Origin of the sequence: Streptomyces amakusaensis, assembly GCF_039532665.1 — a bacterium.
GTDB lineage: Bacteria > Actinomycetota > Actinomycetes > Streptomycetales > Streptomycetaceae > Streptomyces > Streptomyces amakusaensis.
In genome coordinates this window covers 1-55,949 of sequence record NZ_BAAASB010000007.1, presented here as the reverse complement: position 1 = coordinate 55,949, position 55,949 = coordinate 1, and the positions used below count along the sequence as shown (strand labels likewise).

General features: G+C 71.7%; 51 protein-coding genes. 28 read left to right on the top strand and 23 right to left on the bottom strand.

All coding sequences use genetic code 11. The features are described 5' to 3' along the window. Window positions 1-80: 80 nt before the first annotated feature. The gene (locus ABD371_RS14265) at window positions 81-845 is read right to left on the bottom strand and encodes a GntR family transcriptional regulator (RefSeq protein ID WP_190123136.1); all 765 of its coding nucleotides are present in this window, start codon (window positions 843-845) and stop codon (window positions 81-83) included. A 303-nt stretch (window positions 846-1,148) separates the two neighbouring features. Between ABD371_RS14265 and ABD371_RS14260 the strand changes: the two genes are divergently transcribed. From ABD371_RS14260 to ABD371_RS14240, 5 genes are all read left to right on the top strand, one after another. Then, on the top strand, window positions 1,149-2,456 hold the full coding sequence (locus tag ABD371_RS14260) for an extracellular solute-binding protein (protein WP_344476673.1): 1,308 nt from the start codon (window positions 1,149-1,151) through the stop codon (window positions 2,454-2,456). A gap of 109 nt (window positions 2,457-2,565) precedes the next feature. After that, window positions 2,566-3,582: a carbohydrate ABC transporter permease gene (locus ABD371_RS14255; RefSeq protein WP_344476671.1), complete on the top strand. Its 1,017-nt coding sequence runs from the start codon at window positions 2,566-2,568 to the stop codon at window positions 3,580-3,582. A 122-nt stretch (window positions 3,583-3,704) separates the two neighbouring features. After that, window positions 3,705-4,496: a carbohydrate ABC transporter permease gene (locus ABD371_RS14250; protein WP_381733140.1), complete on the top strand. Its 792-nt coding sequence runs from the start codon at window positions 3,705-3,707 to the stop codon at window positions 4,494-4,496. A 9-nt stretch (window positions 4,497-4,505) separates the two neighbouring features. Then, window positions 4,506-6,059 (top strand): glycoside hydrolase family 3 protein, encoded by a 1,554-nt coding sequence (locus ABD371_RS14245; RefSeq protein ID WP_344476666.1) that lies wholly within the window; start codon window positions 4,506-4,508, stop codon window positions 6,057-6,059. Window positions 6,060-6,136: 77 nt separating this feature from the next. Further along, a complete protein-coding gene (locus ABD371_RS14240) occupies window positions 6,137-7,207 on the top strand; it encodes an SIS domain-containing protein (protein ID WP_344476663.1) in 1,071 nt (356 codons plus the stop codon). 10 nt (window positions 7,208-7,217) lie between these two features. Here ABD371_RS14240 and ABD371_RS14235 read toward each other — a convergent pair whose 3' ends face one another. Next, the gene (locus ABD371_RS14235) at window positions 7,218-8,006 is read right to left on the bottom strand and encodes an SDR family oxidoreductase (protein ID WP_344476661.1); all 789 of its coding nucleotides are present in this window, start codon (window positions 8,004-8,006) and stop codon (window positions 7,218-7,220) included. 83 nt (window positions 8,007-8,089) lie between these two features. Here ABD371_RS14235 and ABD371_RS14230 point away from each other — a divergent pair, with 83 nt between their 5' ends. Then, the gene (locus tag ABD371_RS14230; RefSeq protein ID WP_344476659.1) at window positions 8,090-8,704 is read left to right on the top strand and encodes a TetR/AcrR family transcriptional regulator; all 615 of its coding nucleotides are present in this window, start codon (window positions 8,090-8,092) and stop codon (window positions 8,702-8,704) included. 344 nt (window positions 8,705-9,048) lie between these two features. Continuing rightward, window positions 9,049-10,530, top strand: a complete 1,482-nt coding sequence (locus tag ABD371_RS14225; protein WP_344477220.1) for a sensor histidine kinase — start codon at window positions 9,049-9,051, stop codon at window positions 10,528-10,530. 218 nt (window positions 10,531-10,748) lie between these two features. Here the strand turns inward: ABD371_RS14225 and ABD371_RS14220 are convergent, their stop codons facing one another. Both ABD371_RS14220 and ABD371_RS14215 read right to left on the bottom strand, forming a co-directional pair. Then, complete coding sequence (locus ABD371_RS14220) at window positions 10,749-11,006, bottom strand: WhiB family transcriptional regulator (RefSeq protein WP_003953983.1); 258 nt, start codon at window positions 11,004-11,006, stop codon at window positions 10,749-10,751. 316 nt (window positions 11,007-11,322) lie between these two features. After that, entirely contained in the window at window positions 11,323-12,291 is a 969-nt protein-coding gene (locus ABD371_RS14215) for a diacylglycerol/lipid kinase family protein (protein ID WP_190123144.1), read from the bottom strand. Between the two features lie 100 nt (window positions 12,292-12,391). Between ABD371_RS14215 and ABD371_RS14210 the strand changes: the two genes are divergently transcribed. Continuing rightward, window positions 12,392-12,808, top strand: coding sequence for a hypothetical protein (locus ABD371_RS14210; RefSeq protein ID WP_190123145.1), 417 nt, complete (start codon window positions 12,392-12,394; stop codon window positions 12,806-12,808). 108 nt (window positions 12,809-12,916) lie between these two features. On the opposite strand, the gene ABD371_RS14205 is transcribed toward ABD371_RS14210, so the two are convergent. The 3 genes from ABD371_RS14205 to ABD371_RS14195 form a co-directional block, all read right to left on the bottom strand. Next, entirely contained in the window at window positions 12,917-14,023 is a 1,107-nt protein-coding gene (locus tag ABD371_RS14205) for an RNA polymerase sigma factor SigF (RefSeq protein ID WP_381732979.1), read from the bottom strand. Next, a complete protein-coding gene (locus ABD371_RS14200; RefSeq protein WP_190123147.1) occupies window positions 13,912-14,325 on the bottom strand; it encodes an ATP-binding protein in 414 nt (137 codons plus the stop codon). The genes ABD371_RS14205 and ABD371_RS14200 overlap by 112 nt, the downstream gene beginning before the upstream one ends. A gap of 392 nt (window positions 14,326-14,717) precedes the next feature. Next, on the bottom strand, window positions 14,718-14,978 hold the full coding sequence (locus ABD371_RS14195) for a UBP-type zinc finger domain-containing protein (RefSeq protein WP_344476653.1): 261 nt from the start codon (window positions 14,976-14,978) through the stop codon (window positions 14,718-14,720). 83 nt (window positions 14,979-15,061) lie between these two features. On the opposite strand from ABD371_RS14195, the gene ABD371_RS14190 reads away from it, so the two are divergent. After that, window positions 15,062-16,672, top strand: a complete 1,611-nt coding sequence (locus ABD371_RS14190; RefSeq protein WP_344476651.1) for a Na+/H+ antiporter — start codon at window positions 15,062-15,064, stop codon at window positions 16,670-16,672. On the opposite strand, the gene ABD371_RS14185 is transcribed toward ABD371_RS14190, so the two are convergent. Both ABD371_RS14185 and ABD371_RS14180 read right to left on the bottom strand, forming a co-directional pair. Next, entirely contained in the window at window positions 16,639-17,616 is a 978-nt protein-coding gene (locus ABD371_RS14185) for a 1-aminocyclopropane-1-carboxylate deaminase/D-cysteine desulfhydrase (RefSeq protein ID WP_344476649.1), read from the bottom strand. The two genes, ABD371_RS14190 and ABD371_RS14185, sit on opposite strands and share 34 nt — an antisense overlap. 73 nt (window positions 17,617-17,689) lie before the next feature. Beyond that, window positions 17,690-18,280 carry an N-acetylmuramoyl-L-alanine amidase gene (locus tag ABD371_RS14180; RefSeq protein ID WP_344476647.1) on the bottom strand — a complete coding sequence of 197 codons (591 nt, stop codon included), beginning with the start codon at window positions 18,278-18,280 and terminating at the stop codon, window positions 17,690-17,692. A gap of 287 nt (window positions 18,281-18,567) precedes the next feature. On the opposite strand from ABD371_RS14180, the gene ABD371_RS14175 reads away from it, so the two are divergent. The 3 genes from ABD371_RS14175 (at window position 18,568) to ABD371_RS14160 (ending at window position 21,880) form a co-directional block, all read left to right on the top strand. Beyond that, window positions 18,568-19,989, top strand: coding sequence for a family 2B encapsulin nanocompartment shell protein (locus ABD371_RS14175; protein ID WP_344476645.1), 1,422 nt, complete (start codon window positions 18,568-18,570; stop codon window positions 19,987-19,989). Between the two features lie 72 nt (window positions 19,990-20,061). Further along, window positions 20,062-21,093, top strand: coding sequence for a family 2 encapsulin nanocompartment cargo protein polyprenyl transferase (locus ABD371_RS14170; RefSeq protein ID WP_344476643.1), 1,032 nt, complete (start codon window positions 20,062-20,064; stop codon window positions 21,091-21,093). Between the two features lie 346 nt (window positions 21,094-21,439). Next, window positions 21,440-21,880, top strand: coding sequence for a DUF6304 family protein (locus tag ABD371_RS14160; protein ID WP_344476638.1), 441 nt, complete (start codon window positions 21,440-21,442; stop codon window positions 21,878-21,880). Window positions 21,881-21,967: 87 nt separating this feature from the next. On the opposite strand, the gene snpA is transcribed toward ABD371_RS14160, so the two are convergent. Continuing rightward, a complete protein-coding gene (snpA, locus tag ABD371_RS14155) occupies window positions 21,968-22,621 on the bottom strand; it encodes a snapalysin (protein ID WP_344476636.1) in 654 nt (217 codons plus the stop codon). A gap of 178 nt (window positions 22,622-22,799) precedes the next feature. On the opposite strand from snpA, the gene ABD371_RS14150 reads away from it, so the two are divergent. From ABD371_RS14150 to ABD371_RS14140, 3 genes are all read left to right on the top strand, one after another. Then, window positions 22,800-23,759, top strand: a complete 960-nt coding sequence (locus ABD371_RS14150; protein ID WP_344476634.1) for a LysR family transcriptional regulator — start codon at window positions 22,800-22,802, stop codon at window positions 23,757-23,759. Window positions 23,760-24,158: 399 nt separating this feature from the next. Further along, window positions 24,159-26,189: a glycosyltransferase gene (locus tag ABD371_RS14145; protein WP_344476633.1), complete on the top strand. Its 2,031-nt coding sequence runs from the start codon at window positions 24,159-24,161 to the stop codon at window positions 26,187-26,189. A gap of 124 nt (window positions 26,190-26,313) precedes the next feature. Beyond that, complete coding sequence (locus ABD371_RS14140) at window positions 26,314-27,180, top strand: GNAT family N-acetyltransferase (protein WP_344476631.1); 867 nt, start codon at window positions 26,314-26,316, stop codon at window positions 27,178-27,180. Window positions 27,181-27,278: 98 nt separating this feature from the next. Here ABD371_RS14140 and sodN read toward each other — a convergent pair whose 3' ends face one another. Continuing rightward, on the bottom strand, window positions 27,279-27,674 hold the full coding sequence (sodN, locus tag ABD371_RS14135; RefSeq protein ID WP_344476629.1) for a superoxide dismutase, Ni: 396 nt from the start codon (window positions 27,672-27,674) through the stop codon (window positions 27,279-27,281). A gap of 152 nt (window positions 27,675-27,826) precedes the next feature. Here sodN and sodX point away from each other — a divergent pair, with 152 nt between their 5' ends. Beyond that, window positions 27,827-28,246 carry a nickel-type superoxide dismutase maturation protease gene (sodX, locus tag ABD371_RS14130; RefSeq protein ID WP_344476627.1) on the top strand — a complete coding sequence of 140 codons (420 nt, stop codon included), beginning with the start codon at window positions 27,827-27,829 and terminating at the stop codon, window positions 28,244-28,246. On the opposite strand, the gene ABD371_RS14125 is transcribed toward sodX, so the two are convergent. Next, window positions 28,150-28,782 (bottom strand): CGNR zinc finger domain-containing protein, encoded by a 633-nt coding sequence (locus tag ABD371_RS14125; RefSeq protein WP_344476625.1) that lies wholly within the window; start codon window positions 28,780-28,782, stop codon window positions 28,150-28,152. The genes sodX and ABD371_RS14125 overlap by 97 nt on opposite strands. Before the next feature lie 185 nt (window positions 28,783-28,967). On the opposite strand from ABD371_RS14125, the gene ABD371_RS14120 reads away from it, so the two are divergent. Next, complete coding sequence (locus ABD371_RS14120) at window positions 28,968-29,657, top strand: class I SAM-dependent methyltransferase (protein WP_344477218.1); 690 nt, start codon at window positions 28,968-28,970, stop codon at window positions 29,655-29,657. Between the two features lie 77 nt (window positions 29,658-29,734). On the opposite strand, the gene ABD371_RS14115 is transcribed toward ABD371_RS14120, so the two are convergent. The 3 genes from ABD371_RS14115 to ABD371_RS14105 form a co-directional block, all read right to left on the bottom strand. Then, a complete protein-coding gene (locus ABD371_RS14115) occupies window positions 29,735-30,496 on the bottom strand; it encodes an amino acid ABC transporter ATP-binding protein (RefSeq protein ID WP_344476623.1) in 762 nt (253 codons plus the stop codon). Then, entirely contained in the window at window positions 30,493-31,440 is a 948-nt protein-coding gene (locus ABD371_RS14110) for an amino acid ABC transporter permease (RefSeq protein ID WP_344476621.1), read from the bottom strand. The genes ABD371_RS14115 and ABD371_RS14110 overlap by 4 nt, the downstream gene beginning before the upstream one ends. Window positions 31,441-31,526: 86 nt before the next feature. Next, on the bottom strand, window positions 31,527-32,528 hold the full coding sequence (locus tag ABD371_RS14105; RefSeq protein WP_344476619.1) for an ABC transporter substrate-binding protein: 1,002 nt from the start codon (window positions 32,526-32,528) through the stop codon (window positions 31,527-31,529). 529 nt (window positions 32,529-33,057) lie between these two features. Here ABD371_RS14105 and ABD371_RS14100 point away from each other — a divergent pair. From ABD371_RS14100 to ABD371_RS14085, 4 genes are all read left to right on the top strand, one after another. After that, the gene (locus ABD371_RS14100) at window positions 33,058-34,293 is read left to right on the top strand and encodes an NAD(P)-dependent malic enzyme (protein ID WP_344476617.1); all 1,236 of its coding nucleotides are present in this window, start codon (window positions 33,058-33,060) and stop codon (window positions 34,291-34,293) included. Between the two features lie 272 nt (window positions 34,294-34,565). Next, window positions 34,566-35,531 (top strand): zinc-binding dehydrogenase, encoded by a 966-nt coding sequence (locus ABD371_RS14095; protein WP_344476615.1) that lies wholly within the window; start codon window positions 34,566-34,568, stop codon window positions 35,529-35,531. Between the two features lie 54 nt (window positions 35,532-35,585). Continuing rightward, a complete protein-coding gene (locus ABD371_RS14090) occupies window positions 35,586-35,795 on the top strand; it encodes a helix-turn-helix domain-containing protein (protein WP_344476613.1) in 210 nt (69 codons plus the stop codon). Beyond that, window positions 35,795-36,334: a Clp protease N-terminal domain-containing protein gene (locus tag ABD371_RS14085; protein ID WP_344476611.1), complete on the top strand. Its 540-nt coding sequence runs from the start codon at window positions 35,795-35,797 to the stop codon at window positions 36,332-36,334. Before ABD371_RS14090 ends, ABD371_RS14085 begins: the two co-directional genes overlap by 1 nt. Here the strand turns inward: ABD371_RS14085 and ABD371_RS14080 are convergent. Further along, complete coding sequence (locus ABD371_RS14080) at window positions 36,301-37,311, bottom strand: GlxA family transcriptional regulator (protein ID WP_344476609.1); 1,011 nt, start codon at window positions 37,309-37,311, stop codon at window positions 36,301-36,303. The genes ABD371_RS14085 and ABD371_RS14080 overlap by 34 nt on opposite strands. 143 nt (window positions 37,312-37,454) lie before the next feature. On the opposite strand from ABD371_RS14080, the gene ABD371_RS14075 reads away from it, so the two are divergent. Then, the gene (locus ABD371_RS14075) at window positions 37,455-38,306 is read left to right on the top strand and encodes a S1 family peptidase (protein ID WP_344476607.1); all 852 of its coding nucleotides are present in this window, start codon (window positions 37,455-37,457) and stop codon (window positions 38,304-38,306) included. 109 nt (window positions 38,307-38,415) lie between these two features. Further along, on the top strand, window positions 38,416-39,369 hold the full coding sequence (locus ABD371_RS14070; RefSeq protein WP_344476605.1) for a GlxA family transcriptional regulator: 954 nt from the start codon (window positions 38,416-38,418) through the stop codon (window positions 39,367-39,369). 16 nt (window positions 39,370-39,385) lie between these two features. On the opposite strand, the gene ABD371_RS14065 is transcribed toward ABD371_RS14070, so the two are convergent. The 5 genes from ABD371_RS14065 to ABD371_RS14045 form a co-directional block, all read right to left on the bottom strand. Then, window positions 39,386-40,186 carry a DJ-1/PfpI family protein gene (locus ABD371_RS14065; RefSeq protein WP_344476602.1) on the bottom strand — a complete coding sequence of 267 codons (801 nt, stop codon included), beginning with the start codon at window positions 40,184-40,186 and terminating at the stop codon, window positions 39,386-39,388. A 76-nt stretch (window positions 40,187-40,262) separates the two neighbouring features. Beyond that, window positions 40,263-41,171, bottom strand: a complete 909-nt coding sequence (locus ABD371_RS14060) for an aminoglycoside phosphotransferase family protein (RefSeq protein ID WP_344476600.1) — start codon at window positions 41,169-41,171, stop codon at window positions 40,263-40,265. Between the two features lie 49 nt (window positions 41,172-41,220). After that, window positions 41,221-42,024, bottom strand: a complete 804-nt coding sequence (locus ABD371_RS14055) for a HEAT repeat domain-containing protein (protein WP_344476598.1) — start codon at window positions 42,022-42,024, stop codon at window positions 41,221-41,223. A gap of 116 nt (window positions 42,025-42,140) precedes the next feature. Next, complete coding sequence (locus tag ABD371_RS14050; RefSeq protein WP_344476596.1) at window positions 42,141-43,040, bottom strand: PadR family transcriptional regulator; 900 nt, start codon at window positions 43,038-43,040, stop codon at window positions 42,141-42,143. A gap of 2 nt (window positions 43,041-43,042) precedes the next feature. After that, entirely contained in the window at window positions 43,043-43,966 is a 924-nt protein-coding gene (locus tag ABD371_RS14045; RefSeq protein WP_344476594.1) for a DUF4097 family beta strand repeat-containing protein, read from the bottom strand. 165 nt (window positions 43,967-44,131) lie between these two features. Between ABD371_RS14045 and ABD371_RS14040 the strand changes: the two genes are divergently transcribed. Continuing rightward, window positions 44,132-44,947: a hypothetical protein gene (locus ABD371_RS14040; RefSeq protein WP_344476593.1), complete on the top strand. Its 816-nt coding sequence runs from the start codon at window positions 44,132-44,134 to the stop codon at window positions 44,945-44,947. Between the two features lie 62 nt (window positions 44,948-45,009). On the opposite strand, the gene ABD371_RS14035 is transcribed toward ABD371_RS14040, so the two are convergent. Then, window positions 45,010-45,195, bottom strand: coding sequence for a DUF6104 family protein (locus ABD371_RS14035; RefSeq protein WP_064729792.1), 186 nt, complete (start codon window positions 45,193-45,195; stop codon window positions 45,010-45,012). Window positions 45,196-45,376: 181 nt separating this feature from the next. Between ABD371_RS14035 and ABD371_RS14030 the strand changes: the two genes are divergently transcribed. The 4 genes from ABD371_RS14030 (at window position 45,377) to ABD371_RS14015 (ending at window position 52,338) form a co-directional block, all read left to right on the top strand. Continuing rightward, window positions 45,377-45,850 carry a CU044_2847 family protein gene (locus ABD371_RS14030; protein ID WP_344476588.1) on the top strand — a complete coding sequence of 158 codons (474 nt, stop codon included), beginning with the start codon at window positions 45,377-45,379 and terminating at the stop codon, window positions 45,848-45,850. Beyond that, window positions 45,847-47,838 carry a VMAP-C domain-containing protein gene (locus tag ABD371_RS14025; RefSeq protein WP_344476586.1) on the top strand — a complete coding sequence of 664 codons (1,992 nt, stop codon included), beginning with the start codon at window positions 45,847-45,849 and terminating at the stop codon, window positions 47,836-47,838. The genes ABD371_RS14030 and ABD371_RS14025 overlap by 4 nt, the downstream gene beginning before the upstream one ends. Window positions 47,839-47,974: 136 nt before the next feature. Then, window positions 47,975-48,985 carry an AAA family ATPase gene (locus ABD371_RS14020; protein WP_344476584.1) on the top strand — a complete coding sequence of 337 codons (1,011 nt, stop codon included), beginning with the start codon at window positions 47,975-47,977 and terminating at the stop codon, window positions 48,983-48,985. A 5-nt stretch (window positions 48,986-48,990) separates the two neighbouring features. After that, window positions 48,991-52,338 (top strand): SAV_2336 N-terminal domain-related protein, encoded by a 3,348-nt coding sequence (locus ABD371_RS14015; protein ID WP_344476582.1) that lies wholly within the window; start codon window positions 48,991-48,993, stop codon window positions 52,336-52,338. A 73-nt stretch (window positions 52,339-52,411) separates the two neighbouring features. Here ABD371_RS14015 and ABD371_RS14010 read toward each other — a convergent pair. Then, window positions 52,412-55,949 (bottom strand): multifunctional oxoglutarate decarboxylase/oxoglutarate dehydrogenase thiamine pyrophosphate-binding subunit/dihydrolipoyllysine-residue succinyltransferase subunit (locus ABD371_RS14010; protein WP_344476580.1); only part of this gene is annotated, 3,538 nt, incomplete at its 5' end.

Here is a 55,949-nt window from a genome sequence, read left to right as displayed (position 1 = left end):
GCTCGCCGGCCGCGCTCCGGACACGACGAAGGCGCGGGCCGGCCCACCGGTGGGATGGGCCGGCCCGCGCCTTCGGCCGGTCAGTGCGCGGGGCGCTTCAGACGGGCGACGAACTTGTAGCGGTCGCCCCGGTAGACCGAGCGGACCCACTCCACGGGCTCGCCCCCGCCGTCCAGAGAATGGCGTGAAAGCATCAGCATCGGCAGGCCCACATCGGTCCCCAGCAGCCCCGCTTCACGCGGTGTCGCGAGTGAGGTCTCGATGGTCTCCTCGGCCTCGGCGAGATGGACCCCGTACACCTCGGCGAGCGCCGTGTAGAGAGAGGTGTACTTCACCAGGCTCCGGCGCAGCGCCGGGAAACGCTTCGCCGAGAGATGGGTCGTCTCGATCGCCATCGGCTCGCCGCTCGCCAGCCGGAGCCGCTCGATGCGCAACACCCGGCCGCCCGCCGAGATGTCCAGCAGTCCGGCCAGACTGTCGTCGGCCGTGACATAGCCGATGTCCAGCAGCTGAGAAGTGGGTTCCAGTCCCTGGGCTCTCATGTCCTCCGTGTAGGAGGTCAGTTGGAGGGCCTGGGAGACCTTCGGCTTGGCCACGAACGTGCCTTTGCCCTGGATACGCTCCAGTCGGCCCTCGACCACCAGCTCCTGGAGCGCCTGGCGAACGGTCGTGCGCGAGGTGTCGAATTCGGCCGCGAGTGTGCGTTCCGGGGGCACGGGAGTCCCGGGCGGCATAGTCTCTGTCATGTCCAGAAGGTGGCGCTTGAGCCGGTAGTACTTTGGGACACGCGCGGTACGAGTCTGAGGCCCGCCCTCGGTCTCCGTACCCACCCCGTCCGTGGTCATTGCCCGCCTTCCCGACTCCTGCATTGCTGCCGTCACCGGCTCCTCCGTCTGTAGCGGCTCACATGGTGGCACGGTCCGGTCACGGGTCGTCGCCCTCCCTCAGGTGTCGGTCCTATAACGGACGCGACTGCCCTTCTTATACACCCTTGACACCCCTAAAGGTCTAGGCCAAGCTCCGGGTACTGGTCTAAACCATTAAAGACCAGGTCCCAGCCCCACGGGCAGACCGAAAAGCGCTGCTCTCTGCGTGTTGTGCGACTCCCGGGTGGTGGGGGGAAATCTGCATCCCTTGAGGAGGGTGGCGTGAAGCGCAAGCTCATAGCTGCGGTCGGTGTGGCGGCAATGATGGTTTCGGTGGCGGCCTGTGGCTCGGACGCCAAGGACCAGAAGAACGCGGACCCGAAGGACCGTACGGGAACTCTCACCGTGTGGCTGATGAATGACGCCCAGTCCACCTGGCCCGAGGTCGTCAAGGCCGCGAACGACGAGTTCAAGAAGAAGTACCCGAAGGTCGACGTCAAGGTTCAGTACCAGCTCTGGGCCGACAAGACCAAGAAGCTCGACGCCGCCCTCTCCGGTGACAAGTTCCCGGACGTGGTGGAGCTCGGCAACACCGAGACCATGACGTACATCCTGAACGGCGCCCTCGGCGAAGTGAAGGACGAGAGCAAGTACGCCAACTCGGACACCTGGATCAAGGGTCTGAAGGACACCTGCACCTACGAGGGCAAGCTTTTCTGTGTGCCCTACTACGCGGGTGCCCGTGTCGGCATCTACAACTCCGAGATGTTCAAGGAGAGCACGGGCTCCGACAAGCTGCCCGCGACCGAGGCCGACCTCATCAAGGCCCTCGACAAGGTCCAGGCGAAGTACGGCAAGGACGACAAGGCGTTCTCCGCGCTCTACCTGCCGGGTCGTTACTGGTACGCGGCCATGTCCTACGTCTCGGCGTACGGCGGCCAGATCGCCAAGTACGACGAGGGCAGCAAGAAGTGGGAGAGCCAGCTCTCCACGCCGGAGGCCCAGAAGGGCATCCAGCACTTCGTCGACCTGGTCAAGAAGTACAACAAGGCCGACAAGACCAAGGACGAGCAGGACCACGCCAATGTGATGGCCAACGAGAAGACGGCTGTCCTCTACGGCAACGCGTGGGAGGCCGGCAGCGTCACCGACTCCGAGGGCAACGGAAACGGCGAGCTCAAGGGCAAGATCCACCCCGTCGTCATGCCCGGCCCCGAGGGCAAGCCGCTCCCGACCTTCATCGGCGGCTCCGACCTGGGTGTCATCTCCAAGTCCAAGCAGCAGGACCTGGGCGAAGAGTGGATCTCGATGTACACCAACGAGAAGAACCAGGAAGCGCTCACCGCCAAGAACACGCTGCCGAACAACACCAAGCAGCTTGAGCCGCTGAAGAGCAAGGCCGAGACCGCCCCGGGCGCCAACGCGGTCGAGAGCGCCTGGTTCACCCCGATCGCCCCCGGCTGGGCCGCGATCGAGAAGAAGGAGATCCTGGAGCAGATGCTGCTTCAGATCATCCGTGGGACCTCTGTCGCCGATGCCACGAAGAAGGCCGACGAGGAGATCAACGCCCTGATCAACGAGAAGGCCTGACCCCAGCGGTCCAGCCCCTCTGATCTCCCCGGGGGTGACGGGTCCGCGCACCGCGCGGACCCGTCACCCCCGCCTTCAGGTGAACAGTCCGAACGGAAGGCCACGCACGATGAGTGCCGCCGACATGCTCAAGACCCCCGGGGGACCGGACCCCCAAGCCTCCGACACCGCGACCGCCAAGCGGCCAGCGGAAGTCCACGAACCCAAGACATCGGGGGGAGGCGGACGTCGGAGAAGCAAGGGGGCGCTGCTGCCCTACTTCCTGATCGCCCCGACTGTCGTGGCGATCCTCGCGGTGTTCGTCTGGCCGCTGATCAAGACGACAATCATGTCCTTCCAGGACGTGGGCCGCACTGAGCTGTGGACCGGCGAGCCGGCCCCCTGGGTCGGCTTCGAGCAATTCACGAAAATCCTCGGGGATTCGGCCTTCTGGGACTCGGTCGTTCTGACCATTGTCTTCATGGCCGTCTGCGTGGTCGCCACCCTGGTCATCGGCCTCGCCATCGCGCTCATGATGCAGCGCATGTCGGACTGGGCACGGCTTATGATCACCGGCGCGCTGATCGCCGCGTGGTCCATTCCGCTGATGGTTCAGGCCTCGATCTTCCGCTGGCTCTCGGACTCCGACTACGGCGTCCTGAACATGGTCCTGACGAAGTACCTGGGACTCGACTTCCAGGGCCACAACTGGTGGCTCGATTACAAGCAGGGCTTCCTCATCATCGGCGCGGTCGTCGTCTGGGGAGCCATTCCCTTTGTCGCGATCACGCTGTACGCGGCTCTCACCCAGGTTCCCAAGGAACTGGAAGAGGCCGCCGCGATCGACGGCGTCAACGCGTTCGGCAACTTCCGCTATGTGACCTTCCCGGTCATCAAGCCGGTCTTCCAGATGGTCGCCACGCTTTCGGTGATCTGGGACTTCAATGTGCTCGGCCAGGTCTGGCTGATGCGCGGAAGCAAGCCCGAGCCCGAATACGAAGTCATCGGCCTCTACGCCTTCAACAAGGCATTCGAGTCCAATTCCTTCAGCCAGGGCGCGGCCATCTCCCTGATCACCGTGCTTCTGCTGTCCGGTGTCGCCGTGTACTACCTGCGCCAGCTGCTCAAGATCGGAGAGGTCGATTGAGCGCCACCGCCTCCGCGCCGAAGACCGATACGCCCGTGAACACTGTGAAGTCCGTACCCGCGGGCAAGAAGAACCAGCCCGCGAAGGACCGTAAGAAGAAGAGCCGTTTCGTCTACAACGGCATCGGTGTCCTGGCCTTCGTGGTCATGATCTTCCCGGTGTACTGGCTCCTCGTCAGCGCCCTGCGGCCCAACAAGGAGATCCGCAGCTACGACCAGACGCTCTGGCCGTCGTCGTTCACGTTCGACAACTTCGCCCGTGCCATCGACTACGAGAACTTCGGCACCGCGATCAAGTCCAGCCTGATCGTCAGCTTCACCGCCGTCGTCGGCGCGATGCTCATGGCCACCGTCGCCGCGTACGCGATCGGCCGCTTCCGTTTCTTCGGCCGCCGGGCCTTCATGATCGTGCTGATCCTGGTGCAGCTGCTGCCGCCCACCGCGATGCTGATCCCCATCTACCTCCAGCTCAACGACTTCGGCGCGCTGAACGAGTACTGGGGCGTCATCGTCATCTACCTGGTCTCGACGCTCCCCTTCGCGACCTGGATGATCCGCGGCTTTGTGATCAACATCCCGAAGGAGCTGGAAGAGTCCGCGATGGTGGACGGGTGCACGCAGATGGGCGCCTTCTGGCGGATCATCTTCCCGCTGCTCGCCCCCGGCCTCGCCGCCGCCTCGATCTACTCGCTGATCAACGCGTGGAACGAGTACCTGCTCGCGTACATCGTCCTCCAGGACAACGACAAGTTCACGCTGAACGTCTGGCTGACGAACTTCACCACCGCCCGCGGTGTCGACTACGGCGCGCTGATGGCGGCGTCGACGATGATCGCGATCCCGGTCGTCATCTTCTTCATGATCATCCAGAAGAAGATGGCCACGGGCCTCACCTCCGGCGCAGTGAAGGGATAAGGACCCTCCATGACCACCGTTGTACGAGGGTCCTCGGACACCCTCACCCGCGACGCGCTGACCGTCCTCCAGCCCGGCTTCGTCGGCACCACCGCGCCGGACTGGCTGCTGCGCCAGATCGGCGAGGGTCTCGCCGCGGTCGGACTGTTCGGCCGCAACATCGTCACCCCCGAGCAGCTCACCGCCCTCAACGCACAGCTGCGCGCGGAGCGGGACGACGTCCTGGTCGCCATCGACGAGGAGGGAGGTGACGTCACCCGCCTGGAGGTGCGCGACGGCTCCTCCTTCCCCGGCAACTACGCGCTCGGCACGGTGGACGACACCGGCCTCACCCGTGAGGTCGCCCAGGAGCTCGGCCGCAGGCTCGCCGCCTGCGGCGTCGACCTCAACTGGGCGCCGTCCGCCGATGTCAACGCCAATCCGGACAACCCGGTCATCGGTGTACGGTCCTTCGGCGCCGACGCCCGGCTGGTCGGCCGGCACACCATCGCGTACGTCGAGGGCATGCAGGCCGCCGGCGTCGCGGCGTGCATCAAGCACTTCCCCGGGCACGGCGACACCAACGTGGACTCGCACCACGCGCTGCCCCGGATCGACGCGGGCCTCGACACCCTGCACGCCCGTGATCTGCTGCCGTTCCGCGAGGCGATCGCGGCCGGCCCCAAGGCGGTGATGAGCGCGCACATCCTGCTGCCCGCTCTCGACGCCGACCGTCCCGCCACGCTGAGCCCGCAGATCCTCAACGGGCTGCTCCGCGAGGAGCTGGGCTTCGACGGTCTGATCATCACCGACGGCATCGAGATGCAGGCCATCGCCTCGACGTACGGCATCGAGCGGGGCTCCGTCCTCGCCATCGCGGCCGGCATCGACGCGATCTGCGTCGGCGGCGGGCTCGCCGACGAGGGCACCGTGCTGTCCCTGCGGGACGCCCTGGTCAACGCGGTGCGCAACGGAGACCTGCCCGAGGAGCGACTGGCCGAGGCGGCGGCGCGCGTGCGCTCCCTCGCCGAGTGGACCCGGCGGGCCAGGACGGCCGCGGCGGAGCCGGGCGCGGCACAGCAGGAGGGGAGCGCGCCCGGCACCGTCCGCTCCGACATCGGACTGATCGCCGCGCGCCGCGCGATCCGGGTCACGGCGGGCGAACTGCCCTACGAGCCCGTCACCGGCACGCCCTATGTCGCCTCGTTCGCCCCGGTGGCCAATATCGCCGTCGGCGACGAGACCCCCTGGGGTGTCGCGCCGGAGCTGGCGAAGCTGCTCCCGGGCACCGTGGCCGACACCTACGGCGAGCCGGAGGCCGATGCGTCGGCCCTGGTGAGCGAGGTGCTGGCCAAGGCGGCAGACCGTAGGATCGTGGCAGTGGTACGTGATGTCCACCGCCACGCCTGGATGGCGGCGGCGCTGGACGCGCTGATCGACGCCCGGCCCGACACGGTCGTCGTCGAGATGGGCGTGAACCGCGCGACGCCCAAGGGCGCGCTCCACATCGCGACCCACGGTGCCGCTCGCGTCTGCGGGCGGGCCGCCGCGGAGGTCATCACCGGCCAGGGTGCCGGGGCCTGACCGAAGCGGACCGTACGCGCCGGGGCGGGCGCGGCTCGCCGCCCCGCCCCCGGCGCACGGAAAGCCCGGAGGCCAGCATGGACGCCACTCACCCGGCCGACCAGAGCGAGCACCCCGGCCGGATCATGTCCGGCGAGATGGCGGAGCAGCCCGAGGTACTGCGGCGCATCCTGGACAGGGGTGCGCCGCAGATCCATGAGACGGCCGCGCTGATCGCGGCGCGCCGGCCCCGGTTCGTGCTGCTGACGGCGCGCGGCACCTCCGACAACGCGGCCCTGTACGCGAAATATCTGCTGGAGATCCGGCTGGGGCTGCCCTGCGGGCTGACCTCCATGTCCACCACGACGGCCTACGGGGCCCGGCCCGATCTGCGGGACGTCCTCGTCATCACCGTCAGCCAGTCCGGCGGCTCGCCCGACCTGGTCGACTCCACCCGGGCCGCCCGCGCGGCGGGGGCGATCACCCTCGCGGTCACCAACAACCCGGACTCCCCGCTGGCGGCGGTCTCCGAGTTCCACATCGACATCCTCGCCGGCCCCGAGAAGGCCCTCCCGGCGACCAAGACCTACACCGCCTCCCTGCTGGCCCTCTATCTCTTCACCGAGGGACTGCGCGGCGCGGACGGCTCGGCCGCCCGGGCCCTGCCGGAGCTGGCGGAGCGGATCCTCGACCGCCAGGACGAGGTGCGCCGCCTCGCCTCGCGCTACCGCTTCGCCGAGCGCATGGTCATCACTTCCCGGGGCTACGGCTACCCCACGGCGAAGGAGGCCGCGCTGAAGCTCATGGAGACGAGCTACATCCCGGCCCTGTCCTACTCCGGCGCCGATCTGCTCCACGGCCCGCTGGCGATGGTCGACAACATCTCACCGGTCATCGCCGTCGTCACCGACGGCAAGGGCGGCGAAGCACTCCAGCCCGTCCTCGACCGCCTCCGCGGCCGGGGGGCCGACCTCGTGGTGATCGGCCCCTCCCGCCAGGTCGATGCCGCCTCCGCGGGCTTCACCCTGCCCACCCAGGGCGTACCCGAGGAGCTCCAGCCCGTCCTGGAGATCCTCCCCCTCCAGCTCCTCGCCTACGAGGTCACCATCGCCCGCGGCCAGGACCCCGACGCCCCCAGAGCACTCGCCAAGGTGACCGAGACCCGCTGATCCTCCCGCCCTACGGCAGTGAACCACCGGTCACATCGATCCAGGCCCCGGTGATCCACCGTGAGTCGTCGGACGCGAGGAACGACACCACGTCCGCGACCTCCCCCGGTTCCCCCACCCGGCCGAGCGCGGAGTGGGCCGCCGCGACCGCCCACGCCTCGTCGCTCGCGCGCAGCATGGCCGAGGTCCCGTCCGTGTCGATGATGCCCGGGGCCACCGAGTTGACGGTGATGCCGCGCGGGCCCAGCGCCTTGGACAGATCCCGGGTGAAGACATCCAGCGCGCCCTTGGTCATGGCGTACGCGATCAGCTCCGGCATCACCGCCGCACGGGAGAGCCCGGAGGACACATTGATGATCCTGCCGCCGTCCCGCAGCCTGGACAGACCCTCTCGGGCCAGGAAGAACGGCGCTTTCGTATTGACCGCGAAGAGCCGCTCGTACTCCTGCTCCGAGATCTCGGCGAACGGCGCGGCCGTCCCAATCCCCGCGTTGTTGACCAGAACGTCGAGCCCCGCTCCGTCCGTCAGCCGGTCGAACTCCGCCCACAGCGCCGCCGCGTCGCCCCGCCCGCCCAGCTCCTGCCGGAGCGGGAAGGCCGAGCCGCCGGCCGCCTCGATCGCCGCCACCGTCTTCCGCGCCGCCTCCTCGTCGCCGCCGTAGTGCACGGCGACCCGGGCCCCGTCACGCGCCAGCCGCTCCGACACGCCCCGCCCGATGCCCCGGCCGCCGCCAGTGACCAGCGCCGTACGCCCCGCGAGCTTCCCGGACCGCTGTTCTGTCGCTCCAAGCGCGCCCATGGCCGCGCCCCCCTTTTTTTATCTAGTGGTCGCTACAGAAAGGACCGTATCAGATTATCTAGTGACCGCTATAGAATGAGGCCATGGCGACAAGACAGCGCGGCCGGCCCCGCTCCTTCGACCGTGAGAAGGCCCTCCACGAGGCCACGATGGCGTTCTGGGAGCACGGCTACGAGGCGACGTCCATCGCCGACCTCACCCGGGTGATGGGCATCGGCGCACCCAGTCTCTACGCGGCCTTCGGCGACAAGAAGGTGCTGTTCGCCGAGGTGGTGGAGAGCTATGCGGGCCGTTACGGTGACTTCGGCCGCCGGGCGCTGGCCGAAGAGCGCACGGCACGGGCCGCCATCGGGCGGCTGCTTGGCGAGGCGGCCGTGGAGTACACGGATCCGGAGCACCCCAGGGGCTGTCTGATGATCAGCGCGGCGGCCAACTGCACGGCCGCCGATGTACGGGACGCCCTGCGGGAGCGCCGCGAGGCCAATCTGGCCGCGTTCGAGAGCCGGATCGGCGCGGATGTCGCGGCCGGGGAGCTGCCGCCGGGCACGGACGCACGGGCGTTGGCCCGGTATGCCGGGGCGGTGCTTCAGGGGATGTCCCAGCAGGCCAGGGACGGGGCGACGGCCGGTGAGCTGGGCGGGGTGGTGGAGGTGGCGATGCGGGCGTGGCCGGACAGACCCGCGGGCCGCGGCGCCTGACGGGACCCTCAACCCGTCCGGCACCGCAGCCCGGAGTGCTCCGGCCGGCGAGTGTGCGGGCCCGCGCGGCCGTGGAGAGGTCCAAGCGCAGTCAGGGCAGAGAGCGCAGGGGCCTCGTTCCACTCTCCTGTGCGGGGAGAGCGGAAGTTTCGCTTGCCCATTCATTGTGGACTAGACCATTCGCGGATGTCCATGGATCGGCGGGGATTGCTTGGGCCCGCCGATCCCTCCGGCCCCCGGCGCGCCCCCCGTTCACCCCGTCTCCACTCCGCCTTCGCCCCAGTCCGCCCGGCCGCCCGACGCCGTCGGAGCGGGCCACGGGTACGCTCGCACACGTGCCCTCCATGAACGACCTCGTACGCCAGCACACCGCTCTCAGTGATTCCGACCTGGAGTGGCTCCATCTGCTGGTCTCGGAGTGGCAGCTGCTCTCCGACCTGTCCTTCGCCGATCTCGTCCTGTGGGTCCCCACCCACGACGGGACCCGCTATGTCTCCGTCGCGCAGATGCGGCCCAACACCGGCCCCACCTCCTACCAGGACGACATGGTCGGCCATCTCGTCCCGCGCGGCCGGCGCCCGCTGCTCGACGCCGCCCTCGACGAGGGCCGTATCGTGCGCGAGGGCGATCCGGAGTGGCGCGAGGAGGTCCCGGTACGGGTCGAGTCGATCCCGGTGCGCCGGGAGGGCCGGGTCCTCGGTGTCATCGCCCGCAACACCAATCTGCTGACCGTGCGGACCCCGTCGCGGCTGGAGCTGACCTATCTCCAGTCCGCCTCCGACCTGGCGCAGATGATCGCCGCCGGCTCCTTCCCCTTCCCCGGCCAGCAGGTCGACATGGACGCCGCCCCGCGCGTCGGGGACGGGCTGATCAGGCTCGACGCCGACGGCATCGTCCAGTACGCCAGTCCCAACGCGCTCTCCGCCTACCACCGGCTCGGCCTCGCCTCCGACCTCGTCGGCCACCACCTCGGACAGGTGACCGCCGAACTCGCGCCCGCCCGGGGCCCGGTGGACGAGGCCATGGTCAAACTCGCCAGCGGCTACGCGCCGCGCGAGGCCGAGGTCGAGGGCAACGGCGGGGTGATCCAGCTGCGCGCCATTCCGCTCAAGCCCAAGGGCGTACGGATCGGCTCCCTGGTGCTGCTGCGCGACGTCACCGAACTGCGCCGCCGCGAGCGAGAGTTGATCACCAAGGACGCCACCATCCGGGAGATCCACCACCGGGTGAAGAACAACCTCCAGACGGTCGCCGCGCTGCTGCGGCTCCAGTCCCGCCGGATGGACTCGGCGAGCGGCCGGGAGGCCCTCAACGAGGCCGTGCGCCGGGTCGGCTCGATCGCCATCGTGCACGAGACCCTCTCGCAGAACCTGGACGAGCGGGTCGAGTTCGACGAGATCGCCGACCGGGTCATCGCGATGGTCGCCGAGATCTCGCCCGGCAAGGTCGAGTGCCGTCGCACCGGCCGTTTCGGCATCCTCGACGCCGAGGTCGCCACCCCGCTCTCCATGGTGCTCACCGAGGTCCTCCAGAACGCCCTGGAGCACGCCTTCCCGTCGGGGGAGCGCGGCTCGGTCGAGGTGTCGGCGGTACGGAGCGAGTGGCGCGGCGACGAACGCGTCAGCCGGCTGCTGATCACGGTCCAGGACGACGGCCGGGGACTGCCCGAGGGCTTTGACGCCCAGCGCGCCGGAAATCTCGGTCTGCAGATCGTACGGACCCTGGTGGAAGGGGAGTTGGGCGGAACGTTCGACATGCTCCCGGTTTCCGGACCGGATCGCGGCACCCGGGTCGTACTCGATATCCCGGTACCTGCCCAGAAGTAATTCCGGAGCGGATTGAGCACTGTTTCACAGCGTATTCACGGCGATACGCCGATGAGTCCGGATGCGGCGGTCCGCGTACAGCAGCGAGCCCCGGACCTGGAATACGGTCCGGGGCTCGAATGCTGTTTGGTTACTGCTGCGCGCTGCGGCTCGTGGGCGGTGAGTGCGTACTCGCTGTACGCGCCGCCGGATGCTCAAGGCTCGCTGCGGTGGCTCTCTCAGGCGCTGGCGTTACGCGCCCGGTTGCGAGCGGCACGGCGCTTCATCGCGCGGCGCTCGTCCTCGCTGAGGCCACCCCAGACGCCGGAGTCCTGGCCGGACTCGAGCGCCCACTGCAGGCACTGCTCCATGACGGGGCAGCGACGGCAGACGGCCTTGGCTTCCTCGATCTGCAGCAGCGCAGGACCGGTGTTGCCGATGGGGAAGAAGAGCTCGGGGTCTTCCTCGCGGCAAACGGCGTTGTGACGCCAGTCCATGGCTGCTACCTCTCCTTGGTATGACTTGCAAGTTGCTTGTGAATGTGAACGCTTTCACGAATCCCCCCGCAACGGAAGGGCCGACCATCGATCATGCCGAGGTGGTCCAGGGTTTGGGGAGGGGTTCCGGTGATCTGCGGGCCGATTCTGCGGGCCGTCCCGATCGCCATGAAGAGACTCGCAAACCTCGGCGACGGATACAACCCCTTCCGGGAAGTTTTTTTTGATTCCTCGGTGTCGACTAGGTCACAGCCGTCATTCTATGGGGTGGAGCCCAGTCCGTACGTTCGAGATAAAGGCCGTTTGAGCCTTCCACTCACACAATCACACGCAGTGCACGGCGTACGCCTGTGAACGTCACGCTCGTACGGAGTCCCAGGTGGTCGCCGTCCATCTGAAAAGGCAGTGGAACCTTTGAATTCAAGGTGAAGTCGGTGAGGTCATGGAGAGTAATCGCGTGCTTGCCGTGTGGTCCGCGTTCGGGGCTGGACGTCAACAGCTGAGTGCCGAACCGCGCCACCGCCGGCGTCGAGAGCCGGGAGAGCCCGAGCACGTCGAGGCCCGTGTCGAAGGAGGCCTTCGGCGAGGCGTACAGCGGGCGATTGCCCAGGAAGGTCCACGGCGAGGTGTTCGCGACTATGGAGACCACCAGATCGGTGACCGGGGCCTGCCCGGGGCGCTCCAGTGTGATCATCCCGTGTCTGCGGTGCGGGTCCTCCAGGAACTGCCGCAGCACCTGACGCACATAGAGCGCGTGCGTCGAACGCTTGCCGCGCTCCCGCTGCTGCTCGACCCGGCCGATCACGCTCGCGTCGAAGCCGACCCCGGCGGTGAAGGTGAACCAGCGGGACGGGACCCCTTCGTCCTCGGTACCCGGAGTGCCGGAGGCGAGGCCGAGCCCCACGGTCCGCTCGCTCTGCTCGCTCAGCGCGTCCAGAATCGCGCCGGTGGCCTCCACGGCGTCGTTCGGCAGCCCCAGGGCACGGGCGAAGACATTGGTCGAACCGCCGGGCACCACGGCGAGCCGGGGCAGCCGCTCGGGGTCGGGACCACTGTGGAGTAGACCATTGACGACTTCATTGACCGTGCCGTCGCCGCCGAGGGCGACCACGAGATCGATCTCCCCGGACTCGGCCGCCCGGCGCGCCAGGTCCCGGCCGTGGCCCCGGTACTCGGTGGTGACGGCCTCCAGCTTCATCTCGCTGGCGAGCGCGTGGATCAGCACATCACGGGTGCGTGCACTGGTGGTGGTTGCTGCCGGGTTGACCACGAGGAGTGCGCGCATGCGTTGCAGCGTACCTACCCGGGGGTACCCGGCCCAGCCCCGGGTGCCGGGCCGGACCCTGGTCCGGCCCGCGGATCCGGGCGGCGGCTACCCTTCTCGGGTGAGCGAAGACCAGACCCCGCGCCCTGCCCGCCTGACCGCCGCGGCGGCGGTGTCCGGCCTGGAAGGCCTGGCACTGGTCGTCTACGGCGTCTACATGCTGGTCATGGGAGTGCTGGGCCGACCCGAGAATCCCACCCAGGCCGAGATGGGCGGAGTGACGCTGATCGCACTCGGCGTCCTCCCGCTGGCCGCCGCGCGCGGACTGCTGCTGCGGCGGAGCTGGAGCCGGGGACCGGCGCTGATCACCCACCTCATGGCGCTGATCCCGGCGTGGACGCTGCTGCGCGCGTCCGGCGGGATGATCCCGCTGGGCATGCTGGTCGCGGCCGTCGCCGTCTCCGGCCTGGTGCTCCTGGTCAACCCGACCACGACCCAGGCCCTCGACATCCGGGGCCCGGGCGCCCGCGACGCGTAGCCGGGGACTTCCAGGGGGTGGGGGACGGTGTCCCGCCACCCCCTCCCGCTGTCTCCGCGTCTCCGCGCCACTCTCGCGCCGTTCTCACCCCGGTGTTCCGGCGGCGGCCTACTCCTCCACCAGCAGCTTCTCCCGAAGCTGCGCCAGAGTGCGGGCCAGCAGCCGGGAGACGTGCATCTGGGAGATGCCGACCTCCTGGGCGATCTGCGACTGGGTCATATTGCCGAAGAACCGCAGCAGCAGAATGCGCTTCTCGCGCGGCGGCAGATCCTCCAGCAGCGGCTTCAGCGACTCCCGGTACTCGACGCCCTCCAGCGCCTCGTCCTCGGAGCCCAGGGTGTCCGCGACCGCGGGCGACTCGTCGTCCGTGTCGGGGACGTCCAGGGAGAGCGTGGAGTAGGCATTGGCCGATTCCAGACCCTCCAGCACCTCCTCCTCCGAGATGCCCAGCCGCTCGGCCAGCTCGTGCACCGTGGGCGAGCGGCCGTGCTGCTGGGAGAGCTCCGCCGTCGCCGTGGTCAGCGAGAGCCGCAGCTCCTGAAGCCGGCGGGGCACCCGCACCGCCCAGCCCTTGTCCCGGAAGTGCCGCTTGATCTCGCCGACCACCGTCGGGGTGGCATAGGTCGAGAACTCGACGCCCCGCTCCGGGTCGAACCGGTCCACCGACTTGATCAGACCGATCGTCGCGACCTGCGTCAGATCGTCCAGCGGCTCGCCTCGGTTGCGGAACCGCCGCGCCAGATGCTCGACCAGCGGCAGATGCATCCGCACCAGCCGGTTCCGCAGCTCGGCCCGCTCCGGTGAGCCGTCGGGCAGCTCGCGCAGCTCGATGAAGAGCGCCCGTGCCCCGCTGCGGTCCTGCGGATGGTGCTGCTGCTGTTCATGGACATGCTCGGTCATATGGCCCGCCTTCCCCAAGGGCTCCGCCTGGGCGGGGGCATCCCCGCCGGAGCCGGGGGACGTGCCCCCGGCCCGCGCCTGCTCGGCCGCGGCCGTCGCGGCCCCCGGGCCCGCGGGCCCGTCCTCCGGATGCGGTCGGGCGTGCTGCTCCGGGAAGCCGTGCAGCGAGGGAGGCTCGTCGCGCACCGGACCGTCCTCGCTTCTCACGCCGGACCGGGTCCCGCGCCGCGCTTCTTGTACAGGCTGATGGAGACCGTGCGATCCTCGGCGACCGACGAGTCGACCATGCCCGCCAGCGCGGAGAGCACCGTCCATGCGAAGGTGTCGCGCTCCGGGGCCCGCCCGTCGGTCGTCGGCGCGGAGACCGTGACCTCCAGCGAGTCGTCGATCAGCCGGAAGACACAGCTGAGTACGGAGCCGGGGACCGCCTGCTGGAGCAGGATCGCGCACGCCTCGTCGACCGCGATCCGCAGATCCTCGATCTCGTCAAGGGTGAAGTCCAATCGTGCCGCGAGTCCGGCCGTGGCCGTACGCAACACCGACAGATAGGCACCCGCAGCGGGCAGCCGGACTTCCACGAAGTCCTGGGTCCCGGGCTCGCCTGCGATCTGGGACACCCTCACCTCCAAGGTGACACAAGCTCTTTCCGGGCCGCGGGAGAAAGATCCCGAAGCCGTCGCTACGCAGTCCGTACGTAGCCGGTACTGGCTCGGCGACGCTATCGCGATCCATGGTGCGCTGTCGCCGGGCCCCCACTCCTCAGCCTCTGTCACTCATGGTAAGCATATGAACACATGCAGTGGCTAGAGGTGCGCGGGATCCAATTGCGCGGAAGGGGTGGATGGTTGACGTACCCACGCTTCAGACGGACGAACCGCCGCCCGGGTTCCCGACCTGCCGAAGCTCTTCGCCGCGCCGGGGTGTCCCGGACCGCTCCCGGGGTCGTACGTCCGTCCGCCGGGCGGGGCGCGGACCCCTCGTGAGGGGGCTCCGTCGTACGGGGGTCCCGTCAGACGAGGGCCCCGTCCGCGAAACACCAGCGCCAGCTCTCGCCCGGCTCGAAGCTCCGCATCACGGGGTGCCCGGTCCCGGTGAAGTGCGCGCTCGCGTGGCGCAGCGGCGAGGAGTCGCAGCACCCCACATGGCCGCAGACCAGGCAGAGCCGCAGATGCACCGGCTGGACCCCGGCGGCCAGGCACTCGGGGCAGGTCTCGCTCAACGGGGCCGGCTCCGGGCGGGGCAGCTCGGCCACATGCGGACACTCGCTCATGATGGCCAGGGTACGGCGCGAACGCCGCGCCTTCCCGTCGGCGTACGCCACCCGGCGACGGGCGAGAGCCTTGAGGACGGCGCATGGAAGCACTGTCACTGGTCGCGCTGATCGCGGGCAGTGCCGCGGTCGCCGGAGCGGCCCGCAGAACCCCCGTGCCCGCGCCGCTGCTCCTGGTGACCGCCGGGCTGATCGCCGCGTACGTCCCCGGCGTGCCCGACTACACCCTCGACCCGCACATCGTGCTGCCGCTGGTGCTGCCGCCGCTGCTGCACATGGCCGCGCTCGACAGCTCGTACCTCGATCTGCGGGCCAACGCGCGGCCCGTCGCCCTGCTCTCGGTGGGCTACACCCTCTTCGCGACCGTCGCCGTCGGCTGGCTCGCCCATCTGCTGATCCCCGCGCTGCCGCTCACCGCCGCCCTGGTGCTCGGCGCGGTCGTCGCGCCGCCGGACGCCGTCGCCGCCACCGCGATCGCCCGCAGACTGGGGCTGCCGTCCAGGATCACCACCATCCTCCAGGGCGAGTCCCTGGTGAACGACGCCACGGCGATCACCGCCTACCGGGTGGCGGTCGCCGCCGCCGTCGGCGAGGCCGCGAGCTGGGGCCAGGGCATCGCCGAATTCGCCCTCGCCGCGCTCGGCGGCGTGGGCGTCGGACTGCTGCTGATGGTCCCCATCCACTGGCTCCGCACCCATCTGGGCGAGCCGCTGCTCCAGAACACCCTCTCGCTGCTCATCCCCTTCGCCGCCTACGCCGCCGCCGAGCAGGTCCACGCCTCCGGAGTGCTCGCCGTGGTCGTCGTCGGGCTCTATCTCGGCCACCGCCGCTGGCAGGTCGACTTCGCCACCCGGCTCCAGGAGGAGGCCGTCTGGCGCATGGTCGCCTTCATCCTGGAATCCGCCGTCTTCGCGCTGATCGGCCTCCAGCTGCCGTACGTCCTCGAAGGGCTCGGGGCGTACGGGGTGGGCGAGGCCCTCGCGTACGGACTCGCGGTCTTCTTCCTGGTCGTCGCGGTGCGTTACGTCTGGGTCTTCCCGGCCACCTTTCTGCCGCGCCGGCTCTCCGCGCGCATCAGGGAGCGCGAGCCCGCCGTCGACTGGCGGGCCCCGGTGATCGTGGGCTGGGCCGGGATGCGCGGGGTGGTCTCGCTGGCGATCGCCTTCTCCATCCCGCTGACCACCACCGGCGGGGACCCCTTCCCGGCCCGGAATCTGATCCTCTTCCTGACCTTCACCACTGTGATCGGGACCCTGGTGGTGCAGGGACTCAGCCTCCCCGCGCTGATCAGGGCGCTGAAACTGCCCCCGCCCGACGCCCGCGCGCAGACCCTCGCCGAGGCCCAGGCCCAGAGCGAGGCGTCCGCCGCCGCCGACCGCCGGCTGGACGAACTGCTCACCGACGAGCGCAACGCCCTCCCCCAGCCGCTCCAGGACCGGCTGCGCACGGTCATGGAGCGGCGGCGCAATGCCGTCTGGGAGCGGCTCGGGGCGGTCAACGAGCTCACCGGGGAGTCCGCGGACGCCACCTACCGGCGGCTCGCCGGGGAGATGATCGAGACGGAGAGATCCGTCTTCGTCGACCTCCGCGACCGCCGCCGGATCGACGACGAGATGCTGCGCACCCTGCTGCGCCGGCTGGACCTGGAGGAGGCCGCCGCCTACCGCGACGAGGAGGACGGGGCGGCGGGCTGATCGGCGGGCCGGTCGGAGGGCCCCGGCCGATCGGCCGGCTCCGGGCGGCCGGTGATGACGGCGGCCACGGTGGTGCCGGGGGCGAACGCGCCCTCGGCCGCCAGAGCCGTCAGGCCGAAGAGCATTTTGGCGACATATATACGTTCCACGGCCACCCCGTGGCGGGCTTCGAACCCCTCAGCGAAACGAACGAGTTCCGGGGTTGTGCGGTTGTATCCACCGAAATGGAAGCGTTCGTCCAGGGACCAGTCGCCGGTGCGCCCGCCGAACGCCGCGAGCTGGAGGCGCTCCGTCTCGGCGGCGAGGAAGCCGCCCCTGAGGACGGGGAAACCCAGGGCGCGCGCGCCCGGCGGGAGGCCCGCCGCCAGTCCGGCGAGGGTCCCCGCGGTGCCGCAGGCGACGGCGGCGACATCGGCGGTCCCGTCGAGTTCCCGGCCGAGGGCGGCGCAGCCCCGCGCGGCGAGGGCGTTGCTGCCGCCCTCGGGTATCACCTGGACGTCGCCGTCCTGGGCGCTCTCGGCGAGGATGCGCGCCAGCACCTCCGGGTCGTCCTTGCGCCGGTAGGTCGCCCGGTCCACGAACACCAGCCGCATGCCGTCCGCCGCGCAGCGGGCCAGGGAGGGGTTCAGCGGCGGTCCGGCCAGCTCCTCGCCGCGTACGACGCCGGTGGTCGGGCAGCCCAGCAGCCGTCCGGCGGCGGCCGTCGCCCGCAGATGGTTGGAGTAGGCGCCGCCGAAGGTCAGCAGGGGGCGGCCCGCCGCCGCCCGCAGATTGGGCGCGAGTTTCCGCCATTTGTTGCCGGGCAGATCCGGGTGGATCAGATCGTCGCGCTTGAGCACTAGCCGTATGCCCCGGCTGGTGAAGGGCTCCTCCTCGACCGGCTGGACCGGGGACGGCAGCCGGGGCCGCAGGGCGGCTTCGAGGTCGGGCGCTTCGGGGGTCATGCCCTCATTGTCACCCGCGCCCACCTGCGGCGACAGCCGGAGGTGGGGCGGTGGCCGATGGGCTTTGGGGTGCCTACTTGAGGCGTTCGTGGACGCGCTCGCGCAGGGAGTCCATGGTGAAGCCGAGCGGGTCGATCTTTCCCGGCTGCCACTCCTTGTGGCCGATGACGGAGCGGGCCGTCCACCCGTGGTGCCGGCAGATCGCGGCGGAGGCGCGCTCGATCGCCGCCAGCTGGACGGCCGGCCAGGGGTCGTGGCCGTTGCCGAGGTTGACGCACTCGAAACCGTAGAAGTGCCGGTTGCCGTCGGTGTTCGCCTGGTTGTCGGCGGGCAGCGTCCGCTCGGCGATGACGGCGCGCAGGACGTCGTCGTCGCCCAGGCCCGCGTGGTTGGTGCGGCCGTAGCCGATCAGATGGACGGTGCCGTCCTTGGCGATGACTCCGTGGCAGAGCGGCCCCGGCAGATCGCTGCGGCCGTCGCGGCAGAGCGCGACGCTGTTCGCCGTTCCCTGGGTCACGGTGTGGTGGAGCATCACCCCGTGCACCGGCCCCCAGGGGCCCTTGCTGTTGCGGTTGTGATCGCGCCAATCGCCTACCTCGACGACTGTCAGGCCTTCGCCGCGAAGTGCGTCGAGAAAGCTCTTCGCGGACATGGGTGAGGACATGGCCGGCTCCCTGAGGTGCGAGGAGAGTACACGGAATGTTCCGTACTGTGCATTTACAGCTTTTACTCCAACTCCCGCGCCGGGGCTACGCGTTCGGCCGCCGTGCGATCCGATTCAGTCATCTCGCCCGTTCGTTCAGAATTCTGCCGGGCTGCCCCGCCGCGCTGAAAGTAATCCCACTCATTTGTGTAATGGTGCTAGGACTCTCCGTGCTGAAAGGCTTCTTCTTGCGGGCCCGCGACGAACAAAAGGCCTGTTTTTCAAACGCATGATCGAGAGGAAGTCCCATGTCGATGGGTTCGGTTGGCGCGGTCGGCGGCGAGCCGCACGAGCAGCGGTCGGCGCAAAAGAGCCTCGGCACAGCAGCCGCGCGCAATCTGGCCACCACGACCAAGTCCGTCCCGCAGATGCAGGAGATCACCTCGCGGTGGCTGCTGCGGATGCTCCCCTGGGTGCAGGTCGAGGGGGGCGCCTACCGGGTGAACCGCCGGCTGACCTACACGGTGGGCGACGGCCGGGTGACCTTCGTCCAGACCGGCGACCGGGTCACGGTCGTCCCCGCCGAGCTGGGGGAGCTGCCCGCCCTGCGCGGATTCGAGGACGAGGCGGCCCTCGCCGAGCTGGCGAACCGCTGCGAGCAGCGGACGTACGAGGCGGGCCGGCCGCTCGCCGAGGCGGGCACCCCGGCCGACCGGGTCATCCTGCTGGCCCACGGCAGGGTGGAGCGGATCGGCGAAGGGCCCTACGGCGACGAGGCCGTGGTCGACGTCCTCGCCGACGGGGCCTATCTGGGCGAGGAGTCCCTCACCGACGCCGACGCCGTCTGGCAGTACACCGTCCGCGCCGCCACCGCCTGTACGGTCCTCGTGCTGACCAGGGACGACGTACAGAATCTGGCGGACCGCGCGGAGTCGCTCCGCGGCCATCTCGCCGGGTTCGCCGCGCTGCCCGCGCAGCGGACCAACACCTACGGCGAGGCCGCGATCGATCTGTCGGCGGGCCATGTCGGCGAGGCGGTCGTCCCGCACACCTTCGTCGACTACGAGCTCTCCCCGCGCGAGTACGAACTGAGCGTCGCCCAGACCGTGCTGAAGGTCCACAGCCGGGTCGCCGACCTCTACAGCCGGCCGATGAACCAGACCGAGCAGCAGCTGCGGCTCACCGTCGAGGCGCTCCGCGAGCGCCAGGAGGACGAGCTGGTCAACAACCGGGAGTTCGGACTCCTCGCCAACTGCGACTACGCGCAGCGCCTCCAGCCGCACGACGGCGCGCCGACCCCCGACGACATGGACGAGCTGCTCTCGCGGCGGCGCGGCTCCAAGCTGTTCCTGGCCCATCCGAAGGCGATCGCCGCGTTCGGCCGCGAGTGCAACCGGCGCGGACTGGTCCCCGGCACCGTGGAGGTCGACGGCGGTCATGTGCCGGCCTGGCGCGGGGTGCCGATCTTCCCCTGCTCGAAGATCCCCGTCACCGCGGCCCGGACCACCTCCATCATCTGCATGCGCACGGGCGAGGCCGACCAGGGCGTCGTGGGTCTCCGGCAGGCGGGCATCCCGGACGAGATCGAGCCGAGTCTGTCGGTGCGCTTCATGGGCATCAATGAGCAGGCGATCGTCTCCTACCTGGTCACGGCCTACTACTCGGCCGCCGTGCTGGTCCCCGACGCGCTCGGAGTCCTGGAGAACGTCGAGGTGGGCCGCCGGGGCTGAGGGGCCGCGCCGATCGCACCCCCGTTCCCCGGCGTACCGGACGACCCCAGCGGAAAGGACCGCGAGTTGACCATGTCGGAGGCTGTGGAGGGCCGTGAGGCCCTCGCCCTTCTGGAGCACGCCCGTGATGTCGTCGGCCCCGAGCTGAGAGCGAGCGTGGAGACTCTCCCGGGCCCGCTGCGCAGGGTCGCGATGTACCACTTCGGCTGGGAGCACGCCGACGGCTCCCCGGCCGACGGGGACACCGGCAAGGCCGTCAGGCCCGCCCTGGTCCTGGCCGCCGCGCGGGCTTTCGGCGGCGATCCCGGCCGGGCCGTCCGGGCGGCCGTCGCGGTGGAGCTGGTGCACAACTTCACCCTGCTGCACGACGACGTCATCGACGACGACCCCACCCGGCGGCACCGCCCCACCGCCTGGACGGTCTTCGGCGTCCCCGACGCGATCATCGCCGGTGACGCGCTGTTCGCCCTCGCGCTGCGCGTCCTCACCGAGGACCGCCACCCCGCCTCGGGGCCGGCGATCGAGCGGATCACCGCCTGTGTGGTGGAGCTGTGCGCCGGCCAGCAGGCGGACTGCGCCTTCGAGGAGCGCGCCCCGCACGAGGTGTCGCTGGACGAGTGCCTGACGATGGCGATCGCCAAGACCGGGGCGCTGCTGGGCTGCTCCTGCGCGCTCGGCGCGCTGTACGCGGGGGCGACGCCGGAGCGCACGAGCGCCATGGACGCCTTCGGCCGGGAGGCCGGGCTGGCCTTCCAGCTGATCGACGACCTGATCGGCATCTGGGGCGATCCCGGGCGTACCGGCAAGCCGGCCGGGGCCGATCTCGCCGCGCGCAAGAAGTCCCTCCCGGTGGTGGCCGCGCTCGGCTCGGGCACCTCGGCCGGCGAGGAGCTGGCCGCGCTCTACGGGTCCCCGATGGCTCCGGCCGACATCCCGCGCGCCGCCGGGGCCGTGGAGCGCGCGGGCGGCCGTGACTGGGCCCAGCACCAGGCGGCCGAGCGGATGGGAGCGGCCGTCCAGGAGCTGTCCCGCGCGGTCCCCGACCCGGCGGCGGCGGGCGATCTGCTGGCCCTGGCGGAGTTCGTGACCCGCCGCACCCGATGAATGAGTCCGCGTGAACGAATCCGCCCCGCCGCCCGCGCTGCCCCTTCCTCCCCGCCGCCGTACCCTGGAGGCATGGGCAGCGACGGACGTCGGACCGTCCGCGACCCACAGGTCGAGCCGAGGTGCCCGGCGTGCGGGGAGCCTGTCGGTACCGTCATCAAGCGACGCAAGACTCTGGGGGCCTTCGTCCCCTTCTGGGGCCCAGGGCCCTGTCGGAATTCAGCCTGCGCCGAGTACGCCGGAGCCCCGCGTGAGCGGTCCCCGGGCGCTCCCGGTGCGACGATACGCACGGTCTGAGCCATCCCTGCTGTTCGGTGGAGGCTCCCGTACCGCTACAGTCCGCGCCATGTCATCGGAGTCGACTGAAGTCTGGGCGGGCTGGTACCGCGACCGACGTGGCGCGGAAGCGGTCACGATCGCGGCGCACGGACGGCAACTGCGCACGCGCATCAGGGGTGTTGAGTACGAAGGGGCGACTTTCGCCGCCCTGGAGACGGTGGGAGCGGAGGGCGTTCTCTCCTCCTGCGTACTGGAATGGGACATACCGCTCCCCGTTCACGCGGGCGGCACGGTGGAACGGGCCACGCTCAGCTGTCTGTTGACGCTCGGCGAACTGAGGCCCGAGGGGTCGCTCGACCGGGCGGATCTCAATCTGACCCTCCACTACGGCGGGGCGGCCTATGAATCCGGAGTCGCCGGGGGCGACTTCGACGACGCGCTCGACCGTATCCAGAAACAGCTGCCGGACGGGGCCGAGCTGGCGACCCTCACCTCCGCCGACGCCTGAGGGTTCGGGCCGCGCGCCGGCTCACGCACCGGGGGACGTCCCGCCGCCGACCGGCCGGACGTCCCCCGGGTCGTCACGGATCCCGGATCAGCGGGAGGAGAGCTGCTTCATCGCCGACGCGAGGCCGTTGGCCCACAGGGCGTTGACCCGGGAGCGCTCCTGCGCGTTCGGGGTGTCGTTCTGGCAGGAGGTGCCGGGGCCGCCGCCCGACATCAGCTCGCTGCACGGGCCCCGGTAGTTGTCCGGCAGTCCGAGGACGTGGCCGGTCTCGTGGGAGGTCACCCGGTAGGAGTTGTACTGCTGGTTCTGCCGGTAGTCGAGGAAGATGTAGCCGCGGCCGTGGCCGTCGGTGCTCGCGTACGAGCCCCGGGAGTCATTGCCCTCGTAGTAGCGGAAGCTGGGGTTGCTCCCCTCCTGGAGACGGACATTGCTCACCGAGCTGTTCCACACCTGGGTGGAACGGGCTATCTGCGCCCGGAAGGTGGGCGCGGTGGAGGCGTTGTACGTGACCGTGACGACCCGGGCGCCCGGGTTGGCGGCGCGCTTCTCGGCGACCGACCTCAGCACCGCGTCGAAGAAGGCCTTGGTCGCCTTCTTGTCCTCGGCCGAGCCCTCGTAGGCGACGTACGAGGGGGTCGCGTCGGGCGCGGTGGCGGCGGTCGCCGTGGCCGGCACCGCTCCGAGGGCGGCGGCGAGGGCGACGCCGAGGGCGGCGGAGAAGGCGGCTCGGGGGTGACGCATGTGGGGGCTCCTACTCGTCCGGTGAACGGATTCGGTACGGCGAGTTTCGGGCAGGAAGCCCGTTCGCGGATGATGCCAACTCCCGATAACACCAACGAATCGTCATGTCCATGTCCGTCCGTTGGTGCCCGAACTGTGTGTCTGGTGTGACCGCTGGAGCCGGTCCTACTCTCGGGTCATGGAGCTCGATCTGAGACACCTCCGCGCCCTGTGCGCCATCGCGGACGCCGGCAGTCTGCACAAGGCCGCCCGGCAACTGGGCGTCACCCAGCCGTCGCTGACGACCCAGCTGAGGCGTATCGAGAACTCCCTCGGCGCGCAGCTCTTCTGGCGCGAGCGCTCCGGCTGCCGGCCCACCCCGGTGGGCCGCGCGGTGCTGACCCGGGCCCGCCCGCTGGTGGCCCAGATGGCCGCCCTCGTGGTCGAGGCCAAGGCGGCGGCGGCCCGGGGCGGCGGCCCCGGGCTGAGCGTCGGGTCCACCGCGAGCCGCGCCCTCCCCGGCTGGCTCGGCCGGCTCCGCCGCAGACTGCCCGGCACCGACATCTCCCTCCACATGGACGTCTCCGCCAACGCGCTGCTCCGCATGGTCGCGGCCGGACAGCTCGACGTCGCCTTCGTCCACGAGGTGGAGGGCTCTCCGCTGCGGCTGCCCGGCGAGCTGACGGTGCGCGTGCTCGTCGAGCGCGAGCCGCAGTTCGTCTCCCTCGCCCGCGACCACCCGGCGGCCTCGGACGCCGTCGTGGAACTCGCCGATCTGGCCGGCGACCGCTGGATCGTCGACCCCACCGTGGACGGCGAGTGGGACGGGCTGCGCCGGGTGCTCGCCGCCGCCGGCATCAACCCCTCCGTCCTGCACGGCGACTACCACACCGCCGCCTCCCTGGTCGCGGTCGGCGAGGCGGTCGCCCCCTGTCAGCCGACCTCCGCCCCCCGCGAGGACATGGTGGTCCGCCCGCTGCGCGGCGACCCGCTCGCGGTGCGGCTGCTGCTCTGCTCCCCGCCGGGCACGCGGGAGCGGTACGCGGGGGTGTACGCGGATCTGGAGGCGGCCTACCGGGAGGTGGCCTCGGGGGCGGCGGCGTACCGTCAGTGGCTGCTCCGCCACAAGAGCCCGCTGCTGACCGCCCCGGCGGCCTGAGGGGCCCGGGCTCCCGCAGCGGAAAAATCGCTGTACCACGTCGCCGGGGAGCAGGGGACAGTCGGTGTCCCCATGGTTCTCGGGCGCTCCGTCTTCGCTTATCGCGAACGCCGTACTGGAATCTCTCTGCCCATCGCTTTCCCAGGTGAGCGCAGTCTCAGCACACGCAAAAGGCCATTTTGATTAGCAATAGCCAATTAGCAAATTGGCTGGAAAATACACTGCTAAGATGACTTTCATCCCGGCCGCCTGAGCGGTTCCACCGCTGTCCGGCATGGCCCGCGCGCACCACCGCGTCCGCCGCGGTACGCCCGCCGGCGCGCGGCCGGCGTCGCGCACGCGGCGGTGCCCGAGGCAGTGTTCTCTTCCGTTACCAGAAGGTAGATTTTTGTGAACCGTGTGCCGGATGCGGCTGTCCCCGACGTCTCCGTCGTCGTCGGCGCGTACAACGCGATGCCCTACCTGACCCGGTGCGTACGGTCCGTGGTGGACCAGACGCTCGGCCGCGACCGCATCGAGCTGATCGCCGTCAACGACGGCTCGACGGACGGCACCGGCGAGGAGCTGGACCGGCTGGCCGAGGAGTTCCCCTCCATGGTGCGAGTGGTGCACCAGGAGAACTCCGGCGGCCCCTCCGCCCCGCGCAACGCGGGCATCGAGCTGGCCCGGGGACGCTTCATCTTCTTCCTCGACGCCGACGACTACCTTGGCGAAGAGGCCCTTGAGCGCATGGTCGCCATGGCCGACGCCAACAGCACCGACGTGGTGCTCGGCAAGATGGTCGGCGTCGGCGGCCGGGGCGCGCCCAAGTCGATGTTCAAGCGCAACCAGCCCAAGACCGATGTGTTCGGCTCCGCGGTCTACTGGACGCTCAACCCGCTCAAGCTCTTCCGCCGCGAGCTCATCGAGCGCCTCGGGCTGCGGTTCCGCACCGACATGCGCACCGGCGAGGACCAGCCCTTCGTCTCCATGGCGTATCTGCACGCCTCGGGCATATCCGTCGTCGCCGACTACGACTGCTACTACTGGGTCGAGCGCGAGGACGGCAACAACGTCACCCGCACCACCCGCGGCACCCACCCGCGCATCAAGTACCTCAAGGTGATGTTCGAACTGCTGGCCCGCGAGGTCAAGAGCAGCGCCAAGCGCGACATCCTCCTCCGCCGCCACTTCGACGTCGACATCAAGTCGGCGCTGCGGCACCTGCTGCGCGAGACCGAGCCCGAGATACGGGACTCGGCGCTCGCCGAGATACAGCAGATGATCACCGCCAACCTCAGCGAGGAGCTGGCCCAGCGCTACCCCGCGATGCACCGGCTCCGGCTCCACCTCGCCGGCCACGGCATGCTGGAGGAGCTCCGCGAGGTCACCCGCTTCGACCAGGCGAAGAAGCGCGACAAGGTCGTCGTCGAGAAGGGCCGCGCCTACGGGGCGTACCCCTACTTCCGCGACCCCGCCCGGGGCATCCCGGACCACTGCTTCGACATCACCCGCCAGCTGGGCGTCCGCCACCACCTGGACACCGCCGAGCTGACCGGCTCCGAGCTGCACCTCGCCGGCCACGCCTACATCCACACCGTCGACACCGTCGACACCGCCATCGAGGCCGTACTGCGCGAGCGCGACAGCGGCGTCGAGTACAGCTTCCCCGCCGAGGGCGTCAGCGCCCCCGGGGTGACCGAGGCGGTCGGCGAGGGCATGTACGACTACGCCGAGTCCGGCTTCCGCGTCACCATCGACACCCTCACCGCCGCCGACGGCCAGGTGCTCCCCTCCGGCCTGTGGGACCTGCACATGCGGGTGCGCAGCCAGGGCATCGTCAAGGAGGGGCGCACCGGCAACAAGCGCTCCGACTCCATCGACTCCGAGGCGCGCCCCCGTCTGGTGCACACCCCCGACGGCGCGTCCCACGTCATCACCCCGTACTTCACCAAGCCGTACGGCAACTTCACCCTCGACGTCGGCCAGCGCAAGCACCGCCTCCAGTCGCATCTGAAGGTCGAGAAGGCCGCCTGGGCCGAGGACGCCCCCGGCACCGTCATCGTCTCCGGCCATGTCAACGCCGCCGTCGCCCCCGGCGACCTCGTCGTCCGGGCCAGCTCGACCGGCCGTACGGTCGACCTCGCCGCCTTCCAGACCGGCGAGCTGGCCGCCCCCGGCCCCTTCGAGTTCCGCGTCAACCTGGCCAAGGCCTTCGCCGACAAGGCGCTCCCGGCCGGCGTCTGGGAGTTGGCCGTCTGTCTCAGCTCCCCGGACCTCCCCGCCACCGTCTGGGTGCCCAACACCCCCGGCCTCGCCACCGCCCGCTTCCGCCGCCGGGGCCTGCCCGCCTACGCCAAGCCGATGGAGAAGCACCAGGTCTTCTCCGTCCGCCTGGCCCTGGTCGACCCGGTCGCCGGTCTCCGCCGCCGCTTCGGCATCGGCAGCTGACCGACCCCCTCGTGCGTGCCCCCGTCCCGCCCGTGCGGGACGGGGGCACGCACGGCTTCACCGCCCGCCCGCAGCCCCGGAAACCGGATGCGGACCGCCGGTGCGGTGGTATCTGATCGGGGGCATGACGACCGTACTGGGAAAGCCGGGAACCGACGGGCTGGGCGAGGCCGTGCGCGCACTGCGGGAGTGGCAGCACGACGGGGCCCCGGCGCAACTCCATCCGGGCGACCTGGGCTGGTTCTGGCGAACGGGCCCGGAGACGACCGCCGGGGCGGTCAGAACCTGGAGCCGGAACGGCCGGATCCGCGCCGTCGGGCTGCTGGACGGCCCCGGTCTGCTGCGGCTGGCGATCGCGCCGGACGCCCTGCGCGACGAGGAGACCGCGCGGCGCATGGCCGAGGACATCACCGCCCCGGAGCGCGGTGTGCTGCCCAAGGGCCGGGCCGACATCGAATCGCCCACGGGCGCGCTGCTCCAGGATCTGCTCTCCGAGGCCGGCTGGAGCGCCGAGGAGCCCTGGACGCCCCTGCGCCGCGACCTCACCGGACCGGTGGACGACCCGGGCCTCCGGATCGAGACCGTCGGACCCGAGCGGGCACAGCTGTTCACCGCGGTGCACCGGGCGGCGTTCGGCGGTTCGAGCTTCACCGAGCGGCGCTGGCACGCGATGGCCGCCGGAGCGCCCTACACCGAGGCCCGCTCCCTGCTCGCCCACAACGCCCGCGGCGACGCGGTCGCGGTCGTCACGGTCTGGTCCGCCGGCCCCGGCCGCCCCGGACTCCTCGAACCCCTGGGCGTCCACCGCGACCACCGCCGCCACGGCCACGGCCGGGCCATCGCCCTCGCCGCCGCCTCCGCCCTCCGCGAACTCGGCTCCTCAAGCGCCCTCGTCTCCACCCCGAGCGCCAACACCGCCGCCGTCACCACCTACACCTCGGCCGGCTTCCGCCCCCGCCCGGAGGTCCGGGACCTGCACCGGGACGAGTAGAGCCGGGAAAACACCGCACCCGGGCCGCCGTGGCCGCCGTGTTCGGCGGCCGTGACGACCCGGGTGCGGATGTGCTCCGTACGGACGGAGGCCGTGGTTCAGGCCTTCTTGGTCTCCCAGAAGATCTTGTCGATCTGGGCGATGTGGTCCAGCGCCTTCTGGCCCGTCGCCGGGTCGGTGGAGGCCTTCGCCGCCGACAGGGCCTTCAGGGTGTCGTTGACGAGCTGGTGCAGCTCGGGGAACTTCTCGAAGTGCGGGGGCTTGAAGTAGTCGCTCCAGAGCACCGAGATGTGGTGCTTCGCCAGCTCGGCGCGCTGCTCCTTGATGACCGTGGCGCGGGCGCGGAAGTGCGCGTCCTCGTTGGCCTGGTACTTCTCCTGGACGGCCTTGACCGACTCGGCCTCGATACGGGCCTGGGCGGGGTCGTAGACACCGCACGGGAGGTCGCAGTGGGCGCTGACCTTCACCTTGGGGGCGAACAGGCGGGAGAGCATGGAACAGTCCTTCCTCGTGATCGTCTTCTCAAGGGGGGACATTACTCCGTGGGGGAGCCGTTTTCGCGGGTGCCCCCGGGGGCTTAGGTCGAAAGTACGGGGTCGCCATGGGACTCGCGGCCGACCGTACTCTGTGACCCGGAGGTGTGCGGATGAGTGAGCGCGGGCGGGAGCCGACGGCTCCGTTCGGGGTCGCGGAGGTGAGTGGGCCGTCCATGTATCCGACGCTGCGGCAGGGCGATCAGCTGTTGGTGCACTATGGCGCGCGGGTGAGACCGGGGGATGTCGCGGTGCTCCGCCATCCCCTTCAGCAGGATCTGCTGATCGTCAAGCGGCTCGTGGAGCGGCGCGGGGGCGGCTGGTGGGTGCTGGGTGACAATCCGGGGGCCGAGGGGGACAGCCGGGTGTTCGGGGCCGTCCCCCCGGAGCTGTTGCTCGGGCGGGTGTGCGGCAGGTTCCGGCCGCGCGGGCCGGATCAGCGCTCGGTGCTCGCGGTGGCTTCCTGGGCGCTGACCGCGGTGCGGCCGGTGCTCTGCGACCGCTCGGTCTCCAGGCGCTTGCGCGCGCGGTAGGCGGCGACATTGGCCCGGGTGGCGCAGCGGTCGGAGCAGTAGCGCCGGGAGCGGTTGGTCGAGGTGTCGAGGTAGGCGTTGCGGCAGGGCGGGGCCTGGCACAGGCCCAGCCGGTCGACGCCGTACTCCGTGAGATGGATGGCGAGGCCCATGGCGGCGATCGCCGCGTAGCCGGCCGTCGCGTTGGACGGGTGGTCGGCCAGATGCATGTGCCACTTGGGGCGGCCGGTGTCGTCGTCGCGGAAGTCGTGGCCCGAGATCTGCGGGCTGACGGGGAACTCCAGCAGCAGGGAGTTCAGCAGATCGACCGCCTGGGTCTCGTCGCCCTCGTCGGCCGCCGTGAAGACCGCCCGCAGCCGGCCGCGCACCGAGCGGAAGCGGGTCACATCGGCGTCGGTGGCGCGACGGGCCGCCTGCCGGGACTCGCCGAACAGCTCCCGGACGGCCTCGACCGAGGTGAGGGAGTCCTTGTTGCGAGCCGGCTCCTCGGTGTTGACCAGGCGCACGGCATAGTCCGAGTAATAGGCCAGTTCCACTTGTAGTCCTTACCGGGGCGGTCTATGGTCGTTGCGGCAGAAGTAATGGGTACTTCTGTATTCAGGGTATTACGTACGGAGGGTTTCCAGTGTCGGAGACGGTGGCGGGTACGCGTACGGCGACAGCGGCGGGGACCGACTGGCAGGCCTGGCAGCAGAGCTGGGACCGTCAGCAGGAGTGGTACATGCCCGACCGCGAGGAGCGCTTCCGGGTGATGCTGGACATGGTCGAGGCCACGGTGGGCCCCGCCCCACGCGTGCTGGACCTCGCGTGCGGTACAGGAAGTATTACGGACCGGCTGCTCCGGCGGTTCCCGGATGCGCGCAGCACGGGGGTCGATCTCGACCCCGCCCTGTTGACCATCGCGCGCGGCTCCTTCGCCGGGGACGACCGCGTCACCTTCGTCACCGCCGATCTGACCGCCCCCGACTGGACCGACGCGCTCCCGCACACCGAGTACGACGCCGTCCTCACCGCGACCGCCCTGCACTGGCTGCGGAGCGGGCCGCTCGCCACCCTCTACGGGCACCTCGCCCGGCTGGTCCGCGACGGCGGGGTGCTGATGAACGCCGACCACATGATCGACCGCACCACCCCGAGGATCAACGCCGCCGAGCGCGCCCACCGGCACTCAGTGATGGACCGCGCCAAGGAGGGCGGAGCGGTCGACTGGGCCGAGTGGTGGGCGCTCGCCGGAGCGGACCCGGCCCTCGCCGGGCCCACCGCCCGGCGGTTCGAGATCTACGGGGAGCACGCCGACGGGGAGACCCCCTCCCTCCAGTGGCACGCCGAGACCCTGCGGTCGGCGGGGTTCGGCGAGGCCCGGGCGGTGTGGTCCTCGCCCAGTGACAGCCTGCTGCTCGCGCTGAAGTAGGGCCGGGTACGGCGAGAGGGCGGCCGGGCCCTCCGGTCGCCCGGAGGTGTCCGTACCGCCCTCTTCGCCCGTACGTCTCAGAGCACCTTGGAGAGGAACGACTTGGTGCGGTCGTGCTGGGGGTTGGTCAGCACATCGCGCGGATGGCCGGATTCCACCACCACGCCGTCGTCCATGAAGACGAGGGCGTCGCCCACCTCGCGCGCGAAGCCCATCTCATGGGTCACCACGACCATCGTCATGCCGTCCTCGGCGAGCTGGCGCATCACGTCCAGCACATCGCCGACCAGCTCGGGGTCGAGCGCCGAGGTCGGCTCGTCGAAGAGCATCAGCTTGGGGTCCATCGCCAGGGCGCGGGCGATCGCCACCCGCTGCTGCTGACCGCCGGAGAGCTGGGAGGGATAGTTTCCGGCCTTGTCGCCCAGCCCCACCCGGTCCAGCAGCTTCAGCGCGCGGGCCCGGGCGGTGGCCCTGGTCTCGCCCTTGACCTGGACCGGGGCCTCCATGACGTTCTCCACCGCGGTCATGTGCGGGAAGAGGTTGAAGCGCTGGAAGACCATGCCGATGTCCCGCCGCTTCAGCGCGACCTCGCTGTCCTTCAGCTCGTACAGCCGGTCGCCCTTCTGCCGGTAGCCGACCAGCTCGCCGTCGACGTAGAGCCGGCCGGCGCTGATCTTCTCCAGATGGTTGATGCAGCGGAGAAAGGTCGACTTGCCGGACCCGGAGGGGCCGATCAGACAGAAGACCTCGCGGGGGGCGACCTCCAGATCGATGCCCTTGAGGACCTCGATCTGGCCGAAGGACTTGTGCACGCCCTCCGCCTTGACCATGGCGTTCACGCGGAGACTCCCTTCGGGCGGCGCACCGAGAACACGCTCTGCCTGATCTTCTGGAGCGGGGTCGGCGGCAGGGTGCGGCTGGAGCCGCGCGCGTAGTGCCGCTCCAGGTAGTACTGGCCGACGCTGAGGATCGAGGTCATCACCAAATACCAGGCGGCGGCGAGGAAGTACATCTCGACCGGTGCGCCGGAGTTCTGGCCGATGTTCTGCGCCTGCCGGAACAGTTCGCTGTACTGGACGGCGGCCACCAGCGAGGTCGTCTTGAGCATGTTGATGACTTCGTTGCCCGTCGGCGGCACGATCACCCGCATCGCCTGCGGGATCACGATCCGGCGCAGGGTCTTGCTGTGGCTCATGCCCAGCGCGTGCGAGGCCTCGGTCTGGCCCTCGTCCACCGAGAGCAGACCGGCCCGGCAGATCTCCGCCATGTAGGCGGCCTCGTTGAGCCCCAGACCCAGCAGCGCCGTCAGGAACGGCGTCATGAAGTCCGACCACTCGTCCCGGTAGAAGCCCAGGTTGATGAATTCGAAGACCAGGCCCAGGTTGAACCAGACGAAGAGCTGGACCAGGACCGGGGTGCCCCGGAAGAACCAGATGTAGAACCAGGCGATGGACGAGGTCACCGGGTTCTTCGACAGCCGCATCACGGCGAGCAGGACGCCGCCGACGATGCCGATGGTCATCGACAGCGCGGTCAGGAGGAGGGTCTTCCAGACTCCCTCGATGATCCGGTCGTCGAAGAAGTAGTCGGGGATGGCACCCCAGTTGATCCGGCCCTGGGCGAAGGCGTAGACGATCAGCCCGAAGAGCGCGATGGCGACGACGGCGGTGACGTACCGGCCGTAGTGCCGGACGGGGACGGCCCTGATGGCCTCCGCTCCGGCCGCGGGCGGCGGCGGGGGCGTCGCGTCCTCCGGTCCTTTTTTCTTGATGTCGGCAGTCACAGGGAGCCTTTCCGTGGCGAAAATCAGGTGCTGACCGGAGGGCGGCGGCCGGTGTCCTCAAGGAGCCGGCCGCCGCCCCGACCGGGTCAGGAACCGCCGTTGACCCTGGCCTCGGTCACCGCGCCCGCGGCGACGCCCCACTTGTCGAGGATCTTCTTGTACTCGCCGTTCTTGATGATCGTGTCGAGCGCGGCCTTGATCGCGTCGCGCAGCTGGGCGTTGTCCTTGGCCACCGCGATGCCGTAGGGGGCCGCCTCGACCTGCTCGCCGACGATCTGGAAGTCCTTGCCGCCGCCCGAGGTCTCCGCCGCGTAGGCGGCGACCGGGAAGTCGGCGGAGCCGGCGTCGCCGCCGCCCGCCCGCAGCCGGGTCTGGGCCTCCAGGTCGTTGTCGTACGGCTCGATGGTGATCTTGCCCTTGTCGCCGCACTTCTTGTTCTCGGCCTTGGCGAGGTCCTCGGAGACCGTGCCGCGCTGCACGACGATCTTCTTGCCGCAGAGGTCGGACCAGGCCTTGATGCCCTTGTCGTCGCCCTTCTTGGTGTAGATCGAGACACCGGCGGTGAAGTAGTCGACGAAGTCGACGCCCTCGCCGACCTTCTTGCCGGTGTCCGAGTCGACGCCGTTCTGGCGGTCCTTGGTGTCCGTCATGGCCGACATGGCGATGTCGTAGCGCTTGGAGCGCAGACCCGTGATGAGGGTGTCGAAGGTGCCGTTCTCGAACTCGAACTCCACCCCCAGCTCCTTGCCGAGGGCGGCGCCGATGTCCGGGTCGATTCCCACCGTCTTGCCCGAGTCGTCCTTGAACTCCACCGGCGGGTAGGCGATGTCGGATCCAACCTTGACGACGCCCTTGTCCTTGACCGCCTGGGGCAGCATCGCGTGGAGCTTGTTCTCGCTCGTGGCGGCGGTGGTGGAGGAGCCGCCGGCGGTCTCCTTGGGGCTCCCCTCCTTCGCGTTCGTCTGGTCGCCACAGCCGGTCAGCAGCATGGTGCCGGCGACCGCGATGGCGCCGACCGCGGCGATCCGGGAGTTGAGGGTCTTCCGGGCCTTCTGGGCGGTCGTGCGGCGCGTGGTGCTTGCGGTCATGTTTGAGGTCCTCCGGCGTGTCAGAGAGCTGCCATTTCGTGGTCGTATCCCGATCGCGTCCTCGTCGTCGAGATGCGCGACCTTGAGTGTTTTCGGCATCTTGCCATTCGGACTAGCCCATTCAGGGGGCCACGCATGTCAAAATCGGGTAACGGGACACCCCCGACCCCCCGCCGACGGCGCATCACCGCCGCACCTTTCGCGGGAATACCTCCTTCCGGCCGGAAGTTCTGCTGTGTGCGGCGGTCCCCGGGCTGGAAAAAGCGCGCTTAGCCGACGTGTCCTGAAATCGGTGACGAGTCACGTCCGTATCGGAATATCGACTCGTCCTCGACGGCCCTGGTCGGGTAAGAAGGATCCTTACACCCCTCATCCGGGGCTCAGGGCGCGTGTGCGGCGTGCCCGCGTGTCCGCACCACCACCCCGCAGGGCGGCAGGCCGCCGGCGCGGGGCACGGACACGGTGCCCGCCCACCCTCCTCATCCGGGAGTGGAAACCCTCAACTGATGAAGACTTAAGGGGTAAATCAATGGCAGCGGAGATCGTCAATTCTCGCAGCGTGAGCAGCGAGAGCAGCGAGGGCGACAGCGGTACGGAGAGTGCTCCCGGCGAGCCCTTCGATCCGGCCTTCGCACTCCACCGAGGCGGCAAGATGGCCGTCCAGGCGACCGTGCCCGTTCGGAACAAGGAAGACCTCTCCCTCGCGTACACGCCCGGTGTGGCCAAGGTGTGCAGCGCGATCGCGGAGAATCCGGAGCTGGTCCACGACTACACCTGGAAGTCCCAGGTCGTGGCCGTGGTCACGGACGGGACCGCGGTGCTCGGTCTCGGTGACATCGGTCCGGAGGCCTCGCTTCCGGTGATGGAGGGGAAGGCGATCCTCTTCAAGCAGTTCGGCGGTGTGGACGCGGTGCCGATCGCGCTCGCCACCACCGACGCGGACGAGATCGTGGAGACGGTCGTGCGGCTGGCTCCCTCCTTCGGCGGCGTGAACCTGGAGGACATCTCCGCGCCGCGCTGCTTCGAGATCGAGCGCAAGCTCCAGGAGCGGCTGGACATCCCCGTCTTCCACGACGACCAGCACGGTACGGCGGTGGTGACCCTCGCCGCCCTGCGCAACGCGGCGAAGCTGACCGGCCGCGGGCTGGGCGATCTGCGCGCGGTGATCTCGGGCGCGGGCGCGGCCGGGGTGGCCATCGCCAAGTTCCTGCTGGAGGCCGGTCTCGGCGATGTGGCGCTCAGCGACCGCAAGGGCATCGTCAGCCGTGACCGCGATGACCTGACCCCGGTCAAGCGGGAGCTGGCGGAGCTGACCAACAGGGCCGGGCTCTCCGGCTCGCTGGAGTCCGCGCTGGCGGGCGCGGACGTCTTCATCGGCGTCTCCGGCGGCACGGTCGCCGAGGAGGCCGTCGCGTCGATGGCCCCGGGCGCGCTGGTCTTCGCCATGGCCAACCCGACCCCGGAGATCCACCCGGACATCGCGCACAAGTACGCGGCCGTGGTGGCCACCGGCCGCAGCGACTTCCCCAACCAGATCAACAACGTGCTGGCGTTCCCCGGGATCTTCGCGGGCGCGCTCCAGGTGCGGGCCTCCCGGATCACCGAGGGCATGAAGATCGCCGCGGCCAACGCGCTCGCCGATGTGGTGGGCGACGACCTCGCGGCCGACTACGTCATCCCCTCGCCGTTCGACGAGCGGGTCGCCCCCGCCGTCACGGCGGCGGTGGCGGCGGCGGCGCGCGCCGAGGGCGTCGCACGGCGGTAGTCCTTCCGGCGAGGGGCGGGGCCCGGACCGGCTGTGCGAGCCGGTCCGGGCCCCGCCCCGTCCGTTTTCCCGTTGATGGTTAAACATGTCCGCTGATTGCATCATCTGCACAGGTCAGCACGGTATGGGGCTATTTCTAGCCGATGTCCCAGGATTATTTTCGGCCAATTGCGGGCAGTGCGCCCCGAGGTCCGGCAGGGCCGGTGGACCGGCGGTGTGTCTCACACCCCGACACCGTTCCGTCACGGCGGGTGCGGCCCTAGGGTCGGGCCATGTTCGCCGCCTACGCAGCACGCATCGACCGCGAGAATCCCCTCAACGGCCTGGAGCTGGGCGAGCGCCCGGCCCCCGGGGAGCGTCCCGGGTGGACGACGGTCACCGTCCGGGCCGCTTCCCTCAACCACCACGACCTCTGGTCCCTGCGGGGCGTCGGCCTCGCCGAGGACAAGCTGCCGATGATCCTCGGGTGCGATGCTGCGGGGGTCGACGCGGACGGCAATGAGGTGGTGCTCCACTCCGTCATCGGCCAGAGCGGCCACGGCGTCGGCCCGGCCGAGCCCCGCTCCATCCTCACCGAGCGCTATCAGGGCACCTTCGCCGAACAGGTCTCCGTGCCGACCTGGAACATCCTGCCCAAGCCGAAGGAGCTGAGCTTCGCGGAGGCCGCCTGTCTGCCCACGGCCTGGCTCACCGCGTACCGGATGCTCTTCACCAACGCGGGCGTGCGGCCCGGGGACTCGGTGCTGGTGCAGGGCGCCGGCGGGGGAGTGGCGACCGCCGCGATCGTGCTCGGCCGGGCGGCCGGGCTGCGGATGTACGCCACCAGCCGCGACGAGACCAAGCGCGCGCGGGCCGTCGAGCTGGGCGCGGAGGCCGCCTTCGAGCCGGGCGCGCGGCTGCCCCGCCGTGTCGACGCCGTGATCGAGACGGTCGGCGCGGCCACCTGGTCCCACTCGGTCAAGTCGCTCCGCCCGGGCGGCACTCTGGTGATCTCCGGCGCGACCAGCGGGGACCGCCCCTCGCACGCCGAGCTGACCCGGGTCTTCTTCCTGGAGCTGAGGATCGTGGGCTCGACCATGGGGTCCAAGGACGAGCTGGAGGATCTCCTCTCCTTCTGTGCCGCGACCGGTGTGCGGCCGGTGATCGACGAGGTGCTTCCGCTGGACCGGGCCCGGGAGGGGTTCGAACGGATGGCGGGCGGGGGGCTGTTCGGGAAGGTGGTGCTGGTTCCCTCCTGATCGATCTGTCAACTTTGGTTGACGTCTTCCGCCTGTCAACGTAGGTTGACGGGTATGACGGAAGCGACGGATCTCGCCGAGAGCGCGGGCGACCGCGACCCCCGCGTCGGGCTGCGCGCGGTCGCCGCCCTGCGGCGGCTGCTGGAGCGGCTGGAGGCCATTCAGGTGCGCAGCGCCCGCAATCAGGGGTGGTCGTGGCAGGAGATCGCGGCCGAGCTGGGGGTCAGCCGGCAGGCCGTCCACAAGAAGTACGGGAGGCAGTGATGTTCGAGCGATTCACTCAGGACGCCCGTGAAGTGGTGAAGGGGTCCGTCGCGGTGTCGCGGCGCGCGGGGGACGGCCGCGTCACCGACGAGCACCTTCTGCTCACCATGCTCGAACAGGAGGGCACCCGGACCGCGTTCACCCTGGCGGCCCTCGGAGTCCATGACCGCCGCGCCTCCCTGGAGGCGGCCCTCGCCCGTGCCCGTCGCCGCGCCGGGCTCTCCCGCTCCGAGTCGGACGCCCTCGCCGGCCTGGGCATCGACGTCGACTCCGTCGTCGCCCGCGCCGAGGAGAACCACGGCCCCGAGGCGCTCGGCCCCAGCGGCTCCGCCCGACGCCGCTGGCGCGGCTCCTTCACCCCGGCGGCCAAGGAGACCCTCGTACGCTCCCTCCGCATCGCCGCCGAACGCGGTGACCGCCGCATCGGCGGGGCGCACCTTCTGCTGGCGCTGACGACCGCGCCGGGGGTGGTCTCGGAGGTCCTCGCCGATCACGGTGCGACGTATCAGTCGGTGGCGAGGCTGCTGCCCGGCGGGTAGCCGGGGGAACCGGGCCGGCCGGGGGAGTCCTGGGTGAACATGGCGACCATCGACCGGAAGGCGGCCCGGTAGACGCCCGGGGTGGTGCCGTTGAGGCGCTGGAAGTGGTGGCGGAGGTTGGCGGGGGTGCCGAGGCCGGTGCGGGCGGCGATGTGCTCGATGGGGAGGTCGCCGCGTTCCAGCAGCTGTTGCGCCCGCTCGACGCGGAGGCGCAGCAGGTACTGGAGCGGGCTGAGGCCGGTCTCGGCGCGGAAGCGGCGGTTGAGGGTGCGGACGCTGGTTCCGGTGTGCGCGGCGATCTCCGCGAGGGTCAGCGGGCGGTGCAGACCCGCCTCCAGCCACCGTACCGTCGGCGCGAGCCCGCCCTCCCTGCCGGGGAGTTCGCCCGCTTCGGGCAGCCGGAGGAAGAGCCGCCGGTCCGCCTCCCGCGCCACGGGCTCGCCGTGGTCCTCCTCGATGAGGCGTATCCACAGATCCTTGCCGCCGAGGACCCCGGCCGAGGTGAGGAACGGGCCGTCGGCGACGACGGCGGCCTCCTCGGCGGCGACCTCGACCCGGGGGTGGCGCACGGCCAGCTCCCCGGTGTGCCGCCAGTCGGTGGTGGCCCGGCGGCCGTCGAGCAGTCCGGCGGCGGCGAGCGCGAACGTGCCCGTGCCCACCGCGCCGATCCGGCGGCCCCGTCCGGCGGCGGCGCGCAGCGCGTCGAGCACGGCCGCCGGGGGCGCGTCGCGGAAGCCGCCGTATCCGCCCACGATCACGGTCTCCGCCCCGTCGAGGCCGTCCAGCCCCCACCGCGCCGCGAGCCCGAACGGTCCCGGCCCGGCCGTGGCGCGGAAGCCGGGCCCGGCGCAGACCCTCAGCTCGTACGGGTCCGTCCCGTGGCCGGTGCGTCGCGGGACGGCCCCGAGCAGCAGCCCGGGGGTCGTGAGCTGGGGTCCGGGAACTCCGTCGAGGACGAGAAGGGCGACGACTGTCATGGCCAGAATTTAACCGAGGGTGGCATCGGCGTGGCTGTTTCCGAGCGGTCGGCGGCCCGGAGGATGAAGGGGCGCGCACCGGAGACAAGAAGAGGACCGGACCGCCCGCACCCCACCCGACCTCCCTGAGAAGGATGTTCACCATGGCCAGGCCGATCTCCCCGCAGCAGCACCGGACGACCCGCCCCGCCCGCCGGATCCTGGCGCGTACGGCGGCGGTCGGCGCTGCCGCCGCCCTCGCCGTCACCGGTCTGGCCGGCGGCGCCGGGGCCGTCGTCAACGGGGAGGACTCCACCCAGCGGTACTCGTTCATGGTCTCCGTCCCGCAGACGATGCGGACGCCCGAGGGCACGTTCCAGGGGGTGTGCGGCGGAACCCTGATCGATCCCCAGTGGGTGCTGACGGCCGCCCACTGCGCCGGCCATCCGGAACTCCCGACCGAGCCGACGGGAACGGTCCGCGTCGGCAGCGAGCACCAGAGCAGCGGCGGGACCGTGCGCACCGTCGTCAAGAAGGTGATCCACCCCGACTACGCCGTGAGCGACGCCCCGCGCGGTCACCACGACCTCGCCCTGCTCAAGCTGGACCGGCCGGTCCTCCAGCGGCCCGCGCGCATCGCCGACCGGGCCCCGGAGGTGGGCGAGCGGACGCGGATCCTCGGCTTCGGCAATACGGCCGACGGCCCCGGCTGGTCCTTCGCCGAGCGGCTCCAGCAGCTCGACACCCGCCGGATCGCCGACTCGGCCTGCTCCCCCTTCAAGTCCGGGGCCGAACTGTGCACCGGCTCGACGGTCCCCGACGCCATGGGATGCGCGGGCGACTCGGGCGGTCCGCAGATCCAGCGGATCGGCGGACGCTGGCAGCTGGTCGGGGCGACCTCGGGCGACGGCAACCCCCGGGGCGCCGAGACGAAGTGTGCCGACGGCCCCGGCGTCTGGACCTCGGTGCCCGCGCACAAGGGCTGGATCAAGGAGACGGTCCGGAAGCACCGCTGATCCGGCCCGGTCCGGCCGGTCCGGCCGGGGCTGCTCGGGCGGCCCGCCCGGTCCGGCCGGGGCTGCTCGGGCGGCCCGCCCGGTCCGGCGGCCGGGATACCTTCGTCCCATGCCCGTGGTCGCCCTGCTCGTACTCGACGGAGTCCCCGGACCCCAGCTCACCACCCCGGGCCTGGTCCTGGAGGCCGCCGCCTCCGTCCACCGCCCCGCCCGCGCCGAGCTGCGCGTCTGCTCGGTCCCCGCCGCCGGGTCCGCCGTCGCCACGGCCGGGCCCCTGCCCCTGGACATCGCCGCCCCCTGGGGGCTGGAGGGGCTGGCGGAGGCCGACACGGTCGTCCTCGCGGGCCATCACGGCTTCCTCGCCGAGCCCCCGGCGGCCGTGCTCGACGCGGTGCGCGCGGCGGCGGCCCGGGGCGGCCGGGTCGCCGCCGTCGGCACCGGCACGTTCACCCTCGCGGCCACCGGACTGCTCGACGGCCGCCGCGCGACCACCGAGTGGCACCACACGGCCGAACTGGCCGCCCGCCACCCGCGTATCGAGGTCGACCCCGCCGGGGCGGTGGTGACGGACGGTCCGTTCCCCACCTCGGCGGGCGTCCTCGGCGGGATCGACCTCTTCCTCCACCTCGTCGGCCTCGACCACGGACCGTCGGTCGCCGGGCGGACCGCCCGGCAGCTGATCGCCCCCCTGTACGAGGACGCCGGGGCCACCCGTGAGGAGATCGACCGCGAACTGGCCGAGACCGCCGGTCTGGAGCCCACGATGCGCTGGCTGGAGAGCGATCTCCGCCACTCGCCGACCCACGCCGAGATCGCCGCCCACGCCAGGACCAGCCCCCGCAGCCTCGCCCGCCGCTTCCTCCGGCAGACCGGGCTCACCCCGCGCCAGTACCTGCTGCGGGCCCGGCTGGAGCGGGCCCGCCACCTCCTGGAGACCGAGGACGCGACGGTCGACGAGATCGCCTCCCGTACGGGCTTCGGCTCCCCCGCGAGCTTCCGCCGCCACTTCCACCGGCTGACGGGCACCACCCCGAGGGCCTACCGGGCCTCCCACCGGCGATGAGAGCGCCGCCGGGCGGTCAGGGCGCCGCGTCGGCGAGCAGCTTCAGCGCCAGTGTCCGCGTCTCGGCGTCCGTCTTCCCCGGGCTGCCGGTGCCGAACGGCGGCTCCGGGTCGTACTCCAGCGCCAGCTCCAGGGCCCGGCCCACCCGTTCGTCCGAGAGCCGTGAGGCGAGATACAGGCCCATGTCGATCCCGGCGGAGATCCCGGCCGCCGTGATGATCTTTCCGGACTCGACGAAACGCCCCGGGGTGTCGATCGCCCCGACCTCCTTCAGATAGTCGCGGAGGGCCCAGTGCGTGGTGGCGGGCACCCCGCGCATCAGCCCGGCCTTGCCCAGGATCGCCGCCCCGGCGCAGACCGAGGTGGTCCACAGGGTGTGCCGGTGGGCCCGGCGGACCCAGTCGAGGATCCGGGTGTTCTCCAGTACGGCGTACATGCCCGCCCCGCCGCCGCCCGGTATCACCATCACATCCGGGCGGGGGACCTGGCGCAGCGACTTCGTCGCGACGATCTCCATGTCACGGGTGTCCGTCAGGACCGGCCCGGCCTTCACGGCCACCATCGTCACCTGGACGCCGGGCACCCGGCAGAGCGACTCGTACGGCCCCACCGCGTCCAGGGCGGTGAACCCCTCGTACAGCAGCACCGCCACGTCCACCTGCCCGGGCTTCCGCGCCTCTCCCTCTCTCCCCGCCGACGTCGACGTCTCCGCCGCCGCCGTGCCCGCCGGGATCCCGGCCGCGACCCCCGCCCCCAGCGTCACCCCCGCCGCCGTCCGCAACACCCCGCGCCGGCTCCGCTCCCGCTCACCGCTCATCCCTCAACCCTCCTGATAGCAAGGCGACTTGTGCTTCAGGAGTCGGTCAGGGCCTCGGCCGGGTTCCCGGACGGGCCTACGCCGCCACGAGGCGTCGCAGCGTGGCACGGGCGGGCGGGCCCCAGGTGGACTTGCCGCCGGGGCGGCCGTGGTCGCCGGCGTCCCCGATGAGGAGGCCGCCGAGCGCCCGCAGCACCGCCCAGCCCCGGGCGCGGCGCGCGGTCGCGTCGTCCGCGGCCGGTTCGTAGACCTCGAAGAAGCGGTCGGCCGCGCCGTCCGGCAGCAGTGACCAGGCGGCGGCGAGATCGCAGGCCGGATCGCCCGCGCAGAGATCGCCGAAGTCGATCACACCGCGGAGAGTGCCGTCCCCGGTCAGCACATTGGCCGGATGCAGATCGCCGTGGAGCCACACCGCGGGCCCCTCCCGGTCGGGTGCCGCCAGGGCGTCCTCCCACACCGCCCGTACCCCCTCCGGGTCCTGGATCAGCCCCCGCTCGACCGCCGACGCCAACTGCCTTCCGCACCAGTCGGCGTACCAGGCCAGCGGCCCCCCGCGGTCCCGCCCGGCGGGTGCCTCCGCGGGCGCGGGCCGGTGAAGCGCCGTCAGGAACGCGGCCAAGGCCTCGGCCGCCTCCGTGCCACGCGTCACGGGCTCCCGGTCGGCGGGCTCGCCCGGCACCCAGGTCGTCACGATCCAGGGGCGGGGAAACCGCTCGGACGGCTCTCCGAGGCGCTGCGGTACGGGAATCGGCAGCGGGAGCCGCGGGGCGAGGACGGGCACCCAGGTGTGCTCCTTGCGCAGCAGCGCGTCCGCCGCCTCCGTCGCCCAGGGCAGCCTGACGGCGAGTTCGTCGCCGAGCCGCCACAACTGGTTGTCCCAGCCGCGCGCGCCGAGTTTCACGGGGTGATCGGCCAGATCGGGGTGTTGATCGCGCAGCAGGTCCCGGATCAGCTCGGCGGTGATCCCGGTCTCGGTGTGGGTCATGCGGATCAACGGTAGCCGGGCCGTGTCCGTCTGTACGGCCGGTTCGGCGTCACCGCGAAGCGAGGGCCTCCCGCGCCGCTTCGCGGACGTCCGGGGCCGGGTCGGCGGAGAGGCCGGTCAGCAGCTCGGTGACGCCGGGGGTGGACCAGCGGGCGACGGTCCACGCCAGCTCTTCCCGTACGCCGGGGTCGGGGTGGGCGGCGAGGCGGCCGAGTCGGGCGAGGGGGCCCCGGCGGCGCATCGAGAACCAGTGGAGGGCCTCGCGGAGGGCGGTGGGGTCGCCGGGGTCGCCCGCTGCCGCGATCCGGGCGAGGAGCACTCCGGCGGGTGGGGGCGGGCCGTCGAGGGGGTGGGGCAGGCGCTCGCGGAGACGGCGGGAGCCGTAGCCTCCGCGCACTCGGCAGCCGAAGCAGGTGCAGGGGCGGGTGCCGTGCGCGTCCGGGACAAAGCGCCAGCCGGAAACCTGGGGTGCGGTGCGGACCCGGTGTATTTCGCGGGGGCGGACCGCCCGGGGGACGAACACCTCCCAGCCGCGCGGGTCCTCCAGCGCCGCGATCCGGCGCACCGCCTCCGAGGCGGGGACGGCGGCCTGGGCGTCCAGCAGCCGGTCCCCGTAGCGGCCGACCAGTACGCGCTGCTCGTCGTCCAGCCGGACATGGACGGCCACCAGCCCGCCCCGGCTGCCGAAGCGGGCCAGTTCGCGCAGCCATTGGTGGGTGAGGGTGTACGAGGGGAGCACGGGGAAGCAGTAGACCCCGCGCGCGCCGCCCTGCCCGTGGCCGACCGCCCGGATGCCGGAGCGTCGGATGCGCGGCGCGTTCGCCGCCGAGGTCAGGTGCACGAACATCGCCATGGCCCGGAATGCTAGATGATCGCTTCACCGGTGAGCACCGGTGAGCACCTCGGGGAGCCGGGCCGGCCGGCGGCCCGGCTCCCCGAGGGTTCACGAGTGAGCGCCCGGGGCCCGGGTCATCGCCCGCCGTTCCTCTTCAGGAGGTCGGCGACGATGTGGGTGGCCGCCGTGGCGAGGTGGGCGCGGGCGTCGGCGAGCTGGGACTCGGTGATGCCGTGGTCGCGGGCGGCGTCGCGGATGTCGTCGCGGAAGCGGTCGAGGAGGCGGTCGAGGTCGCGGGCGGGGTCGCCGGTGGAGTCGGCGGGGGCTCCGGGCCAGTCGGGGGCCGGGGCGGCGGGCCCGGGGGCGGTGGGTCTGGCGGGCTTGGTGGTGAGGCCGGTCAGCTGGGCGGTGAGTTCGGAGAGGCCCTCGCGGACGCCGGTGGGCCAGTCGCCGCGGGCGAAGTGGTCCTGGACCTGGTCCTGGACCTGTTTGGCGATGCGCTGCATCTCGCGGCGGGCCTTGTCCTGGGCGTCCTTGGCCTGGCGGCGGGCCTGCTGGGCGTCCTCGCGGGCGCGGCGGGCCTGCTCCTGCCACTCATGGGTGACCTTGCGCCACTCCTCCTTCTCCTTCTCGGCGCGGGGGGAGGTGCGGGTCTCCGCCGCGGCGGCGCGCATCTCGTCGCGCAGCTTCCCGGCCGCGCCGCGTACGTCGTCGCGGATCTCGGCCGCCAGCTCGGAGACGGACTCCCGGATCTCCAGCTCCAGATCGGCGAGTTCGCCGCCGCGCCCGGCCAGCTCCTCGCGGCCCGCCTCGGTGATCGAGTACACCTTGCGACCGCCCTCGGTGGCGTGGGTGACCAGGCCCTCGGCCTCCAGCTTGGCGAGCCGGGGGTAGACCGTGCCCGCCGAGGGCGCGTACAGACCGTGGAAACGCTCCTCCAGGAGGCGGATCACCTCGTACCCGTGGCGAGGGGCCTCGTCCAGGAGCTTGAGCAGATACAGCCGCAGCCGGCCGTGGGCGAATACGGGAGGCATGGTCAGAGCACCTTTCCGGAGGTCTCGTCGCTGCTGTCGGTGTCGCTGCTGTCATTGCTGTCATTGCTGCCGTCGGTGCCGTCGGTGTCGTCGGCGGGCGGCCTGCGCAGCAGCGCGATCGAGCCGGACATCGTGCTGGCGCGCAGGGTGCCGGTGCCCGCGCCGAGGGTGCCGGTCAGTTTCTTGGCGCCCCACTGGCCGCTGACCCGCAGATCGTCGAAGGCGTTGGAGAGAGCGCCGCTCGTGGTGTTGGCCTCCACCTTCGCGTCGGTGGGGTGCGGCAGCCGGATGGCGACCTCGCCGGTGACCGTGTTCAGCTTGATGTCGGCGGGGCTCGGTGTGCTGTCGCCGGTCGCGGCCAGGTCGATGAGCATGTCCCCGCTGACGGATTCCGCCCGTACTCGGGAGCCCGCGCCGCCCTCGATGACGGTCAGATCGCCCGAGACCGACTGGTAGTGCAGCGGGCCCGTGACGGACTGGGCCTCCAGATTCCCGGAGACGGTCTCGGCGGCCACCTCGCCCGAGAGCCGCACCAGGGTGGCATCACCGGTGACGCTGTGGACGGTGGTCCTCCCCCGGACGCCGGAGACGACCGCCGCCGCGCCGACCACGCCGACCTCGACGGAGGCCTCCGAGGGGACGGCGAGGGAGACCGTCACCTCACGGTCGCGGCCTTTTCTGTCGAGCCATTTGACCCAGCCCTTCTCGGACAGATCGGGGTAGGAGACGGTCAGCTTCGAGCCGTCCTGGGTCACGGTCAGCGGCGGGCCCGAGATCCGGGAGACCTCCAGCCGGGCGGGGCCTTCCTCCGTGCCGACGACATTGACCGTCCCATTGACGACATGCACATGGAGCGCTGTCACCGGCTCGTCGAAGGTGAGCCTTCGAGCTTCGGCGACCTCCCACGTCGTCGTCGACTCCACCATGACGTTGACCTCCCCGTTGGACCGGACCGTACGGACCTTGACGCAACATATCGCGTCTTCTGCTAGATACGATATATCGCGAGGAGGGGATGTCAAGGAATCATCCGTCCACGGTTGACCCCCATAAAGCGTCACAGTCGGGCAAACTGCCCTAGCGTGAACCTCATGAACGCGACACCCGTGGGCGCACTGCTGCTCTGCCGGGCCGAGCCCTCCACCGTGCGGCCGGCGGCTCATCTGCTGCGCGAGCGGCAGCTGCTCGCCCCGGCGGGCGACGACTGGAGTGTGCTCGTACCCGAGGGAAAGCCCTGGCGGGAGGCGGGGGAGCAGGTCGACAGGGTGCTCGCCGGGTGGGCGTCGGCGGTCGCGGTGGCCACCAATCGGCCCACGCTGGCCCTGTGGTGGGACGGGGAGCGCGCCGGATTCACCCTCGCCTCGGGGTTTCGGCGGCCGGTCGGCTACGTATGGCTCGCGGACGGCACCCCGGCGGGCGAGAGCGAGGCCATGCACACCTTCGCCGCACGCCTCGGGCTCGACCCCGTACTCGATGTGCAGTCGCTCGACCCGCTCACCAGACCGGACACCGCCTCCGACGCGCGGGCCCGGCTGCTGGGGCTGGTGGCGGTGCTGACCAGGGCCGGGCTGCGGCTGCCCCCGGGGCTGCTGCCCGGCGAACCGGGCGGGCGGCTGCGGGCGACGGCCAGGGCGCTGGGCGCGGAGACGGTGGAGTGGGCGGGGTGGCGCGACGCGGTACGGGCGGAGTTCCACGCCGTGGAGGAGGGACTCGACCACTGGCTGAAGGAACGGGACGACCAGGACCACGCCAGGACGCTGGGCGCGGTGCAGCTCGCGGCGGGACTGCCGCTGGCGCTCTACGGGCTGCGCCGGGGCAGTGCGGGCTGGGTCGCGGCGGGGGCGGTGCTGATGCTGAACGGCGCGGTGGCGCTGCGCCGGCTGCCCTGGGCCGGGCCGATCGCCTGATACCGGGCGACCGGGGCGGCCGGGCAGCCGGGGACGCTGCCGGGAGCAGCGCCCTCAGGGACTCAGTCCTCGTCCTCGTCCTCGTCGTCCAGCCGGGCGAGCCAGGTGGCCAGCCGCTCGACCGGGACCTCGAAGTCGGGGTTCAGATCGACGAAGGTGCGCAGCTGCTCGGCGAGCCACTCGAAGGTGACCTCTTCCTCGCCGCGCCGCTTCTCCAGCTCCTCGATGCCACGATCGGTGAAGTACAAGACATGCTCCTGGGACGGGTGGGGGACTACCTCCTCAGCCTACGGCGACTTCGGGCCCCGCCGGGAGGCCGGAGCCGGACCGGGACGGAGCCCGGAGGGCGTTCGCCGTTCAGACGGACCCCGGCTGCGGTACGTACTGGGGGAGTGCAGGCCCCAGTTGGCCGTCGAGGACGGGGGAACCGTGGACGGACGTGTGCGGCGGATCGAGCTTCCCGGGGGTGCGGTGGTGCACGCCCGGCTCTCCGGCTCCGGCGGGGGGTACGGCGAGGACGACGAGGACGTGGGGTTCGCCGACCAGGCGGCGGCGCGGGTCCGCCAGCTGGACGAGCTGATCCGGGGCGTCGGCGAGACCGTGCTGGCGTCCGCCGTGGCCGCCCGGCCCGACGAGGCGAGCGTCTCCTTCGGGGTCGAGCTGACCGTGCAGTCGGGCGCGGCCCTCGCGGTGCTGGCGGCCGGGGAGGCGAAGGCCTCGGTCCAGGTCACCCTGGTCTGGTACCTGGGCGAGCAGCCGGGGTACGCGCCGTACGGCAGACCCCCGCGCCCGCCGGCCGCCGCGCCACCGCCGCCCACCCCGCAGGCCCCGCCCCGGCCGTCCGCGCCCCCGCGGGCCCCGCGGGATCCCCAGGCCCCGCCGCCCCCGCAGACCGCGCCATGACCGACGCCGACCCGGTCATCGACGCCCTCACCCGGGCCGCGACCGTCCACCTCCACGCGCCGGGCGCCGCCGACGGGCCGCACGCCCTGTGGGGCAGCGGCTTCTTCGTCGCCCCCGGATGGGTCCTGACCTGCGCCCATGTCCTCGCCCCGCATCTGCGCGGCGATCGGGCGCTGATCTTCGGCGTCACCGGCAGCGAGGTGAACGGCGGCCGGCCGCTCGCCGCCCGCCTCGAACGCTGGCTGCTCGACGGCGACCCCCGCCCCGAGCAGCGCGTACCCGTCGAACAGGACCTCGCGCTCGTCCGGGTCATGGAGGACGGCGTTGAGCACGAGTGCGTCTGGCTCACCGACCGGACCGACCACCCCGGCGGGCGCGGCGTGGTCCAGGGCTACCGCCCCGAGGACGGCGGGCGGCCCGTCCGCTGGAAGGCCACCGCGAAGATCAACGGCTTCGACGACGACTACGGCCTGCGCTTCCGCCCCGAGGCCGAGTTCCCCAAGGGCGGCTCCGGCTCCCCCGTGCTCGACGTCCACACCGGCGCGGTCGTCGGCGTCCTGAAGTCCCGGCGCACCGGGCGCGACGGCGGCATGGCCATCGCCGCCACCGCGCTGCGCCGCTTCGGGCCCCTCTACCAGCCGCTGATGGCCGCGCACGACCGCTGGCACGGCCTCTCCCCGAAGATCACCGGGCACAACTGGACCGAGCGCCAGCAGCAGCTGCCCGGCGCGGGCGTGCACACCGGCGGCGACCAGTGGAGCCCCCGCGACCGCCGCGAGGCCCTCTCCCTGCTGGCCGGGGTCGCCCCGCCGGACGGCATCCGGCCCGTCGTGGAACTCGCCAAGAAGGCCCGGGGCGGCGTCGCCGCACCCCCCGGCCAGCTCCTCCCGTACGCCTGGCGCGACGGCCACGGACTGCTGTACGAGGCCGGTCAGCCGGTCGCCGCGATCGCCGCGCTCCACTACCTCCAGCTGGTCGTCGAGTACGAACGCGGGCGCGGCGGCGAGCCCGCCCCGCTCGCCGAGTGGGTCGCCCGGCGGCTCCAGGACGTGCCCCGGATCGTGCACACCGTGGTCACCCAGGCCACCCTGCCCGCAGGCATCGGCCGCCCGCTCGCCACCGGCGGCGGCCGGCACCGCATCGTGGTCCGCTACCCCCGGCCGGGCGACGGCTCGGCCGTGGTCATCGTGGAGCTGGAGCGCGTCATCGCGGCAGCCGCCGTCCGCTTCTACTGGCGCATCCGCGTCGACGACGGCCACGATCTGAACGAGCCGCTCCACGAGGAGCAGACCGGCGACGGCATCCCGCCCGAACAGCTCGTACGGAGACTGCGCGAACCGCTCGCCGAGGTCTTCGCGCTGGTGGACGCGGACGGTGCGCCCGCCCCGCTGGAAGTCGCCCTGCCCGCGGACCACTTCGACACCGCCGTGCACCGCTGGCAGCTCACCGAGATGGCCCGTCTCCATCAACCGGCGTATGTCGGCGTACGGCGGATGGTGGTGCTGCGTGATATCGCCAGACGAGGTGAACCGGACAGTGTCTGGGTGCGCCGCTGGCGCGCGATGGAACGCGCCGGAGCCCCTACCGCACTGCGCACACCCCCGCACCGACAGGTCCCCAGACTCCGCCACTTCGAGGGAACCGCGCCCTCCGCCGTCCCGGTGCTGTGCCGCCCCGCCGGAAGCGGAGTGGGCCGGCGGGCGATCGGCATGGCCCTGGAGACCGGGCACGCGGTGGCGCTCTGGCACACCGACGGCCACCCCGAGCAAGGCTGCGCCGACTTCTGCGAACGCCTCCACGACGGCGCGGCGCGCTTCCTCGCCCAAGCCGCCGACGTGCTCGAACTCCCCGAGCGGCTGCGCCGCGTCCGGGACGACATCAGCGGATCGCGGAACGGCGGACACTGGGCGGAGGGCATCGCCATGCTCTACGACGACCCCGGCCGGCCGCTCCCCGCCGACGAGGACGGACCCGTCGACTCCCCATGAGGAGGGAGGCGTTCCTTATGGAGAGACGTACGAGAGATCGCCGCCGACGGCCATGGGACGGCGGCGGCCTGGGTACATATCCGGCGTTGTCCGCCACCGGTTCACCGACCCACCGGCCGTCAACGAGGAGCGAGCGATGGACGACTGGCTGATCTACCGGGGCGTCGGCGCTCCGGACCCCGACCGCATCCACACCCTCCCGCCGCCCCCGCCCTGGCGCGCCTTCTCCGGGGAGCCGCTGCCCGACCCCGTACCCCCGATCGACGCCTCCTCCACCCGCCGGCTCGGCTCCCGGGTCAGCGCCCCGCCCGCGCAGGACGCCCGGGCGCTCGACCTCATCAACGCCGCGCTCTATCTGCGCCGCCCCCTGCTCGTCACCGGGGAACCCGGCTCGGGGAAGTCCACGCTCGCGCACTCGGTCGCCTACGAACTGGGGCTCGGCCGCGTCCTCCAGTGGCCCGTCGTCAGCCGCACCGAGCTGAAGGACGGCCTCTACACCTACGACGCCATAGGCAGGCTCCAGGACGCCCAGCTCGCCGAGCGCGAGCAGCGCGAACCCGACGACATCGGGCGCTACATCCGGCTCGGACCGCTGGGCACCGCGCTGCTGCCCACCCGGCGGCCCCGCGTCCTGCTCATCGACGAACTCGACAAGAGCGACATCGACCTCCCCAACGATCTGCTCAATGTGGTCGAGGAGGGCGAATTCGCCCTCCCCGAGCTGGAGCGCGCCGCCGACCGGCCGGGCCAGCGCGAGGTCCACGTCCTCAGCCACGACGGCCGCCGGGTGCCGGTCCGCGACGGCCGGGTCCGCTGCCACGCCTTCCCCTTCGTCGTCATGACCAGCAACGGCGAGCGCGACTTCCCCGCGCCCCTGCTGCGCCGCTGTATCCATCTCCATCTGGACCCGCCGCGCGACGAACGGCTCGCCGCGATGGTGCAGGCGCACTTCGGGGCCGGGGCCGACGAGGGCAACCTCGATCTGATCAGCCGCTTCACCAGCGAGGACGGCGACGGAGAACTCCGGCCGACCGACCAGCTGCTGAACGCGATCTACCTCACCCAGCACACCGTCCGGGCGGATCCGGCGCGCCGCGAGGAGATCGCCGGCCTGCTGATCCGCCCCCTCGACACCCGCCAGCGGTGACCGCGATGACTCCGCCGGGAGACTCGGCCCAGGGCCGCCGTTCCGTCCCTCGCGCAGACTTCGCCCCGCCACCGGACCGGTCCGGGCCGCCCCCGCCCGCCGCGACGGCTCTCGTCGCGCTCGTCGCCCGGCTGCGCGAGGCCGAGCTGGGCCCCACCGCCGAGGAGATGGCCGACGCGCTCTGGCTGGCCCGGTACGTACCCCCCGCGCCGCCCGCCGTCGGACCCCCGCCCCACCTGCCGGGACGGACGGCGGACGGCGGCGGACACCCCCCGCCCGGCGGGCCCGAACCGGGCGCTCCCCCGGCCTTCCCCGCGCCGCCCGCGCCCCGCTCGCGGGTCGGGCTCTACGCCTCCGCCCGGTCGGCCGCCGCCCACGGCGTCCTCCCCGACCAGGCCATGCACCGCGTCCCCGTGCCCGCCCCCGCGGCCCTGCCGGACGCCCCCGCGCTGGAGCGCTCCCTGCGCCCCCTCCAGCGCTACCGCCCCCCGATGCGCCCGGTCCGCCGCGAACTCGACGAGAGCGCCACCGCCGACCACGCCGCCGACACCGGCCTCGTCGTCCCCGTCCTGTCCACCGTCCGCCGCCGCGAGGCCCGGATCGCCCTCGTCATGGACGAGTCCAGCTCCAACGCGGTCTGGGCCGACGCCCTCGAAGAGCTGCGCCAGGTCTGCGAGCGCGCCGGAGCCTTCCGCGAGATCGCCGTCCACCGCATCCGCCCGGACGACCCGCCCCCCACCCAGCTCGGCGACCCCACCGGACGGCAGCTCACCCTCGTCCTCAGCGACTGCGCCGGACCGATGTGGCGCAGCGGCCGGATGCAGCGGCTGCTCCACACCTGGGCCTCGACCGCGCCCGTCGCCGTCGTCCAGCCGCTGCCGCAGCGCATGTGGGGCCGCACCCATCTGCCCGCCGTCCCCGGACTCCTCAGACGCCGGGAGGGGCCCGCCGGACGGCTGGAGTTCACCCCCGGGCGCGGCACCCCCGTACCCCGGGGCATCCCCGTCCCCGTGCTCGCCCTGCGCCGGACCTCCTTCGAGTCATGGACCCGGCTGATCGCGGGCGCGACCGGCCAGACCCTCGGCGCGGCGGCCGGGATCGTGTTCCGCCGCCACCGGCCCGCGACCGCCCGCCCCCGCCACACCCGGCGCGCCGCCCCCGCCGAGCGGGTCAGGGCCTTCCGCCGCAGCGCCTCCCCGGCCGCCGCCCAGCTCGCCGTCTACCTCTCCGCCGTCCCGCTGACCCTGCCGGTGATGCGGCTCGTCCAGCGCGCCATGCTCGCCCGCAGCGGCCCCGACGTCCTCGCCGAAGTCCTCCTCAGCGGACTCCTGCGGCGCGAGGACCCCGACCCCGCCACCGCCTTCGACGACGACACCGCCCCCTCCTACGCCTTCCTCGACGGCGTACGGGAAGAACTCCTGGAGCGGCTCGGCGCGGGCAGCGCGGCACTGGTCCTCAAACACAGCTCGGAGTACGTCGAGTCCCGCTACGGCCGCACCGTGCGCAACTTCCCCGCCATGGCCGCCGCCTTCCTCACCGGCTCCGTCGACCCCCACCCCACCGGCCCCACCGGCCCCGACTCCCACCGGCTGTGGCCCTTCGCCCAGGTCTCCGCCCAGGTGCTGCGCAGCCTCGGCGGCGGCAACCGGCCCGCCGCGCCGCCCGCCCGGCTGCCGAGCGAGGGCCCCGCCGGACTGGTCGCCAGGGCCCGCGCCTGCCTCGCGCACTTCGGCGAGCACGGCACCGTACGGGACCTGGACGCCGCGATCCGCCTCCTCGGCTCGGCGACCCAGGCCGAGCGGCGCACCACCGAGCGCGCCGGGCTCTACGACGAACTCGCCGACGCGCTGCTCCGCCGCTGGCTGGTGCGCCCGCTGCCGGAGGATCTGCCCGAGGCGCTCGACGCCGCGCAGAACGCGATCTCCGGCGGCCCGCCCAGGGCCCATCTCACCCTCGCCAGGGTCCTGGAGGCCCTCGCCGAGGACGTCGCCGGCGGCCGGCTCAGCCCCAAACTGGTCCCCGAGTGGGCCTGGATGCAGGCGGGCGAAGAACCGGAACCCGTCGCCGCCGTCCTCCTCTCGGCCGCCGACGCGGCCCTCGCCGAGCTGACCGACGCCCCGCCCGGCTCCCCCGGCGGCCTGCGCGAATCGGCCGCCACCGCCCGCATCCGGGTACTGCGCCGCCTCGCCGTCCTCGGCGCGCCCCACGCCCTGCGCGGCCCCGCCGCCCCCGGCGACTGGTTCACCCAGCTGATGACCACGGCCCTCGGCGTCGTACGCCTCCTCGTCGAGGCGAGCCTCCCCGACCCCCTGGCCGACCTCCGCACCGACGAGCGCCACGAGTCCGCCCTCCTCGTCCGGGGCGCGCTCCACCTCGAACTCGCCCGCCACCACCGGGGCGAAGGCCCCGTCCGGCCGGCCCGGGAGGACCCGGCGGCAGCGCGCGCCCACGCGGAGCGCGCCGGGGACGATCTGTACACCGGCATCGACGGCATCGACTGGGACGCCGTCGACCAGCGGGAGCTGTGCCGCGCCTGGCTCGACTACGCCGACGCCATCGAGTTCGCCGACGAACGCCCCGACGACGACACCAGACTCCGCATACTCCAGGCCCTGGACCAGGCCCGCCGCAATGTCGGCGACGACGAGGCGGCCCAGGCCCACATCCTGCTGCGCATGGCCCGCCTCCTCGAACAGCGCTACACCGCCACCGGCAGCTGGTCCCACCGCGACTCCGCGATCGCCGCCTGGACCGAGGCCCTGCCCCTGCTGCCCCGCGCCGACCCGGGGCGTACGGCGGTGCTCACCGCGCTCGGCCGGCAGCTGACCGAACGCGGCGCGGACAAGGACACGCCCGCCGACGTCCACACGGCGGTACGGGTGCTGCGCGCCGCGATCGCCGCGACCGCCGCCGCCGACCCGGAGCTGCCGCGCCGCCGGGCGCTGCTGGGGCAGGCGTACATCGAACGCTTCCGCGCGGAGGGGCGCGTCGCCGACCTCCACGAGGCGGACTGGGCGCTGGGGGCCGCCGCCCGCGCCGCCGCCGATCCGGAGCTGGCCGGGTACGCCTGGTGGTACCGGGCGCTCGCGTCCGCGCTGCTCGCCGCGCGCACGGCGGCACCGGAGCCGCTGCGGACGGCCCTCGCCCACTACCGGAAGGCCGAGGAGGACGGGCCCGAGGGGCTGCTCGCGGGCGCGATCACCGCCCAGTGGGCCAGGGCGGGCCGGCTGGAGCGCACGGCGGGCCCGGAGCGCGCGCTGGAGGAGCACCGGGCGGTGCTCGCCCTCCTCGACCAGGCCCGCTCACCGGCCGGCGGCCTCATCCGGCAGGAGGTCGCCCGCCTGGAGTCCTGAGCCCCCGCCGGGCACGGCCGAGGGGCCGGCACCTTTCGGCACCGGCCCCTCGGAAACGCTCCTCGCCCGGATGTCAGGCGTCGAACACCTCACTGACCAGCTGCTGCTGCTCCGCCTGGTGACGCTTGGCCGAACCCACCGCCGGGGACGAGCCGTGCGGGCGGGAGATCCGCCGCAGCCGCTCGCCGTGCGGGACGTCCGCGCCGACCGCCAGGTCCAGGTGGTCGATCAGGTTGAGCGCGATGAACGGCCAGGCACCCTGGTTCGCCGGCTCCTCCTGCGCCCACAGGTACTTCTCGGCGTTCGGGAACTTGGCGATCTCGGCCTGGAGCTCCGCACCCGGCAGCGGGTACAGGCGCTCCAGACGGATGATCGCGGTGTCCGTGATGCCGCGCTTGACCCGCTCGGCGTCCAGGTCGTAGTAGACCTTGCCGGAGGTGAAGACGACCTTGCGCACGGCCGAGGGGTCCACCGAGGAGTCCCCGATCACCGGACGGAAACCGCCGGTGAGGAACTCCTCCGCCTTCGACGCCGCGGCCTTCAGACGCAGCATCGACTTCGGGGTGAAGACGATCAGCGGCTTGTGGTGCGGGTTGTGGACCTGCCAGCGCAGCAGGTGGAAGTAGTTCGACGGCAGCGTCGGCATGGCGACCGTCATGTTGTTCTGCGCGCACATCTGGAGGAAGCGCTCGGGGCGGGCGGAGCTGTGGTCCGGCCCCTGGCCCTCGTAGCCGTGCGGCAGCAGCAGGGTGACGCCGGACGTCTGTCCCCACTTCTGCTCGGCGGAGGAGATGAACTCGTCCACCACGGTCTGCGCGCCGTTGACGAAGTCGCCGAACTGCGCCTCCCACATGACCAGCGCGTCCGGGCGGGCCAGCGAGTAGCCGTACTCGAAGCCCATCGCCGCGTACTCGCTGAGCAGCGAGTCGTACACGTTGTAGCGGGCCTGGTCCTCGGTCAGGTAGAGCAGCGGGGTGTAGTCCTCGTTGGTCTCCTGGTCGACCAGGACCGCGTGGCGCTGTCCGAAGGTGCCGCGGCGGGTGTCCTGGCCGGAGAGCCGGACCGGGGTGCCCTCCATCAGCAGCGAGCCGATGGCGAGGGTCTCGCCCATGCCCCAGTCGATCGTGCCGTCCTCCACGGAGGAGGCGCGCCGCTGCATCTGCGGCATCAGCCGCGGGTGCACCGTGACGTTGTCGGGGATGTTGACCTGGGACTCGGCGATCCGCTTCACGACCTCCTGGGAGATCGCGGTGGTGACGGCCACCGGGAATTCGGCCTGCGCGTCCGGGACGAGCGTCGGGGACGGGTGGCTGGTGGCCTCGCGGACCTCCGCGAAGACCTTCTCCAGCTGGCCCTGGAAGTCCTGGAGCGCCTGCTCCGCCTCTTCCAGCGTGATGTCGCCGCGACCGATCAGGGACTCGGTGTAGAGCTTGCGCACCGAGCGCTTCTTGTCGATCAGCGCGACCATCTGCGGGTTGGTGAACTGCGGGTTGTCGCCCTCGTTGTGACCGCGGCGGCGGTAGCAGATGAGGTCGATCACGACGTCCTTGTTGAACGTCTGGCGGAACTCGAAGGCGAGCCGCGCGACGCGGACACAGGCCTCCGGGTCGTCGCCGTTCACATGGAAGATCGGCGCCTCGATCATGCGGGCCACATCGGTGGCGTACATCGAGGAGCGCGAGGACTCCGGGGCGGCGGTGAAGCCGACCTGGTTGTTGATCACGACGTGGACCGTGCCGCCGGTGCGGTAGCCCCGCAGCTGCGACATGTTCAGCGTCTCGGCCACGACGCCCTGGCCGGCGAAGGCCGCGTCGCCGTGAAGGGCGACCGGCAGGACGGTGAAGTCCGTGCCGCCCTTGTTGATGACGTCCTGCTTGGCGCGGGCGACACCCTCCAGGACCGGGTCGACCGCCTCCAGGTGGGAGGGGTTGGCGACCAGCGAGACCTTGATCTGCTCGCCGTCCAGGCCGGTGAAGGTGCCCTCGGCGCCCAGGTGGTACTTGACGTCGCCGGAGCCGTGCATCGACTTCGGGTCGAGGTTGCCCTCGAACTCGCGGAAGATCTGCGCGTACGACTTGCCGACGATGTTGGCCAGCACATTCAGCCGGCCGCGGTGGGCCATGCCGATGACGACCTCGTCCAGGCGCGACTCGGCGGCCGAGTCGATGACCGCGTCGAGCAGCGGGATGACGGACTCGCCGCCCTCCAGCGAGAACCGCTTCTGGCCGACGTACTTCGTCTGGAGGAACGTTTCGAACGCCTCGGCGGCGTTCAGCCGGCGCAGGATCCGCAGCTGCTCCTCGCGCTCCGGCTTGGAGTGCGGGCGCTCCACCCGGTCCTGGATCCACTTGCGCTGCTTCGGGTCCTGGATGTGCATGAACTCGATGCCGGTGGTGCGGCAGTACGAGTCGCGGAGCACACCGAGGACATCGCGGAGCTTCATCAGCGACTTGCCGGCGAAACCGCCGACGGCGAACTCGCGCTCCAGGTCCCAGAGCGTCAGCCCGTGCTCGGTGATGTCCAGGTCGGGGTGCTTGCGCTGGCGGTACTCCAGCGGGTCGGTGTCGGCCATGACATGGCCGCGGACCCGGTAGGAGTGGATCAGCTCGAAGACCCGCGCGGCCTTGGTGACGTCGTCGTCGTGCGAGGCGTCGATGTCCTTGAGCCAGCGGACCGGCTCGTAGGGGATCCGCAGCGCCTCGAAGATGCCGTCGTAGAAGCCCTCCTCGCCGAGGAGGAAGTTCGCCACGACCCGCAGGAACTCGCCGGAGGCCGCGCCCTGGATCACCCGGTGGTCATAGGTCGAGGTCAGCGTCATGACCTTGGCGATGCCCAGCTTGTTCAGGGTGTCCTGGGAGGTGCCCTGGAACTCGGCCGGGTAGTCCATGGAGCCGACGCCCATGATCACCGACTGGCCGGGCATCAGCCTCGGCACGGAGTGGACGGTGCCGAGCCCGCCGGGGTTGGTCAGCGAGACGGTGACTCCGGTGAAGTCGTCCATCGTCAGCTTGTTGCCCCGGGCGCGGCGGACGATGTCCTCGTACGCCTGCCAGAACTCGAAGAAGTTGAGCGTCTCGGCCTTCTTGATCGCCGCGACGACGAGCTGGCGGTCGCCGTTGGGCTTGACCAGGTCGATCGCGAGACCGAAGTTGACGTGCTCCGGCTTGACCAGGGTCGGCTTGCCGTCCTTGACCGCGAAGGAGTAATTCATCGCGGGCATGGCCTTGAGGGCCTGCACCATCGCGTAGCCGATGAGGTGGGTGAAGGAGACCTTCCCGCCCCGGGCGCGCTTGAGGTGGTTGTTGATGACGATGCGGTTGTCGAACAGCAGCTTCACCGGGACGGCGCGCACGGACGTGGCCGTGGGCACCTCCAGCGAGGCGTTCATGTTCTTCGCCACGGCGGCGGCGGGGCCGCGCAGGGTGACCAGCTCCGGGCCGTCGGCGCTCGCGGGGGCCGCCTTGGCCGGGGCGGCCTTGGGAGCGGCGCTCACGGGCTTCGGCGCGGCGGCGGCCGGCGCGGGGCTCGCGGCCGGTGCGGCCGGGGCCGCCACGACCGGGGCGGGCGCGGGGGCCACGGGCGGGGCCACCGGGGCGGCGGCGGGCGTCGCG

Excerpts from the sequence above, each read along its gene's own strand:
- ABD371_RS14265 (WP_190123136.1), bottom strand. The coding sequence starts at position 845 with ATGACCACGGACGGGGTGGGTACGGAGACCGAGGGCGGGCCTCAGACT.
- ABD371_RS14255 (WP_344476671.1), top strand. The coding sequence starts at position 2,566 with ATGAGTGCCGCCGACATGCTCAAGACCCCCGGGGGACCGGACCCCCAA.
- ABD371_RS14245 (WP_344476666.1), top strand. The coding sequence starts at position 4,506 with ATGACCACCGTTGTACGAGGGTCCTCGGACACCCTCACCCGCGACGCG.
- ABD371_RS14240 (WP_344476663.1), top strand. The coding sequence starts at position 6,137 with ATGGACGCCACTCACCCGGCCGACCAGAGCGAGCACCCCGGCCGGATC.
- ABD371_RS14235 (WP_344476661.1), bottom strand. The coding sequence starts at position 8,006 with ATGGGCGCGCTTGGAGCGACAGAACAGCGGTCCGGGAAGCTCGCGGGG.
- ABD371_RS14230 (WP_344476659.1), top strand. The coding sequence starts at position 8,090 with ATGGCGACAAGACAGCGCGGCCGGCCCCGCTCCTTCGACCGTGAGAAG.
- ABD371_RS14225 (WP_344477220.1), top strand. The coding sequence starts at position 9,049 with ATGAACGACCTCGTACGCCAGCACACCGCTCTCAGTGATTCCGACCTG.
- ABD371_RS14220 (WP_003953983.1), bottom strand. The coding sequence starts at position 11,006 with ATGGACTGGCGTCACAACGCCGTTTGCCGCGAGGAAGACCCCGAGCTC.
- ABD371_RS14215 (WP_190123144.1), bottom strand. The coding sequence starts at position 12,291 with ATGCGCGCACTCCTCGTGGTCAACCCGGCAGCAACCACCACCAGTGCA.
- ABD371_RS14205 (WP_381732979.1), bottom strand. The coding sequence starts at position 14,023 with ATGGACGGTGCTCTCCGCGCTGGCGGGCATGGTCGACTCGTCGGTCGC.
- ABD371_RS14195 (WP_344476653.1), bottom strand. The coding sequence starts at position 14,978 with ATGAGCGAGTGTCCGCATGTGGCCGAGCTGCCCCGCCCGGAGCCGGCC.
- ABD371_RS14190 (WP_344476651.1), top strand. The coding sequence starts at position 15,062 with ATGGAAGCACTGTCACTGGTCGCGCTGATCGCGGGCAGTGCCGCGGTC.
- ABD371_RS14185 (WP_344476649.1), bottom strand. The coding sequence starts at position 17,616 with ATGACCCCCGAAGCGCCCGACCTCGAAGCCGCCCTGCGGCCCCGGCTG.
- ABD371_RS14180 (WP_344476647.1), bottom strand. The coding sequence starts at position 18,280 with ATGTCCTCACCCATGTCCGCGAAGAGCTTTCTCGACGCACTTCGCGGC.
- ABD371_RS14175 (WP_344476645.1), top strand. The coding sequence starts at position 18,568 with ATGTCGATGGGTTCGGTTGGCGCGGTCGGCGGCGAGCCGCACGAGCAG.
- ABD371_RS14170 (WP_344476643.1), top strand. The coding sequence starts at position 20,062 with ATGTCGGAGGCTGTGGAGGGCCGTGAGGCCCTCGCCCTTCTGGAGCAC.
- ABD371_RS14160 (WP_344476638.1), top strand. The coding sequence starts at position 21,440 with ATGTCATCGGAGTCGACTGAAGTCTGGGCGGGCTGGTACCGCGACCGA.
- snpA (WP_344476636.1), bottom strand. The coding sequence starts at position 22,621 with ATGCGTCACCCCCGAGCCGCCTTCTCCGCCGCCCTCGGCGTCGCCCTC.
- ABD371_RS14150 (WP_344476634.1), top strand. The coding sequence starts at position 22,800 with ATGGAGCTCGATCTGAGACACCTCCGCGCCCTGTGCGCCATCGCGGAC.
- ABD371_RS14140 (WP_344476631.1), top strand. The coding sequence starts at position 26,314 with ATGACGACCGTACTGGGAAAGCCGGGAACCGACGGGCTGGGCGAGGCC.
- sodN (WP_344476629.1), bottom strand. The coding sequence starts at position 27,674 with ATGCTCTCCCGCCTGTTCGCCCCCAAGGTGAAGGTCAGCGCCCACTGC.
- sodX (WP_344476627.1), top strand. The coding sequence starts at position 27,827 with ATGAGTGAGCGCGGGCGGGAGCCGACGGCTCCGTTCGGGGTCGCGGAG.
- ABD371_RS14120 (WP_344477218.1), top strand. The coding sequence starts at position 28,968 with ATGCCCGACCGCGAGGAGCGCTTCCGGGTGATGCTGGACATGGTCGAG.
- ABD371_RS14105 (WP_344476619.1), bottom strand. The coding sequence starts at position 32,528 with ATGACCGCAAGCACCACGCGCCGCACGACCGCCCAGAAGGCCCGGAAG.
- ABD371_RS14100 (WP_344476617.1), top strand. The coding sequence starts at position 33,058 with ATGGCAGCGGAGATCGTCAATTCTCGCAGCGTGAGCAGCGAGAGCAGC.
- ABD371_RS14095 (WP_344476615.1), top strand. The coding sequence starts at position 34,566 with ATGTTCGCCGCCTACGCAGCACGCATCGACCGCGAGAATCCCCTCAAC.
- ABD371_RS14090 (WP_344476613.1), top strand. The coding sequence starts at position 35,586 with ATGACGGAAGCGACGGATCTCGCCGAGAGCGCGGGCGACCGCGACCCC.
- ABD371_RS14085 (WP_344476611.1), top strand. The coding sequence starts at position 35,795 with ATGTTCGAGCGATTCACTCAGGACGCCCGTGAAGTGGTGAAGGGGTCC.
- ABD371_RS14080 (WP_344476609.1), bottom strand. The coding sequence starts at position 37,311 with ATGACAGTCGTCGCCCTTCTCGTCCTCGACGGAGTTCCCGGACCCCAG.
- ABD371_RS14075 (WP_344476607.1), top strand. The coding sequence starts at position 37,455 with ATGGCCAGGCCGATCTCCCCGCAGCAGCACCGGACGACCCGCCCCGCC.
- ABD371_RS14070 (WP_344476605.1), top strand. The coding sequence starts at position 38,416 with ATGCCCGTGGTCGCCCTGCTCGTACTCGACGGAGTCCCCGGACCCCAG.
- ABD371_RS14065 (WP_344476602.1), bottom strand. The coding sequence starts at position 40,186 with ATGAGCGGTGAGCGGGAGCGGAGCCGGCGCGGGGTGTTGCGGACGGCG.
- ABD371_RS14060 (WP_344476600.1), bottom strand. The coding sequence starts at position 41,171 with ATGACCCACACCGAGACCGGGATCACCGCCGAGCTGATCCGGGACCTG.
- ABD371_RS14055 (WP_344476598.1), bottom strand. The coding sequence starts at position 42,024 with ATGGCGATGTTCGTGCACCTGACCTCGGCGGCGAACGCGCCGCGCATC.
- ABD371_RS14050 (WP_344476596.1), bottom strand. The coding sequence starts at position 43,040 with ATGCCTCCCGTATTCGCCCACGGCCGGCTGCGGCTGTATCTGCTCAAG.
- ABD371_RS14045 (WP_344476594.1), bottom strand. The coding sequence starts at position 43,966 with ATGGTGGAGTCGACGACGACGTGGGAGGTCGCCGAAGCTCGAAGGCTC.
- ABD371_RS14040 (WP_344476593.1), top strand. The coding sequence starts at position 44,132 with ATGAACGCGACACCCGTGGGCGCACTGCTGCTCTGCCGGGCCGAGCCC.
- ABD371_RS14025 (WP_344476586.1), top strand. The coding sequence starts at position 45,847 with ATGACCGACGCCGACCCGGTCATCGACGCCCTCACCCGGGCCGCGACC.
- ABD371_RS14020 (WP_344476584.1), top strand. The coding sequence starts at position 47,975 with ATGGACGACTGGCTGATCTACCGGGGCGTCGGCGCTCCGGACCCCGAC.
- ABD371_RS14015 (WP_344476582.1), top strand. The coding sequence starts at position 48,991 with ATGACTCCGCCGGGAGACTCGGCCCAGGGCCGCCGTTCCGTCCCTCGC.